Annotated in this window: 53 protein-coding genes and 1 tRNA gene (1 of these 54 running past the window's edge); 18 read left to right on the top strand and 36 right to left on the bottom strand. The window is 64.7% G+C overall.

Annotated elements, in window-relative coordinates; translation table 11 throughout:
• The 6 genes in view from ACN0RC_RS10745 to sufB are tightly spaced (at most 9 nt apart) and all read right to left on the bottom strand, a layout consistent with a single transcriptional unit that may run on beyond the window.
• A protein-coding gene (locus tag ACN0RC_RS10745) for a MalY/PatB family protein (RefSeq protein WP_417511702.1) crosses the window boundary here: on the bottom strand, positions 1-875 show its 5' portion. Its footprint begins 298 nt before the window's first position; the window shows 875 of its 1,173 coding nt (coding positions 1-875); the start codon lies at positions 873-875; the stop codon falls past the left edge of the window.
• A gap of 4 nt (positions 876-879) precedes the next feature.
• Positions 880-1,209, bottom strand: coding sequence for a metal-sulfur cluster assembly factor (locus ACN0RC_RS10740; protein ID WP_417511530.1), 330 nt, complete (start codon positions 1,207-1,209; stop codon positions 880-882).
• Between the two features lie 9 nt (positions 1,210-1,218).
• Entirely contained in the window at positions 1,219-1,989 is a 771-nt protein-coding gene (gene sufC / locus ACN0RC_RS10735; RefSeq protein WP_417511528.1) for a Fe-S cluster assembly ATPase SufC, read from the bottom strand.
• 1 nt (position 1,990) lies between these two features.
• Positions 1,991-2,317 carry a non-heme iron oxygenase ferredoxin subunit gene (locus tag ACN0RC_RS10730; RefSeq protein ID WP_417511526.1) on the bottom strand — a complete coding sequence of 109 codons (327 nt, stop codon included), beginning with the start codon at positions 2,315-2,317 and terminating at the stop codon, positions 1,991-1,993.
• A complete protein-coding gene (gene sufD / locus ACN0RC_RS10725; RefSeq protein WP_417511524.1) occupies positions 2,314-3,519 on the bottom strand; it encodes a Fe-S cluster assembly protein SufD in 1,206 nt (401 codons plus the stop codon). The genes ACN0RC_RS10730 and sufD overlap by 4 nt, the downstream gene beginning before the upstream one ends.
• Positions 3,520-4,938, bottom strand: a complete 1,419-nt coding sequence (sufB, locus tag ACN0RC_RS10720) for a Fe-S cluster assembly protein SufB (RefSeq protein WP_417511522.1) — start codon at positions 4,936-4,938, stop codon at positions 3,520-3,522.
• 231 nt (positions 4,939-5,169) lie between these two features.
• On the opposite strand from sufB, the gene ACN0RC_RS10715 reads away from it, so the two are divergent.
• Together ACN0RC_RS10715 and ACN0RC_RS10710 are read left to right on the top strand one after the other, a co-directional pair.
• The gene (locus ACN0RC_RS10715; RefSeq protein ID WP_417511520.1) at positions 5,170-6,267 is read left to right on the top strand and encodes a COX15/CtaA family protein; all 1,098 of its coding nucleotides are present in this window, start codon (positions 5,170-5,172) and stop codon (positions 6,265-6,267) included.
• A 45-nt stretch (positions 6,268-6,312) separates the two neighbouring features.
• Complete coding sequence (locus ACN0RC_RS10710; RefSeq protein ID WP_417511518.1) at positions 6,313-6,753, top strand: hypothetical protein; 441 nt, start codon at positions 6,313-6,315, stop codon at positions 6,751-6,753.
• Here ACN0RC_RS10710 and ACN0RC_RS10705 read toward each other — a convergent pair.
• Positions 6,699-7,619 (bottom strand): heme o synthase, encoded by a 921-nt coding sequence (locus tag ACN0RC_RS10705; protein ID WP_417511700.1) that lies wholly within the window; start codon positions 7,617-7,619, stop codon positions 6,699-6,701. The two genes, ACN0RC_RS10710 and ACN0RC_RS10705, sit on opposite strands and share 55 nt — an antisense overlap.
• A gap of 208 nt (positions 7,620-7,827) precedes the next feature.
• On the opposite strand from ACN0RC_RS10705, the gene tkt reads away from it, so the two are divergent.
• The 6 genes from tkt to pgl are packed head-to-tail and all read left to right on the top strand — an operon-like array spanning position 7,828 to position 15,929.
• The gene (gene tkt / locus ACN0RC_RS10700) at positions 7,828-9,924 is read left to right on the top strand and encodes a transketolase (protein WP_417511516.1); all 2,097 of its coding nucleotides are present in this window, start codon (positions 7,828-7,830) and stop codon (positions 9,922-9,924) included.
• Positions 9,921-11,033 carry a transaldolase gene (tal, locus tag ACN0RC_RS10695; RefSeq protein ID WP_417511515.1) on the top strand — a complete coding sequence of 371 codons (1,113 nt, stop codon included), beginning with the start codon at positions 9,921-9,923 and terminating at the stop codon, positions 11,031-11,033. Before tkt ends, tal begins: the two co-directional genes overlap by 4 nt.
• Positions 11,030-12,637 carry a glucose-6-phosphate isomerase gene (locus ACN0RC_RS10690; RefSeq protein ID WP_417511513.1) on the top strand — a complete coding sequence of 536 codons (1,608 nt, stop codon included), beginning with the start codon at positions 11,030-11,032 and terminating at the stop codon, positions 12,635-12,637. Before tal ends, ACN0RC_RS10690 begins: the two co-directional genes overlap by 4 nt.
• Positions 12,638-12,664: 27 nt before the next feature.
• Positions 12,665-14,212, top strand: a complete 1,548-nt coding sequence (gene zwf, locus ACN0RC_RS10685; protein ID WP_417511511.1) for a glucose-6-phosphate dehydrogenase — start codon at positions 12,665-12,667, stop codon at positions 14,210-14,212.
• A complete protein-coding gene (locus tag ACN0RC_RS10680; protein ID WP_417511509.1) occupies positions 14,209-15,144 on the top strand; it encodes a glucose-6-phosphate dehydrogenase assembly protein OpcA in 936 nt (311 codons plus the stop codon). Before zwf ends, ACN0RC_RS10680 begins: the two co-directional genes overlap by 4 nt.
• Positions 15,145-15,149: 5 nt before the next feature.
• The gene (gene pgl / locus ACN0RC_RS10675; protein ID WP_417511507.1) at positions 15,150-15,929 is read left to right on the top strand and encodes a 6-phosphogluconolactonase; all 780 of its coding nucleotides are present in this window, start codon (positions 15,150-15,152) and stop codon (positions 15,927-15,929) included.
• On the opposite strand, the gene ACN0RC_RS10670 is transcribed toward pgl, so the two are convergent.
• Positions 15,923-16,918, bottom strand: coding sequence for a DMT family transporter (locus ACN0RC_RS10670; RefSeq protein WP_417511698.1), 996 nt, complete (start codon positions 16,916-16,918; stop codon positions 15,923-15,925). The genes pgl and ACN0RC_RS10670 overlap by 7 nt on opposite strands.
• 61 nt (positions 16,919-16,979) lie before the next feature.
• Between ACN0RC_RS10670 and def the strand changes: the two genes are divergently transcribed.
• Together def and ACN0RC_RS10660 are read left to right on the top strand one after the other, a co-directional pair.
• On the top strand, positions 16,980-17,546 hold the full coding sequence (gene def / locus ACN0RC_RS10665; RefSeq protein ID WP_417511506.1) for a peptide deformylase: 567 nt from the start codon (positions 16,980-16,982) through the stop codon (positions 17,544-17,546).
• Positions 17,547-17,570: 24 nt separating this feature from the next.
• Positions 17,571-18,086, top strand: a complete 516-nt coding sequence (locus ACN0RC_RS10660) for a septum formation family protein (protein ID WP_417511504.1) — start codon at positions 17,571-17,573, stop codon at positions 18,084-18,086.
• A gap of 56 nt (positions 18,087-18,142) precedes the next feature.
• On the opposite strand, the gene ACN0RC_RS10655 is transcribed toward ACN0RC_RS10660, so the two are convergent.
• The 5 genes from ACN0RC_RS10655 to dusB all read right to left on the bottom strand — a co-directional run bounded on the left by ACN0RC_RS10655 (position 18,143) and on the right by dusB (position 23,521).
• Positions 18,143-18,215: transfer RNA gene (locus ACN0RC_RS10655), tRNA-Asn, on the bottom strand.
• Between the two features lie 95 nt (positions 18,216-18,310).
• Positions 18,311-19,087, bottom strand: a complete 777-nt coding sequence (locus ACN0RC_RS10650; protein WP_417511502.1) for an ATP-binding cassette domain-containing protein — start codon at positions 19,085-19,087, stop codon at positions 18,311-18,313.
• 36 nt (positions 19,088-19,123) lie between these two features.
• Positions 19,124-20,983, bottom strand: a complete 1,860-nt coding sequence (gene dnaG, locus ACN0RC_RS10645) for a DNA primase (RefSeq protein ID WP_417511501.1) — start codon at positions 20,981-20,983, stop codon at positions 19,124-19,126.
• Positions 20,983-22,377 (bottom strand): deoxyguanosinetriphosphate triphosphohydrolase, encoded by a 1,395-nt coding sequence (locus tag ACN0RC_RS10640; protein WP_417511499.1) that lies wholly within the window; start codon positions 22,375-22,377, stop codon positions 20,983-20,985. The genes dnaG and ACN0RC_RS10640 overlap by 1 nt, the downstream gene beginning before the upstream one ends.
• Positions 22,367-23,521: a tRNA dihydrouridine synthase DusB gene (gene dusB / locus ACN0RC_RS10635; protein ID WP_417511497.1), complete on the bottom strand. Its 1,155-nt coding sequence runs from the start codon at positions 23,519-23,521 to the stop codon at positions 22,367-22,369. Before dusB ends, ACN0RC_RS10640 begins: the two co-directional genes overlap by 11 nt.
• 60 nt (positions 23,522-23,581) lie before the next feature.
• Between dusB and ACN0RC_RS10630 the strand changes: the two genes are divergently transcribed.
• Positions 23,582-24,076, top strand: a complete 495-nt coding sequence (locus ACN0RC_RS10630; RefSeq protein ID WP_417511495.1) for a glutathione peroxidase — start codon at positions 23,582-23,584, stop codon at positions 24,074-24,076.
• A gap of 4 nt (positions 24,077-24,080) precedes the next feature.
• On the opposite strand, the gene ACN0RC_RS10625 is transcribed toward ACN0RC_RS10630, so the two are convergent.
• The 3 genes from ACN0RC_RS10625 to recO are packed head-to-tail and all read right to left on the bottom strand — an operon-like array spanning position 24,081 to position 26,371.
• Positions 24,081-24,779: a DsbA family oxidoreductase gene (locus ACN0RC_RS10625; protein ID WP_417511493.1), complete on the bottom strand. Its 699-nt coding sequence runs from the start codon at positions 24,777-24,779 to the stop codon at positions 24,081-24,083.
• Positions 24,780-24,827: 48 nt separating this feature from the next.
• Positions 24,828-25,631 carry an isoprenyl transferase gene (locus ACN0RC_RS10620; RefSeq protein WP_417511491.1) on the bottom strand — a complete coding sequence of 268 codons (804 nt, stop codon included), beginning with the start codon at positions 25,629-25,631 and terminating at the stop codon, positions 24,828-24,830.
• Positions 25,628-26,371 (bottom strand): DNA repair protein RecO, encoded by a 744-nt coding sequence (gene recO / locus ACN0RC_RS10615; RefSeq protein WP_417511489.1) that lies wholly within the window; start codon positions 26,369-26,371, stop codon positions 25,628-25,630. The genes ACN0RC_RS10620 and recO overlap by 4 nt, the downstream gene beginning before the upstream one ends.
• A gap of 34 nt (positions 26,372-26,405) precedes the next feature.
• On the opposite strand from recO, the gene ACN0RC_RS10610 reads away from it, so the two are divergent.
• On the top strand, positions 26,406-26,915 hold the full coding sequence (locus ACN0RC_RS10610) for a tRNA (cytidine(34)-2'-O)-methyltransferase (protein WP_417511487.1): 510 nt from the start codon (positions 26,406-26,408) through the stop codon (positions 26,913-26,915).
• 48 nt (positions 26,916-26,963) lie between these two features.
• Here the strand turns inward: ACN0RC_RS10610 and leuA are convergent, their stop codons facing one another.
• The 12 genes from leuA to lepA all read right to left on the bottom strand — a co-directional run bounded on the left by leuA (position 26,964) and on the right by lepA (position 39,724).
• A complete protein-coding gene (leuA, locus tag ACN0RC_RS10605; RefSeq protein WP_417511485.1) occupies positions 26,964-28,718 on the bottom strand; it encodes a 2-isopropylmalate synthase in 1,755 nt (584 codons plus the stop codon).
• Between the two features lie 157 nt (positions 28,719-28,875).
• Positions 28,876-29,772, bottom strand: a complete 897-nt coding sequence (gene era, locus ACN0RC_RS10600; RefSeq protein WP_417511483.1) for a GTPase Era — start codon at positions 29,770-29,772, stop codon at positions 28,876-28,878.
• Positions 29,765-31,042: a hemolysin family protein gene (locus tag ACN0RC_RS10595; protein ID WP_417511481.1), complete on the bottom strand. Its 1,278-nt coding sequence runs from the start codon at positions 31,040-31,042 to the stop codon at positions 29,765-29,767. The genes era and ACN0RC_RS10595 overlap by 8 nt, the downstream gene beginning before the upstream one ends.
• Positions 31,039-31,500: an rRNA maturation RNase YbeY gene (ybeY, locus tag ACN0RC_RS10590; RefSeq protein WP_417511696.1), complete on the bottom strand. Its 462-nt coding sequence runs from the start codon at positions 31,498-31,500 to the stop codon at positions 31,039-31,041. Before ybeY ends, ACN0RC_RS10595 begins: the two co-directional genes overlap by 4 nt.
• On the bottom strand, positions 31,494-32,522 hold the full coding sequence (locus tag ACN0RC_RS10585) for a PhoH family protein (protein WP_417511694.1): 1,029 nt from the start codon (positions 32,520-32,522) through the stop codon (positions 31,494-31,496). Before ACN0RC_RS10585 ends, ybeY begins: the two co-directional genes overlap by 7 nt.
• A gap of 52 nt (positions 32,523-32,574) precedes the next feature.
• Positions 32,575-32,922, bottom strand: coding sequence for an HIT domain-containing protein (locus ACN0RC_RS10580; protein WP_417511479.1), 348 nt, complete (start codon positions 32,920-32,922; stop codon positions 32,575-32,577).
• 22 nt (positions 32,923-32,944) lie between these two features.
• Positions 32,945-33,682: a 16S rRNA (uracil(1498)-N(3))-methyltransferase gene (locus tag ACN0RC_RS10575; protein ID WP_417511692.1), complete on the bottom strand. Its 738-nt coding sequence runs from the start codon at positions 33,680-33,682 to the stop codon at positions 32,945-32,947.
• Between the two features lies 1 nt (position 33,683).
• Entirely contained in the window at positions 33,684-34,799 is a 1,116-nt protein-coding gene (gene dnaJ, locus ACN0RC_RS10570; RefSeq protein WP_417511478.1) for a molecular chaperone DnaJ, read from the bottom strand.
• A 40-nt stretch (positions 34,800-34,839) separates the two neighbouring features.
• Positions 34,840-35,874 carry a heat-inducible transcriptional repressor HrcA gene (gene hrcA, locus ACN0RC_RS10565; protein ID WP_417511690.1) on the bottom strand — a complete coding sequence of 345 codons (1,035 nt, stop codon included), beginning with the start codon at positions 35,872-35,874 and terminating at the stop codon, positions 34,840-34,842.
• A gap of 57 nt (positions 35,875-35,931) precedes the next feature.
• Positions 35,932-37,170, bottom strand: a complete 1,239-nt coding sequence (hemW, locus tag ACN0RC_RS10560; protein WP_417511476.1) for a radical SAM family heme chaperone HemW — start codon at positions 37,168-37,170, stop codon at positions 35,932-35,934.
• Positions 37,170-37,823: a DUF1990 family protein gene (locus ACN0RC_RS10555; protein ID WP_417511475.1), complete on the bottom strand. Its 654-nt coding sequence runs from the start codon at positions 37,821-37,823 to the stop codon at positions 37,170-37,172. The genes hemW and ACN0RC_RS10555 overlap by 1 nt, the downstream gene beginning before the upstream one ends.
• A 50-nt stretch (positions 37,824-37,873) precedes the next feature.
• Positions 37,874-39,724, bottom strand: coding sequence for a translation elongation factor 4 (lepA, locus tag ACN0RC_RS10550; protein WP_417511474.1), 1,851 nt, complete (start codon positions 39,722-39,724; stop codon positions 37,874-37,876).
• Positions 39,725-39,903: 179 nt separating this feature from the next.
• Between lepA and ACN0RC_RS10545 the strand changes: the two genes are divergently transcribed.
• The 5 genes from ACN0RC_RS10545 to ACN0RC_RS10525 all read left to right on the top strand — a co-directional run bounded on the left by ACN0RC_RS10545 (position 39,904) and on the right by ACN0RC_RS10525 (position 46,494).
• Positions 39,904-40,959 carry an ABC transporter permease gene (locus tag ACN0RC_RS10545; protein WP_417511472.1) on the top strand — a complete coding sequence of 352 codons (1,056 nt, stop codon included), beginning with the start codon at positions 39,904-39,906 and terminating at the stop codon, positions 40,957-40,959.
• A gap of 2 nt (positions 40,960-40,961) precedes the next feature.
• Complete coding sequence (locus ACN0RC_RS10540) at positions 40,962-41,888, top strand: ABC transporter permease (protein WP_417511470.1); 927 nt, start codon at positions 40,962-40,964, stop codon at positions 41,886-41,888.
• The gene (locus ACN0RC_RS10535; protein WP_417511468.1) at positions 41,885-43,813 is read left to right on the top strand and encodes a dipeptide ABC transporter ATP-binding protein; all 1,929 of its coding nucleotides are present in this window, start codon (positions 41,885-41,887) and stop codon (positions 43,811-43,813) included. The genes ACN0RC_RS10540 and ACN0RC_RS10535 overlap by 4 nt, the downstream gene beginning before the upstream one ends.
• Before the next feature lie 131 nt (positions 43,814-43,944).
• A complete protein-coding gene (locus ACN0RC_RS10530) occupies positions 43,945-45,648 on the top strand; it encodes an ABC transporter family substrate-binding protein (protein WP_417511466.1) in 1,704 nt (567 codons plus the stop codon).
• Positions 45,649-45,741: 93 nt separating this feature from the next.
• Complete coding sequence (locus ACN0RC_RS10525; RefSeq protein ID WP_417511464.1) at positions 45,742-46,494, top strand: alpha/beta fold hydrolase; 753 nt, start codon at positions 45,742-45,744, stop codon at positions 46,492-46,494.
• Here ACN0RC_RS10525 and ACN0RC_RS10520 read toward each other — a convergent pair.
• Both ACN0RC_RS10520 and ACN0RC_RS10515 read right to left on the bottom strand, forming a co-directional pair.
• Positions 46,415-47,707, bottom strand: coding sequence for an MFS transporter (locus ACN0RC_RS10520; RefSeq protein WP_417511462.1), 1,293 nt, complete (start codon positions 47,705-47,707; stop codon positions 46,415-46,417). The genes ACN0RC_RS10525 and ACN0RC_RS10520 overlap by 80 nt on opposite strands.
• A gap of 5 nt (positions 47,708-47,712) precedes the next feature.
• Complete coding sequence (locus ACN0RC_RS10515; RefSeq protein ID WP_417511460.1) at positions 47,713-49,062, bottom strand: GH1 family beta-glucosidase; 1,350 nt, start codon at positions 49,060-49,062, stop codon at positions 47,713-47,715.
• Between the two features lie 198 nt (positions 49,063-49,260).
• On the opposite strand from ACN0RC_RS10515, the gene rpsT reads away from it, so the two are divergent.
• On the top strand, positions 49,261-49,521 hold the full coding sequence (gene rpsT / locus ACN0RC_RS10510; protein ID WP_417511458.1) for a 30S ribosomal protein S20: 261 nt from the start codon (positions 49,261-49,263) through the stop codon (positions 49,519-49,521).
• 75 nt (positions 49,522-49,596) lie between these two features.
• Here rpsT and holA read toward each other — a convergent pair whose 3' ends face one another.
• The 6 genes from holA to leuS form a co-directional block, all read right to left on the bottom strand.
• On the bottom strand, positions 49,597-50,634 hold the full coding sequence (gene holA / locus ACN0RC_RS10505; RefSeq protein ID WP_417511456.1) for a DNA polymerase III subunit delta: 1,038 nt from the start codon (positions 50,632-50,634) through the stop codon (positions 49,597-49,599).
• A gap of 57 nt (positions 50,635-50,691) precedes the next feature.
• Positions 50,692-51,909: a hypothetical protein gene (locus ACN0RC_RS10500; RefSeq protein WP_417511454.1), complete on the bottom strand. Its 1,218-nt coding sequence runs from the start codon at positions 51,907-51,909 to the stop codon at positions 50,692-50,694.
• Positions 51,910-52,030: 121 nt separating this feature from the next.
• Entirely contained in the window at positions 52,031-54,022 is a 1,992-nt protein-coding gene (locus tag ACN0RC_RS10495) for a ComEC/Rec2 family competence protein (protein ID WP_417511452.1), read from the bottom strand.
• Complete coding sequence (locus ACN0RC_RS10490; protein WP_417511450.1) at positions 53,920-54,336, bottom strand: hypothetical protein; 417 nt, start codon at positions 54,334-54,336, stop codon at positions 53,920-53,922. Before ACN0RC_RS10490 ends, ACN0RC_RS10495 begins: the two co-directional genes overlap by 103 nt.
• Entirely contained in the window at positions 54,333-54,941 is a 609-nt protein-coding gene (locus ACN0RC_RS10485; RefSeq protein WP_417511448.1) for a helix-hairpin-helix domain-containing protein, read from the bottom strand. Before ACN0RC_RS10485 ends, ACN0RC_RS10490 begins: the two co-directional genes overlap by 4 nt.
• 121 nt (positions 54,942-55,062) lie before the next feature.
• Positions 55,063-57,633 (bottom strand): leucine--tRNA ligase, encoded by a 2,571-nt coding sequence (gene leuS, locus ACN0RC_RS10480; RefSeq protein WP_417511446.1) that lies wholly within the window; start codon positions 57,631-57,633, stop codon positions 55,063-55,065.
• Between the last annotated feature and the right edge of the window lie 38 nt (positions 57,634-57,671).

Here is a 57,671-nt window from a genome sequence, read left to right as displayed (position 1 = left end):
AGAGTGATGAGCAGTCCATCCAGCCATGCGTCACTCTGCGGCGAGAAAGCGGCAGTGGCTGCGAGCATCCCGAACTGCCCCGTACGCCATTCCACCTCAATAGGCAGGCTTCGCAGGAGCCGTGCGGTGTCATCTGCGGCGGCGACCATGAGCGCGCACTTGAGGCCGGCGAGGTTGAAGGCCTTGCTCGCGCTGACGACGGCGTAGCCGACGGTGCGCGCGGCATCCGATACACCCAGGAATGGGGCGAATCCGGAGTCAGGCTGCGCAAGCGGCGCGTGGATCTCATCAGAGACCACGGCAGCGCCGTGAGCAGCCGCGAGCTCGGCCAGAGCCGCGAGAGACGCCACCGAGTGCACAGTGCCAGTCGGGTTATGCGGGTTGCACAGCAGAACCGCACGCGCGCCGTTCTCCAGCGCGATACGGATGCCGTCGAGATCCAGCTCCCAGCGGTCACCCACGTCGCGCAGCGGAACACGCTCGACGATGGCACCAGCTTCTTCGACGAGATCGAAGAACGGTGGGTAGACGGGAGTCGTGACGATGACCCGGTCTCCCGGACTCGTCACCCGGCGCAAGATCTCGACGATGCCCATACTGACATCGGCGGTCGACCGCATCCGAGCAGCATCCGGTGTCCAGCCGTATCGACGCTGCGCGAAGCCCACGAACGCCTCGGCCAGCGGTGTGCGCGAGGCAACGTAACCGGTGTCGCCGGTGCGCACCGCCCGCTCGAGCGCCGCAGTGATCGCTGGAGCCAGCGGAAAGTCGGTCTCGGCGACGAACAGTGGCAGAACGTCCTCGGGATATTCACGCCACTTCTCGCTGGTGCGCTGCCTGAGCTGCTCCAGCGGAAGCGCCGAGACCTTCTGGATCACGTCAGATCGCGAAGCCGAGCGCGCGCATCATGTCGCGCCCGTCGTCCGTGATCTTCTCGGGGCCCCACGGCGGCATCCACACCCAGTTGATGCGGAAGCGGTCGACGACAGAATCCAAAGCCTGCGCGGTCTGCTCTTCGAGAACATCGGTGAGCGGGCAGCCAGCGCTGGTGAGCGTCATGTGAATGACGAGGGCATCGTTCTCATCGTCCCAAGCCAGATCGTAGATCAGACCGAGGTCGACGACGTTGATCCCGAGTTCGGGATCCATGACATCTTTGAGAGCCTCGGTGACCTCTTCGAACTTCTCAGGTGCAAGAGTCGCGCTCATGTCCTCAGCCTACGCCTCAATGGGAGCAGCCGGGTCGAGGAAGCGGTCGTAGCCCTCTTCCTCGAGACGGTCGGCGAGCTCGGAGCCGCCCTCTTCAACGATCTTCCCGGCGACGATGACGTGCACGAACTCCGGGCGGATGTAGCGGAGGATGCGCGTGTAGTGCGTGATGAGAAGCACACCGAGACCGGTAGCCTCCTTCGCGCGGTTGACGCCCTCGGAAACGATCTTCAGCGCGTCGACGTCAAGACCGGAGTCGGTCTCGTCGAGAATCGCGAACTTCGGCTTGAGCACCTCGAGCTGCAGGATCTCGTGACGCTTCTTCTCACCGCCGGAGAAGCCTTCGTTGACGTTGCGCTGCGCGAACTTCGGGTCCATGCGCAGGTTCGTCATCGCGGACTTGACGTCCTTAGTCCAGGAGCGGATCGAAGGCGCTTCGCCGTCGAGCGCCGTCTTGGCGGTACGCAGGAAGTTGGTGACCGTGACGCCGGGGATCTCGACGGGGTACTGCATCGCGAGGAAGAGTCCTGCGCGTGCACGCTCGTCGACGGACATCGCCAGGACGTCGTCGCCGTCGAAGGTGATCGTTCCACCGGTGACGGTGTACTTCGGGTGGCCCGCGATCGTGTATGCGAGCGTGGACTTGCCCGAGCCGTTGGGGCCCATGATGGCGTGGGTCTCACCGGTCTTCATGGTGAGGTTGATTCCGTTGAGGATCGGGGTCGACCCGGTCTCGGTCTCGACCGAGACATGCAGGTCGCGGATTTCAAGAACAGACATTTCAGACTTCCTTCGTCACAGTCGGATCAATGAGCACGTCGTCGCCGTCGATCGTGACGACGTAGACCGGAACGGGCTCATAAGCGGGGAGATTCCGGGGGATGCCGGTGAGCAACGAGAACTGCGAGCCGTGGGCCCAGCATTCCAGCGTGTCGCCTTCGACGAATCCTTCGGAGAGCGAGATCGCACCGTGGGTGCAGGTATCGCCGATCGCGTGGATCTCATCATTCGAGTCCTTGACGATGGCGATCGGCACGCCGTCGAGCTCAACGCGCAACGGCGTGTCCTGCTCGAGCTCGCTTGCACTGCAGGCGCGCTGAGCGGTCATGCACTCACCGCCGTGAGTTCGGTGTCGATCGCTGCGAGCAGCTCCTCTTCCAGAGCGGGGATGCCGAGGCGCTGCACGACATCGCTGAGGAAGCCGAGAACCACCAGACGGCGGGCCTCTTCTTCATCGATGCCACGAGTCTGCAGGTAGAACAGCTGCTCGTCGTCGAAACGACCGGTCGCACTGGCGTGACCTGCGCCGAGGATGTCACCGGTCTTGATCTCGAGGTTCGGGATCGAGTCAGCGCGTGCGCCCTCGGTGAGCACCAGGTTGCGGTTCGCTTCGTACGAGTCGGTGCCGGTGGCATCCGCACCGATGAGCACGTCGCCGATCCACACGCTGTGTGCCTTCTCGCCCTGCAGTGCGCCCTTGTAAAGAACATCGCCGATCGTGTGAGCGCCCTTGTGGTGCAGGTAGACCTGGCTCTCCAGGTGCTGTCCTGCGTCGGCATAGCTCAGCCCGTACATGCGTCCTTCGGAGCCCGTACCCGAAAGCTCGAGGTTCGGGTTCACTCGAACAATGCCGCCGCCGAAGCTGATGACGAAGTGCTTGAGGAGTGCATCCTTGTCGACACGAGCCTGGTGGGATGCTGCGTGAACCGCGTCATCTTCCCAGCGCTGCACGCTGATGACTGTCAGACGTGAGCCACCTCGGGCGAGGATCTCAACGTTCTGCGCATACTGCGCTGACCCGAGGTGGCGCAGCACGACCGTCGCTGAGCTGTTCTCGAGTGCTTCGATGACGATGTGCGCGTCGGCGCGACGGTCAGCACCTTGACCTGTGATCGTGATGAACACGGGCTCGGCAACTTCTTCATCGCGCGGGATGCGCACGTGCATGCCTGCATCGGTACCCTGCCATGCGACAGCGGAGACGATGTCCTCCGGAACGAAGAACTCTCCCCGTGGTGCGTCACCGGCAGCGAGTGGAGCGGCGATGAACTGCGTGCCGCTCTCGATCTCGTACGTGACGCCGTCGTTCTGCTCAGCGGTGCTGAACAGGGGCGTCAGCTGTGCGACGGGAGTGTGCTTCCAGTTGACCTCGCGGCCCGTGGGCGTGCCGAAGTCGTCAGGGTCGAAGGAGCGCGGACGCTCCGAACGGGTCTGAACCGGAATAAAACCGGAGTTCGCCAGCTGAGCCGCCGGGTCGATGTGCGCGTTCGTGTGCTGCGCCTCTGCGGGCGCGGTAGCCTGGGCCGCCATTTAGCCGACCGATCCTTCCATGCCCATTTCGATGAGCTTGTTCAACTCCATGGCGTATTCCATCGGCAGTTCGCGTGCGATCGGCTCGATGAAGCCGCGCACGATCATCGCCATCGCCTCGGTCTCTTCCAAACCGCGCGACTGCAGGTAGAAGAGCTGCTCCGCACTGACCTTCGAGACCGTGGCCTCATGGCCGAGCTGCACGTCGTCGACGCGGATATCGATCGACGGGTAGGTGTCGGAGCGCGACTTCGTGTCGATCAGAAGCGCGTCGCAGACGACGGAGTTGGCCGAATGGTGAGCGGCCGGATCCACGCGGACCTCGCCGCGGTATGCTGAACGGCCGCCACCGCGCGCGATCGACTTCGAGACGATCGACGACTGCGTGTACGGCGCCATGTGGACCATCTTCGCGCCGGCATCCTGGTGCTGTCCGGGGCCCGCGAATGCGACCGAGAGCGTCTCGCCCTTGGCGTGCTCGCCCATCAAGTAAATCGACGGGTACTTCATCGTGACCTTGGAGCCGATGTTGCCGTCGACCCACTCCATGGTGGCGCCCTCGTGAGCGACTGCACGCTTGGTGACGAGGTTGTAGACGTTGTTCGACCAGTTCTGAATCGTCGTGTAGCGAACGCGAGCGTTCTTCTTGACGATGATCTCGACCACAGCGGAGTGCAGCGAGTCCGACTTGTAGATCGGGGCGGTGCAGCCCTCGATGTAGTGGACGTAGCTGTCCTCGTCGGCGATGATCAGGGTGCGCTCGAACTGCCCCATGTTCTCGGTGTTGATGCGGAAGTACGCCTGCAGCGGGATCTCGACGTGAACGCCCTTGGGCACGTACACGAAGGAGCCGCCCGACCAGACGGCGGTGTTGAGAGCTGCGAACTTGTTGTCCCCGGTGGGGATCACTGTGCCGAAGTACTCTTCGAAGAACTCGGGGTGCTCGCGAAGCGCAGTGTCGGTGTCCATGAAGATGACACCCTGCTGCTCGAGGTCCTCACGGATCTGGTGGTACACGACCTCGGACTCGTACTGTGCCGCAACGCCGGCGACGAGGCGCTGACGCTCAGCCTCAGGAATACCGAGCTTCTCGTAGGTGTCGCGGATCTCGGCCGGAAGATCTTCCCAGGACTGTGCCTGCTTCTCGGTGGACCGGACGAAGTATTTGATGTTGTCGAAGTCGATGTCGCTGAGGTCAGCGCCCCAGGTGGGCATCGGCTTGCGCCCGAACAGCTGCAGGCCCTTCAGGCGAGTCTTCAGCATCCACTCGGGCTCGCTCTTGAGAGCTGAGATTCCGCGGACGACGTCCTCGGAGAGTCCGCGTTTCGCGATAGCACCGGCGGCGTCTTCATCGTGCCAGCCGAATTCGTACACCCCCAGACCATCGAGCTCTGGACGGTCGATCAGCACATCGGACATCACACTCTCCTCGTTGGACCCAAACGGTGTCATCCGCCCCGACACGTCGAATCACATCTGTGGCGATGTGCTTCGGTGCCGCTGGTGGGCCTCATCACGGACGCGATCTTCGCGCCTAAACTGTTAACGGTGCTTTCTCGCCAAGCGGGCATGCATCGCAACAATCCGATTCTACAGGTTCCCCTGACATCCGGGCCGTGTCCGCGTGTCCAGGCGCGGACCGGAGGACACATGCCCGAGATCGTCGCCCCCGATGTCCGTTCTGCTCGAAAGGGACAGCCATCGGCCGTCATCGGTCGTCCGCTGCGTGTGTTCGCCTGGCTGTCGTTCATCGCCGAAGTGATCATCATCGGCACGGGTGGCGCGGTGCGCCTCACCGGCTCGGGTCTCGGCTGCTCGGATTGGCCGCTGTGCACCCCTGAATCGCTCGTGCCGATCTACGAGGTGCAGGGAATCCACGGCCTCATCGAGTTCGGCAACCGCACCATGACCGGCCTCGTCGGTCTCCTCGCCATCGCGGTTCTGCTGCTCACTCTGCATGCGGTGGGCGGGCGCCGCTCGTTGCGGGCGGCACTCTGGTTCGCTCTCGCGGGCATCGTCACGGGCGTCGTCTTCTATGCGGTGGCCCTGCCTTTCACCGATGAGGCCTTCCCGTTCTTCACGCTCGGCCTGATCCTGGTCACGATCCTGGGCGCCGTGCACTCGCTGCGCATCACCTCCACCCGTCGTGATCTGACGACACTGGCGTGGATCGTGCTGATCGGCGTCGTCGCGCAGGCCTTCGTCGGCGGCATCACTGTACTTACCGGGCTCAATCCGTTCATCGTCGGATTCCATTACGCTTCCTCGCTCGCGCTCGTGTGCGTGACCGCGGCATTCCTCGTGCGCATGAGAGAGCCGGACGTGCAGCGCGTCAGCGTGGTTCCGCGCTGGTTCGCCGCGCTCTCGCACTTGACGGGACTCGCCCTGGCAGCGACGATCTTCTTCGGCGTGCTGACGACCGGCTCCGGCCCGCACTCCGGCGACGCCAACGTCATCAGGGACGGGTTCGACGCGACCGTGCTCGCGCACGTGCACTCGTGGCCCGGCTACATCCTCGCCGGGCTCATCGCCGCCCTGCTCATCTCCGCCTGGATGCTGCGACTTCAGCCGCGATACTGGCTCACCGTCCTTGCGATCGTCGTGGCAGTGCAGATCTTCGTCGGCGTCTGGCAGGCGCGGGAGGGGCTGCCAGCGCTTCTCGTCGGCATCCACATGGTTCTCGCATCGCTGTCGGCTGCGGCCTACACGGTCGTCGTTCTTCGGCTGAAGCGCCCAGCCCGCCCATAGCGCGCACATCGCTTCTGCATCAGAAGGGTGTGGATGCTGGCGGGCATGAAGAATACGTCCCTCTCGCGCAGCATCCCTTACTGGCTTCTCCTGGCACTCTCGCTCGTCGCCGCGTTCGTCGGCGGCTGGCTCGTCTTGGACAACACGAGCACCATGCAACGGACCCTTCTCGACGGCAGCGCGACCAACATCGAGGTCTACGTCGGGCAGGCATGGATCACAGCCGGCGCCGCGATCCTCGCAGCGGGCATCATCGGGGTCCTTCTCACACTCGGCCTCGCGGCGGTGAAGGCGATTGTGGCCCCGCGCACTCCCGCGACTGTCGCAGAGATCGACCGAGGCGCTGAGAACGAATTCTCAACGCCGGAAGAGGCGCCAGAGCTCGAAGATGCGCCAGAGGCAGAAGAAGCGCCAGCGTTCGAAGATTCGGATCAGAACGGCAGCAGCGGGTCGATCGCGACCGCCACGAAGATCAGCGTCAAGTAAGTGATCGATGCGTGGAACACACGCATCGGACGCGGATTCGAGCCTCGCACCGCCTGGTCATACAGGCGGTGCGACTCGTAGATGAACCAGCCGCCGAAGACGAGAGCGGAAACCGTGTACACCAGCCCCATGCCTGCGACGGGGATCAGCAGCAACGAGCACGCCACGGTGGCCCACGCGTAGAGGATCACCTGGAGGCCGACCTGAGATGCGTTGCGAGTCACCCCGAGCATGGGAACGTCCGCGCCGGAGTAGTCATCGCGGTACTTCATCGACAGCGGCCAGTAGTGCGCCGGAGTCCACAGGAAAATGAGCACGAACAGCACGATGGCCGGCCATGCCACATCGCCGGTGACAGCGGACCAGCCGATGACGACGGGGAAGCATCCAGCGATTCCACCCCAGATGATGTTCTGCTCGGTACGGCGCTTGAGGATCAGCGTGTAGATCACCACGTAGAAGAAGATCGCGGCGACCGAAAGCGAAGCAGTCAGCAGGTTGGTCGTCGCGAGCAGCCAGAGGGTCGATGCGACGGCGAGCACCCACGAGAAGATCAGCGCAGCGCGCGGTGTGACCTGGCCGGTGATGATGGGACGGTTCTGCGTCCGATGCATGTGCGCATCCATGTCGCGGTCGATGTACATGTTGAACGATGCGGCAGAACCGGCGCTCATCGCGCCGCCGATGACCGTGGCAAGCACGAGCCAGAGATTCGGCATGCCGCCCGCAGCGAGGAACATGACAGGCACGGTCGACACAAGCAGAAGCTCAAGGACACGCGGCTTCGTCAGTGCGACATAAGCCTTGATCGTCTGACCGATCGACTTCTTCACCGCCGTCGGCTGGGACATGGTCGAGATACCGATCGCCTCCTCCGCACGCGCTGTGACAACCTCTCCAGTCTAATGCAGGCCATCTGCACCGGTATGCAAGAGAACGAAATGTCGTATCGACACCATCGGCACGACGCTAAGCTGAAAATCACTCGCGCGCCCGGCGCTGTGCATTTTTCCCCGACGACGCGGAACGCTATGGAATTGGGCGCCCTCGTAAGTTGTTGGAAAGGGCATAACCGTGACCGAACTGCAGTGGGAAGAGATCGACCGACGCGCCGTGGATACCGCGCGAATTCTTGCGGCGGATGCCGTGCAGAAGGTCGGTAACGGTCACCCAGGCACCGCAATGAGCCTCGCGCCCGTTGCGTACTTGCTCTATCAGCGTGTGCTCCGCCACGACCCGAACGACACCGACTGGCTGGGCCGCGATCGATTCGTCCTCTCGGTCGGTCACTCCTCGCTCACTCAGTACGTGCAGCTCTACCTCGGCGGGTTCGGCCTGGAGCTGAGCGACCTCGAAGCGCTGCGCACCTGGGGATCACTCACGCCTGGGCACCCTGAGTACGGCCACACCAAGGGCGTGGAGATCACCACCGGTCCCCTCGGCCAGGGCCTCGCCTCCGCGGTCGGCTTCGCCTATGCCGCACGCTACGAGCGCGGTCTGTTCGACCCCGAGGCCGCCGCGGGCACGAGCCCGTTCGATCACTTCGTGTACGTCATCGCCGGAGATGGCGATCTGCAGGAAGGCGTCACCAGCGAGGCTTCCTCGCTGGCCGGCCACCAGCAGCTCGGCAACCTGATCGCGATCTACGACTCGAACCGCATCTCGATCGAGGGCGACACAGACGTCGCATTCACCGAGGATGTCGCCGCCCGTTACCGTTCGTACGGCTGGCAGGTGCTCGAGGTCGACTGGACTCGCACCGGTGCGTACATCGAAGATGCTCAGGAACTCTTCGACGCGATCGAGACTGGCAAGGCAGAGACGGAGAAGCCGACCCTGGTCATCCTCAAGACGATCATCGGCTACCCGGCCCCGAACAAGGCCGGCACAGAGACGGTGCATGGCAACGCGCTGGGCGCCGACGAGGTCGCCGCGACCAAGGAGGTCCTCGGGTTCGACCCGAAGAAGAGCTTCGTCGTCGAGGACGCCGTCATCGCGCACACCCGCGAACTCGCCTCGCGTGCGGCAGAGGCTCGTGCGGCCTGGCAGGCCGACTTCGATGCCTGGGCAGCGGCGAACCCCGAGAACAAGGCTCTCCTCGATCGCCTCGAGGCACAGGCTCTGCCCGAGGGCCTCGAGAAGGCCCTGCCCGCATTCGAGGGCGGCACCGAGGTGTCCACGCGCGCAGCATCCGGCAAGGTCATCAATGCCCTCGCACCCGAGCTCCCCGAGCTGTGGGGCGGTTCCGCCGACCTCGCAGGATCCAACAACACCACCATCGCCGGTGCGAAGTCGTTCATCCCCACCGAGTGGACGACCGACGAATGGTCGGGCAGCCCGTACGGTCGCGTGCTGCACTTCGGCATCCGTGAGCACGCGATGGGAGCGATCCTCAACGGCATCACGCTGCACGGCAAGACTCGCTCCTTCGGCGGCACGTTCCTGATCTTCAGCGACTACATGCGTCCCGCTGTCCGCCTGGCCGCGCTGATGAACATTCCGAGCATCTTCGTGTGGACCCACGACTCCGTGGCCCTGGGCGAGGACGGCCCCACCCACCAGCCGATCGAGCAGCTCGCAACGCTCCGCGCGATCCCCAACTTCACTGTCGTGCGCCCCGCGGACGGCAATGAGACGGCCGCCGCGTGGCTGGAGATCCTCCGTCGCCACGGGGGCCCGACCGGTCTCGCCCTGACCCGCCAGAACGTGCCGAACTTCGTGCGCGGCGAAGGCGCAGCATCCGGTGATGCATTCGCGTCGGCCGAGAACACCGCCAAGGGTGCATACGTGCTCGCCGAGGCACCGGGCGGCACCCCGGACGTCATCCTCATCGCCACCGGATCCGAAGTGCAGCTCGCGGTTGCCGCTCGCGAGACGCTCGCTGGCGAGGGCATCAACGCTCGCGTCGTCTCGGCTCCGTCGTTGGAGTGGTTCGACGAGCAGGATGCCGCGTACCGTGAGTCCGTCCTGCCGAAGGGCGTCAAGGCCCGCGTCTCGGTCGAAGCGGGCTCTGCGCTCAGCTGGCGCGGCATCGTCGGCGACACCGGCCGCTCCATCGCAATCGATCACTTCGGTGCATCCGCCGATTACAAGACACTGTTCCAGAAGTTCGGCATCACCGCCGAAGCCGTCGTCGAGGCGGCCCGCGAGACCATCAAGGAGAACGCATGAGCACCCCCACCTCTCAGCTTCACGACGCCGGCGTCAGCATCTGGCTGGACGACCTCTCGCGCACCCGCATCAACTCGGGAAACCTCGCCGAGCTGATCGAGTCCCGCAACGTCACCGGTGTCACCACGAACCCGACGATCTTCGCGAACGCGATCACCGACAAGAACGACACGTCGTACGACGCACAGGTCGCTGAGCTTGCCGCCTCCGGCGCGACCGCAGAAGAAGCGGTGTTCGCCGCGACCACGCAGGATGTCGGCGCAGCGCTCGACATCTTCCGCCCGGTCTGGGAGGCTTCCGGCCACGTCGACGGTCGCGTATCGATCGAGGTCTCCCCCGACCTCGCACACGACACCGACGGCACCGTCGCGCAGGCGAAGGAGCTGTGGGCCAAAATCGATCGCCCGAACCTGCTGGTGAAGATTCCGGCCACCAAGGCAGGGCTTCCCGCCATCGCGCAGGCGATCGGTGCAGGCATCAGCGTCAACGTCACGCTCATCTTCAGCCTGGAGCGCTACGCAGAGGTCATCGACGCGTACCTGACCGGGCTGGAGACCGCGAAGGCCGCCGGCATCGATCTGTCCACGATCGAGTCCGTTGCCTCCTTCTTCGTCTCGCGCGTCGACACCGAGACCGACAAGCGCCTTGCGGCGATCGGCACCGATGAGGCACTGGCGCTGAAGAGCAAGGCGGGCCTTGCGAACGCCCGTCTCGCATACGAGCTGTTCGAGAAGACCTTCGCCGACGACCGCGCAAAGGCTCTCCTGGACGCCGGTGCGAACCTGCAGCGCCCGCTGTGGGCCTCCACGGGTGTCAAGGATCCCGCCCTGCCCGACACGCTCTACGTCACCGAGCTGGTCGCCAAGGGCGTTGTGAACACCATGCCCGAGAAGACTCTCGAGGCCACCTTCGACCACGGCGTCATCGGCGGCGACACGATCACCGCGGGCTACGAAGAGGCCCGCGAGGTCTTCACGGGCCTCGAGAAGGTCGGCGTCGACTTCGCCGATGTCACCCAGGTGCTCGAGGACGAGGGCGTTGCCAAGTTCATCGATTCCTGGCATGACCTGCTCGCGCAGGTCGCAGAAGGTCTCAAGGCTCAGCGATGACCTTCTCCATCCATGCCTCCGGTGCGGCGAAAGCCGCCATCGAAGACGTTGTCCCGCACCTCGTCGACGAACTCGTCGCCTCGCGCCTCACCGCCTTCGATTCGACCCTGTGGGGTGCAGATGCTGAAGAAGAGGCATCCAAGCGCCTGGGCTGGGTCGAGGCGGTCTCGCTTTCGCGCCCGCTCGTGGCCGAGATCGTCGCCCTGCGCGACGAGCTCCGCGCCGCGGGCGTGCGCCGCGTCGTGCTCGCGGGCATGGGTGGATCCTCTCTTGCGCCCGAGGTCATCGCGCAGACCGCAGGTGTGCCGCTGACGATCCTCGATTCGACTGCCCCCGGCCAGGTGCTCGCGGCGCTGGATGAGGAGCTGGCAGAGACAGTCCTGGTCGTGTCGTCGAAGTCCGGCTCCACGATCGAGACCGACTCGCAGCGGCGTACCTTCGAGACGGCGTTCCGCGACATCGGCATCGACCCGGTCGGGCGGATCGTCGTCGTCACCGATCCCGGCTCTCCCTTGGACATCTCCGCGCGCGAAGCCGGTTACCGGGTCTTCAATGCAGACCCGAACGTCGGCGGCCGCTACTCGGCGCTCACCGCGTTCGGTCTTGTGCCGTCTGGACTCGCCGGCGTCGACATCGACGAGCTCCTCGACGAGGCCGAGGCGACGCTGCTGCAGGTGGCAATCGACCAGGCCGACAACCCCGCACTCCGGCTGGGAGCGGCGATCGCCGCAACACAGCCGCGGCGCGACAAGCTCGGTCTCGTCACCGACGGCACCCACATCGTGGGGCTCCCGGACTGGATCGAGCAGTTGGTCGCGGAATCGACGGGAAAGAACGGCACGGGCATCCTGCCCGTCGTCCTGCTGCCCGTCTCGCCTGAACTCGACCAGCTGCCGGATGACCTGCAGATCGTGCGCCTGGTCGATGACGCGAACCAGTTCCACCTCAGCGAACGCCACCAGGGCGAGATCCTCGTCAGCGGCTCGCTCGGGGCGAGCTTCATCGTGTGGGAGTACGCCACAGCGATCGCTGGCCGACTCCTCGGCATCAACCCCTTCGACCAGCCCGATGTCGAATCGGCGAAGGTCGCCGCACGTGGTCTTCTCGACTCCCGCCCCGAGGCCGTTGCCCCGGCATTCGTCCAGAACGGAATCGAGGTGCGCGCCTCGGATGCCGCACTCACGGAGTCGGGCGACATCGAAGCCGTCATGGATGCGCTGTGGGCACGTCTTCCCGAAGACGGCTACGTTGCGATCCAGGCCTACGTGAATCGCATCGAGATTCCGCAGCTGCAGGGTCTTCGCGAGCTGGTCGCCGCTGATTGCGGACGACCGACCACGTTCGGCTGGGGTCCGCGCTTTCTGCATTCGACCGGCCAGTATCACAAGGGCGGACCCGAGCAGGGAGTCTTCCTGCAGATCCTCGAGCGCACAGACGTGGATCTCGAGATCCCCGGACGTCCGTTCACCTATGGTCAGCTCATCCAGGCTCAGGCGATCGGAGACGCAGCGGTACTCGCGGAACACGGTCGCCCCGTCGTGACGTTGACCATTACAGACGACTCGGCTGACGTACTCACTCTTTTCGAAGCCGCCCAGAAATAATCCTTCCACCTGGAGCATCCCCCACCGATGACCGTTCCCGTATCACGCGGCCACAACCCGCTGCGCGACCCCGATGACCGCCGTCTCAATCGAATCGCAGGACCCAGTGCCCTGGTGATCTTCGGTGTGACCGGCGACCTGTCCCGCAAGAAGCTCATGCCCGCGGTCTACGACCTGGCCAACCGTGGCCTGCTGCCACCCGGGTTCGCGCTCGTCGGGTTCGCCCGGCGTGACTGGGAGGACCAAGACTTCGCGGAGGTGGTCTACGACGCCGTCAAGGAGCACGCCCGCACCGAGTTCCGCGAAGAGACCTGGCAGCAGCTCCTGCAGGGCATCCGTTTCGTCTCCGGGGAGTTCGACAACCCTGACTCGTTCGCGAAGCTCCGCGAGACCGTCGAGAAGCTCGACGTCGAACGAGGCACGATGGGCAACCACGCCTATTACCTGTCGATCCCACCGAAGTCCTTCCCGCTGGTCGCCAAGCAGCTCAAGGAGTCCGGCCTGGTCGGCGATGACCGCGGCGAAGACCGCTGGCGTCGCGTCGTGATCGAGAAGCCCTTCGGCAACGACCTCGAATCCGCACGTGCGCTGAACGAGGCTCTCGAGGTGGCATTCCCGGCAGATTCGATCTTCCGCATCGATCACTACCTCGGCAAAGAGACGGTGCAGAACATCCTCGCGCTGCGCTTCGCCAACGCGCTGTACGAGCCGATCTGGAACCGCAACTTCGTCGACCACGTGCAGATCACGATGGCCGAGGACATCGGCGTCGGCGGACGCGCCGGATACTACGACGGTATCGGCGCCGCGCGCGACGTGATCCAGAACCACCTCCTCCAGCTGCTCGCCCTCACGGCGATGGAGGAGCCCATCAGTCTCTCCGCCGAGAACCTGCGCGCAGAGAAGGAGAAGGTCCTCGCGGCGGTGAAGCTCCCAGAAGACCTGTCTCTCGCCACTGCCCGCGGGCAGTACGCAGGCGGCTGGCAGGGTGGTCAGCAGGTCGACGGGTTCCTCGAAGAGGACGGCATGAACCCGGCCTCGGTCACCGAGACCTATGCGGCCATCAAGCTCGAGATCGCCAACCGCCGCTGGGCTGGTGTGCCGTTCTACCTGCGTAGCGGAAAGCGCCTCGGCCGGCGCGTCACCGAGATCGCCGTGGTCTTCAACCGGGCCCCCGAGCACCTGTTCGGACGCGGAAATGCCGCTGAGCTCGGCCAGAACGCACTGGTCATCCGCGTTCAGCCCGATGAGGGCGTCACGATCCGGTTCGGTTCCAAGGTTCCCGGCACCGGCACGAACGTGCGCGACGTGACGATGGACTTCGGTTACGGTCATGCTTTCACCGAGGCCAGCCCGGAGGCATACGAACGCCTCATCCTGGACGTGCTGCTGGGAGACCCGCCTCTGTTCCCCCGCCACGAGGAGGTCGAGCTCAGCTGGAAGATCCTCGACCCGGTAGAGCAGTACTGGGCCGGCGAGGGCGGCCCTCTGGAGCAGTACGCCCCCGGTTCCTGGGGCCCGGAATCCGCTGACGCGCTTCTTGCCCGCGACGGACGAGTTTGGAGACGCCCGTGATCATCGATCTTCCCGACACCACAGTCAGCAAGGTTGCAAAGCAGCTTGTGAAGGTGCGCGAAGAGGGCGGCGCCGTCGCTCTCGGCCGCGTGCTGACACTCGTCATCTCGGCGCGCAACGGCGTCGCAGAGGCAGCGATCGACGCGGCCAACGATGCCTCGCGCGAGCACCCGATGCGTGTCATCGTGGTGACCACAGGCGAAGGCGAAGCACACATCGACGCGCAGATCCGTATCGGCGGAGATGCCGGGGCGAGCGAAGTCATCGTGCTGAGGGCCTACGGCGACGCAGCGAGCAACGAGGAGAGCCTCATCACCGGGCTGCTGCTTCCCGACGCACCGGTTGTCGCATGGTGGCCGGATGAGGCACCTTCTGACCCGGCATCCTCACCGCTGGGGAAGATCGCGCAGCGTCGGATCACCGATGCCGCGACCTCACCCGACGTGCGCGATCGGCTCTCCCTCCGGGGACGCACCCACGCACCCGGCGACACGGACCTGGCATGGACCAGGCTCACGCACTGGCGTGAGCAGCTGGCCGCCGTCCTTGACCAGCCCCCGTTCGAAGCCGTGACTGCGGTCGACGTGCGAGGCGCTGCCGGATCACCATCCACCGCCCTGCTGGCAGCATGGCTGCAGCTCGCGCTGCAGGTGCCTGTTCGCTGGTCGTACGAGAACCCGGAGCGCTGGTCCGAGGGAATCAAGTCGGTGCGTCTCAGCCGTGCAAGCGGCGACATCCTGCTGGAGCGCACCGAGCCCGGCGTGGCGGTGCTCACCCAGCCCGACCAGCCTGATCACGACCTGGTGCTCCCGCGCCGCACGCTGCGCGAATGCCTTGCCGAAGAGCTGCGCCGGCTCGACCCCGATGTGCTCTATGGCCGTGTGATCACCGCAGGCTGGGAACAGCTGGGGCCACCCGAGGCGGTAGCCTGAAGCGCATGAAGGCAGGATCCGCTGAGAAGCTCGTCGTCGTCGAGCCGACTCCGGCAGCCGTCGCTGCCCGAGTCGCCGACCGGTTCCTCACCCGCGTGAAGGCGCGCACTCGCAATGGTCGCATCGCCCACATCGCCCTCACCGGCGGGTCGATGGGACCTGCGGTGCTGCAGTCCGTGGCAGCGCATGCGAAGGTTGCGCAGATCGATTGGTCTCTGGTGCACTTCTGGTGGGGCGATGAGCGCTTCGTCGCCCGAGAATCTGCCGATCGAAACGCGTTGCAGTCGCGAAACGCGCTCTTGAACCACATCTCTGTTCCTGCCGAGAACGTGCATGAGGCCCCTGCGTCCGACAGCGGGCTCACCCTCGACGAGGCTGCCGCCGCATACGCGGCAGAACTCGCGCGGTTCGGCACGGAGGATGAGCCATGGCCGTCATTCGCGGTGTGCTTCCTCGGTGTCGGACCTGACGGTCATATCGCATCGCTCTTCCCCGATCGCACGGAAGTCACTGAAACGGATGCCTCGGTGTTGCCAGTGCGCGACTCTCCGAAGCCGCCATCGGAGCGGGTAACCCTCACCCGGCCCGTCATCAACTCGTCGAAGCGCGTGTGGCTCGTACTGACCGGCGCAGACAAGGCCTCGGCGCTCGGGCTCGCGCTCGCGGGTGCGAGTTATACGAACGTGCCTGCGGCGGGGGCCAAGGGGCGCAAGCGCACGATCTTCTTCGTCGATGAGGCCGCAGCTGCTGAGGTCGCAGAGGACCTCATCGATCAGGCTTACTGACCGTTCTCGGAGCTCGTCGACGATCCTGGCGCCCCGTTGCTTCCACGCGTGATCCCGAGGTCCTGGCTGTCGCTGAGCACCTGCGGGTGGTACCGGGCTAGACCGACCACTCCCCATACCGCGACAGCACCGATCACGACGAACGAGACCACCACCCACGCGGGTGCTGCTGCGGCTTCACCGAGCACGACGATGCCGATGATCACTGCGACGAGCGGATCGACCACGGTCAGGCCGGCGATGACGAGGTCCGGCGGGCCCGAACTGTAAGCAGTCTGCACGAAGTACGCGCCGACAACCGTCGCCGCGATGAGAGCGACCACGCAGATCAGAGTCAACCAGTCGAAGTTCTCGGCCTGCACGCGCTTGATGATCGCCTTGGCGAGGGTCGCGACGAATCCGTACAGGACGCCGGCGCCGATCACGTAGAACAGTGCCCGCATCCGGTGTCGCAGAATCAGCCAACAGGCCCCGAGAACGACGATCACAAGCACCAGCGCCGCGAGAATAACGAAGAGGTTCTGCGTCGTCACGTCCTTCTCTGTGGCGAAGATCGCCGCAAGGAACACGAACAGGAAGATCCCACCCACGCAGGCGATGATCGACGTGACGGACTTCCTCGTCGGAGAGTGCCCGGACACGCGCGCATTCAGAAGTGTGGTGATGACCAGCGCGATCGCCCCGAGCGGCTGCACCACGATCAGAGGAGCAACAGCGAGAGCCGCGAGCTGGAAGATGATCGCGAGGCCGAGCAGGAGTGTGCCGATCAGCCATGAAGGCCGCGTGAGGAGCCCCTTGACCTGGCGTGCGCTGAGCCCCGCCGCACCGTTCGCACCGCTGAGTCGTTCGACTTTGGTGACGCCGCGATGCTGGTACTGTGCGCCGAACGACATGCAGACGGCGCCGGCGAGAGCGAGCGGAATGCCCAGCAGGAGCGCGGGGTTCTGGAAAGCCCCGACCAGCTGATCGCTGACTTCATCAACTGACATCCACACCTCGGGGCTCACACTAAAACCCTACCTGCCTATCCGCGGACAGTAGTGTTGTGGCGTGGCTGTTCTTCCGATTCGCATCATGGGCGATCCCGTCCTGCACTCCCCCGCATCCGAGGTCGATGAGATCACGGATGAGATCCGTCGGCTCGTCGCCGACATGTTCGAGACGATGGATGCCGCTCCCGGCGTCGGACTCGCGGCCCCGCAGGTCGGTGAACCGCTGAGGATCTATACCTACGCGTACGTGGACGACGACGACCAGCCGTGGCGCGGCGTAATCATCAACCCGGTGCTGTGGATGTCACCTCCGGAGCCTGGATCACCCGATCCCGACGAGGAGTCCGAGGGCTGCCTGTCCGTGCCGGGTGAGAGGTTCCCACTTCGCCGGGCGGATCGCGTTCTGGTGACGGGCATCGACCTCGACGACACCGCAGTGCGCATCGAAGTCGATGGCTGGCGCGCGCGGATCATGCAGCATGAGTTCGATCATCTCGACGGCATCCTGTACGTGGACCGGCTCTCTGACAGCGACTGGAAGACCGTTCAGAAGATCGCGCGCAAGCGCGGCTGGGGACGGCCGGGCGCACAGTGGATGCCCGGTGTCGACAACCTGGAAGGCTGAGCCCAGATACACATGACGCGTCGAATGGCCATAGTGGGATCGGCTCTCGTGCTGAGTCTCGCACTGAGCGGCTGCAGCATGCTGGCGGACATCATCGGTGACGACAGCGACCCCCAGCGGAACGCAGACAACCAGGTCACCGAAGATGCACGCATCGACATCTTCTCGCTGTCAGTGAGTGACTGCATACCTGCATTCGACTCGGCCGGTGACATCACGCAGATCGACGTGGTGCCGTGTGCAGATCCGCACAGCGACGAGGTGTTCTTCGAGTTCGAGCTCACGACCGACCACCTGCCCGCCGAAGAAGAGATGCTGACGGAGATCGAAGCACAGTGCGTACCGGCGTTCGCTGAGTTCGTCGGCACGGACTACTTCGAATCGGCTCTCGCGCTCCGGTGGATAACTCCGACAGAAGACACCTGGACCCAGGCGAACGACCGTCTGGTCCAGTGCATGATCTACGAACCGGATCCGAAGGACACGACCGGGATGACAGCGCTCGACGTGACCGGTTCCTTCAAGGGCTCGGCGCGCTGAACTCTTCCGCTCAACGCAGAAGGCCCCATCCACAGGATGGGGCCTTCTGCATGCTGCTCCCCGAGTTGGACTCGAACCAACAACCTGCCGGTTAACAGCCGGCTGCTCTGCCAATTGAGCTATCGGGGAATATGCTTCGTCGCCGAGGCAACTCCACAATCTTAGCAAACTCCCACGCTCCTCTGTGACATCGACGGGCCCGGTCGGGCGTGTCGTGCTCCCCGTCACCACCCGGGCGAATCGGCTTGCGCGCCCGGCACCCACAGCAGGTCTTTGCCGACCCCTCTGGCCACCACATGGCCGCCGCGCAGCATCAGTGTCTCCGCATCGAGTTCTCGGATGAAAGCCGCATCGTTGGTGACCATCAAGGCACCCATCCCGTCTTCCTTCCGGCGACGGGTGATCGCGTCGAACACCACGGGCCTCACTTCGAGGTCGAGATTGGCCAGCGGCTCGTCGGCGATGAGCACTTTCGGCTCGAGCACGAACGCTCGCGCAATGGCGACGCGCTGCCGCATTCCCGCGCTCAGCTCATAGGGGAACTTCTCCGCCGTTCCCAGCGGCAGATGCATCTCATCAAGAAGGGTGGCGACACGGATGGAGAGAGCTCTGCTGTTCACACGCTTCTCGCGAATGAAGATCGGCTCAGCAATAACCTCGCTCACGGTCAGCGTCGGAGGAAGATCAGCCCCGGCCGCCTGAGGAATGTACCCGGTCAGATAGGTGAGCTCGCGGTGACGGCGCCCAGGCTTTCGGATGTTCACACCGCACACCTCTGCATGTCCGCCCACCACGCGCACAGAAGGGTCAGTCGATCCGGCGAGAGCTGCGACCAGAGTCGACTTGCCGGAGCCGGTGGGGCCTGCGACGCAGATGAGCTCTCCCGGGGGTAGCGCGAATGTCACGCCGTCGACCGCGCGGGTCGGTGCGCTGTGCCCGATCCGATCGATCACGAGGTCGGAGCAGTCGATCACATGCGAAGAGTGAGGTCTACGTGACATTAGCCCATCCTCTCGTGCAGCATCCCCGAGATCGCGTTACGACTCGGCGAAGCGCTGACGCTCGGCGTCGATGTCACGCAACCGCATGCGGAGCGCGCGCCCACCGTCGGAATCAGCCGGCACCCGCTGAATAGCACCGAGCAGCTCCTGCTTCTCGCGTGCGAGGCCACGCACGATCATGCGCCGCGAAAGATCCGCAGTCGAGGCCACAGCTCCGGCCTCATCTCTCGCGGGGAACGGACTCATGAGCAGCTCACCGGCCAACGACCGGTACGGCTCACGGACGGCGTTCACGGCAGCCATCGACCACCCTGCCCTGGTGCGGTCAGGTGCGGCTGCGATGGCCTCGCGCACCGCCTCAAGAGCGGGATGCCGGAACGGCTCACCCAGGGCACGTGCAAGCATCTCCTGGTCTACCTGATGACCGTATTGGAGAGCCCCCATGAGCATTCCCCGCTCGAGCGCGATATCGGCGGTGCGGGGAAGGCTCGCCAACGTCACCTCCGGGGCAGCTGGCGCTGCGTCCGAGGACAGTGCCTTCGGCTGACCGGGATGCTGTGCACGAGCGGCACCCGCACCGCGGGCAGCCCGCTCGACCTCGGTATGGATCTCGGTCGGATCCATGCCGAGGCGCCTCGCCAGCACCCGCTCATACCCCGGCCGCAGCAGACGGTCACGGATCTCCGCGACGATGGGTGCCGCGGCGCGCAGCGCACCGACCTGGCCTTCGACGGTGGCGAGGTCGAAACCTGCGAGCTTGCGGTCGATTGCGAACTCGAACATCGGAACCTTGGCGTCCATGAGACCGCGCACTGCCGCATCGCCGCGCTGCAGACGCAGATCGCACGGGTCGAGGCCATTGGGCGCAACGGCGACGAAAGTCTGCGCGTTGAACCGGTCGTCTTCACTGAAGGCGCGCAATGCCGCCTTCTGACCGGCCTCATCGCCGTCGAAGGTGAACACGATCTCGCCCGAGCTGGAATCATCGCCCATCACGCGGCGCAGCACCTTGATGTGCTCGGAACCGAAAGCCGTGCCACACGTTGCGATCGCGGTGGTGACGCCGGCGAGATGGCAGGCCATGACGTCGGTGTAGCCCTCGACGACCACGACTCGGCGCGGGTCGCCGCGTGAGATGTCACGTTTGGCGAGGTCGAGTCCGTACAGGACTTGAGCCTTTTTGTAGATGATGGTCTCGGGGGTGTTCAGGTACTTCGGCCCCTGGTCGTCGTCGTAGAGCTTGCGCGCACCGAAACCGATCGTCTGACCGGTGACATCGCGGATCGGCCAGACCAGTCGGCCGCGGAAGCGGTCGTACACGCCGCGCTGCCCCTGAGAGACGAGGCCCGCCGCCAGGAGCTCGTCGCGGGTGAAGCCCTCTGCCGTGAGGGCCTTCATCATGCCTTCCCAGCCGCGCGGCGCGTAACCGACGCTGAAGTGTGCAGCAGCGCCGGCATCGAAGCCGCGCTCACCGAGAAAGCGCCGGGCGGTCTCTGCTTCTGCCGTCAGCAGCTGGGCACGGAAGAACTCGGCCGCTGCGGTGTTCGCTGCGTAGAGGCGACTGCGACCGCTCGTCTCGGGGGCGGCTCCCCCATCTTCGTAGTGCAGCGTGTAACCGAGGCGACCGGCGAGCCGCTCGACCGCCTCGGTGAAGCTGACATGATCCATCGCCCGCAGGAACGAGTAGACATCGCCTGATTCGCCGCACCCGAAGCAGTGGTAGAAGCCGACCTGCGGTCGCACGTGAAAGCTCGGGCTCTTCTCATCGTGAAAAGGGCAGAGGCCCTTGAGCGAGCCGACGCCGGCCGACTTCAACGAGACGCGCTCACCGACGATGTCACCGATGTTCGTGCGCGATTTGACCTCGTCGACGTCTGCCTGGCGGATGCGGGCCATCAGTGCACGCCTTCGGAGAGGCGCACGGGACCGTGCGTCTGGGTCCGCGTACTGGTGCGGGCAGTGCGCGGAGTCCAGATGCCGACCTCGGCGGGATCGACGTCGCCCACCAGTCGCCCGTGCCAGTCGAGCGCTGTCTGGTCGGTGAGACTTGCGATCTGATCGACGACGACGCGCGCCCGCTCCGCATCCGTCTGCGCCGCAACGAAATCGGCCGCGAAGGCGGGCTCGAGCACATCAGCGCCTGCGTTCCACAGCGCATCCGTGGACCACAGCGCGTCGGCGAGGCGCGTGAGCACCCGCCTCTGCTCCTTGTACACGCCCTTGCGCGCATCGATCGTCACGATCGCCTGGCCCATGATCCCCTTGAGCACGGCGATCTCCGTCTCGACGACTCGCGGCACGACGACGTGCGCGTTGTAACGCACCAGAGACGGCCCTGCGTAAGCATCGCGAGTCGCTGTCACCGCTGCCCGCGCGAAACGACCGATGAGATCGCTGGTGAGGTTCTTGAGACGGGCGAGATCCTGTCGCGATCGATCGAAGGACTTCAGCCACATCTCCTGGTTCGTGAGCCGGTACAGCGCATCGGCCAGCTCTTCACGAGTGAAGTCATAACCCACCCACTGCTGGATGCGACCGACGAGCGCGTGATGTTCGGCGGGATCTGCGAGCTGCGCGACATCGAGATAGCCATTGACGATCGCGTCTTCGAAGTCGTGAACCGAGTAGCCGATGTCGTCGGAGAGATCCATGATCTCGGCTTCGACGCACCGCAGGCGTCCCGGCGCTCCCTCACGCATCCAGCGGAATACTGGCTCGTCCTCGGGATACACGCCGAACTTCAGCCGCCCACCGGGGTCTGGCACGGGGTTGTCGACTGTCCAGGGGTATTTGCACGTGGCATCCAGGCTTGCCCTGGTGAGGTTGAGGCCGACGGAGTGACCATCTGCGTCGAGAACCTTGGCTTCGAGCCGGGTGAGAATGCGCAATGACTGCGCGTTCCCTTCGAAGCCTCCGATGGGCGCCGCCCAGTCATTCAGCGCGCGTTCACCGTTGTGTCCGAACGGCGGGTGTCCGAGATCATGACTGAGGCAGGCGGTGTCGACGACGTCTGCGGAGACCCCGAGTGCGACTGCGAGCTCCCGCCCGACCTGCGCGACTTCGAGCGAGTGGGTCAGCCGGTTGCGGGCGAAATCCGCTGTGCTGGCGGGGCTGAGCACCTGCGTCTTCGCCGCAAGGCGTCGAAGCGCCGCAGAATGCAGTACGCGCGCACGATCACGCGCGAAGTCGTCGCGTTCTGATCGGTGAGCCTGCGTGACGAATCGCTCGGCATCGCGCGGCTCGTATCCGTCGGCCCGAGCGCCCGTGCCGGACGCGATGTCAACCGCCACTGTTCTCGATCTCCGCTCCACGCAGCATCTCACCGGTATCGGCCGCGATCTCGCGCGATTCGAGCCACTTGTCCGGCAGCGCCGGACGCTTGGGACGACCGGCGCGCCCGCGCTGTCCCTCAGCATCCGCTCCGGGGTACGGGGCATCATGATCGAGCTGCCCGAGCAGTTCGTCGATGTGCGCAAGGCTCTGCGCCGTAGCAAGGCCGGTGCGGATATCGCTGCCTACTGGATAGCCCTTGAAATACCAGGCGACGTGCTTGCGAATATCGCGGCATCCGTGGTCTTCATCGCCGAGGAATTCGACCAGCAGTTCGGCGTGCCGGCGGAAGGCGTCGGCGACGAAACCGAGGGTGGCGTCAACGGGACGCGACGGCGCTCCGAACGCTGCGGCGAGGTCGCCGAACAGCCACGGTCGGCCGAGGCATCCTCGTCCGACGACGACGCCGTCGCAGTCTGTCTCGGCCATCATCTGCACGGCGTCATCAGCAGACCAGATGTCACCATTTCCCAGCACCGGGATGCTGGTGACGGCCTGCTTGAGCTCACCGATCGCGCTCCAGTCGGCGTGGCCGGAGTAGAACTCGCTGGCAGTACGGGCATGAAGCGCCACGGCTGCGGCGCCCGCGTCTTCTGCCGCACGTCCTGCGTCGATGAAGGTGAGGTGATCCGCGTCGATGCCCTTGCGCATCTTGACCGTCAGCGGCAGAGGACCCGCCGCCTTCACGGCCTGGTCGACGATGTCTGCGAACAGCTTGGTCTTCCACGGGAGGGCTGCTCCCCCACCCTTGCGCGTGACCTTGGGAACAGGGCAACCGAAGTTGAGGTCGATGTGGTCTGCGTGATCTTCGGCGACGATGATGCGCACGGCCTCTGCGATCGTCTTCGGGTCGACGCCGTACAACTGGATCGAGCGCGGTGTCTCGGACTCGTGATGCTGGATCAGGCGCATCGTCGTGTCGTTGTGTTCGACGAGCGCACGCGAGGTGATCATCTCGCTGACGTAGAGTCCAGCTCCGTACTCCCGGCACAGACGACGAAAAGCGGTATTCGTGATCCCTGCCATGGGCGCGAGAACGACCGGCACGTCGAGGTCGATCGGGCCGATGCGCAGTGCGCGGGCAGGTGCTGCGGCAATAGTCATCTCCTCTTCATTCTCCCATCCCCGAGCGCCCTGCGTCGCATCCGCACGTAGGGTGTGGATATGACTGATTCCCTCGTGCGCCAGATCCCGTTCACTGATGGCAGCGGAGCACAGAAGACCCTCGACGACTTCGGCGCCGACGTCGTTCTCGTTGTCAACGTGGCCTCCAAGTGCGGGCTCACGCCGCAGTACGAACAGCTCGAGGAGCTGCAGCGCACCTACGGCGACCGCGGATTCAGCGTCGTGGGCTTCCCGTGCAACCAGTTCATGGGGCAGGAGCCCGGGTCGCTCGAGCAGATCCAGGAGTTCTGCTCGACCACGTACGGGATCACCTTCCCGCTCGCCGACAAGGTGAAGGTGAATGGACGTGGCGCGGTCGAGCTTTACAAAACGCTCAAGCAGACGCCGGATGCCGCGGGCAAGGGCGGCCGTGTCGAGTGGAACTTCGAGAAGTTCCTCGTACTGCCGAACGGTGAAGTGAAGCGATTCCGTCCGAAGCAGAAGCCGGACGCCCCCGAGATCATCAGCGCGATCGAGGACGCCCTGCACCGCTGATCCGTTACGCCTCGGTCGTCAGTCCGGTATCCACGGACTCGGCCTCGCCGCGCTTGGTCCACACGTCACGCAGCACGCTGGCGAACGCCTCCGGCGGCTGCGCGCCCGAGATGCCGTACTGACCGTCGACGACGAAGAACGGCACGCCCTGAATGCCATAGGCGCGGGCCTGCGCCTGATCCTGCCGAACGGCGGGCAGGTACCTGTCGTTGTTGAGCGCGTCGCGCGTGGAATCAGCATCCAGCCCCACCTCGACGGCGAGTTCGACGAGGTCATCGACGCGGCCGACGTGCTTGCCTTCAGTGAAGTACGCCGCCATCAGACGCTCTTCCATCTCGTGCTGGCGCCCTTCCGCCTTGGCGTGGTGCAGCAGCTCGTGCGCCTTCACCGTGTTGGTGTGCTTGAGCAGATCGAAGCGGTACTCGAGGCCCGCGTTCTTCGCGACGTTCGTCACATTCTCGAGCATCTCGGTGACCTGCTCGCGAGGCATTCCCTTGTGCCCTGCGAGGAAGTCGATCTCGTCGCCGTCGAAGTCGACGGGAGTGTCGGGTGAGAGTTCGAACGAGTGGAACGTGATGTTCACCTGCGGGGCGTCATCATCGGATGCCGTAGCGGCCAGGCCCGCCTCAAGATTGCGCTTGCCGATGTAGCACCACGGGCAGGCGATGTCGGACCAGATGTCGATAGATATAGGTTCGCTCACGTGACGGTTCAACGCGTCGACGACGGTCAGTATTCCGCAGCAACAGCTTCAGCTGGCGGCATCCGGTGCGTCGACCGCGCCGCCGAAGCGTCGGTCGCGCGAGAGGTAGATCTCGATGGCGCGCCAGAGCTCCTCGCGTGAGAAGTCGGGCCAGAGCGTGTCGAGGAAGACCATCTCGGCATAGGCCGACTGCCACAGCAAGAAGTTCGAGGTGCGCTGCTCCCCCGATGACCGCAGGAACAGGTCAACATCAGGCATATCCGGCACGTAGAGATTCCGACGGATCATCTTCTCGCTGATCGCGTTCGGCTTGAGCTTTCCGGCTGCGACTTCAGCGGCGAGCTTGCGCACGGCGTCGACGAGTTCAACGCGCCCGCCGTAGTTTACGCACATCGTGAGGGTCAGCACGTCGTTGTCTTTCGTGAGCTCCTCGGCGCGCTGCAGCTCTTTGATGACCGATCCCCACAGGCGGGGCTTTCGCCCTGCCCAACGGATCCGCACGCCCCACTCGTTGAGCTGATCGCGGCGGCGATGCAGCACATCGCGGTTGTACCCCATCAGGAAGCGCACTTCTTCGGGCGAGCGCGCCCAGTTCTCTGTCGAGAATGCGTAGACCGACAGGTGCTTCACGCCCGCTTGAATGGCACCTGCGACGACATCGAGCAGCACCTCTTCGCCTGCCTTGTGCCCCTGGATGCGGGTGAGGCCCTGGCGATTCGCCCACCGGCCGTTCCCGTCCATCACGATCGCGACGTGCTCCGGCACCTTCGGAAACTCCGGCGGGTACACGCCGGTCCAGTCCAGCGGCCGATAGGCGACGGCATCTTTGTGCGTGTAGGGCTTCGGGGTCAACGGACTCCCTCTCGATCGGGGCCGGAGACATGGGCGAGCGAGCGGATGCCTCGCTCCAGGTGGAACTGCGTGTACGCCGAGACCAGACCCGACGCTGCGGCGGTGTCGGATGCGGCGGCTGCGTCCACGGCATCCCACTCACCGCGGATCAACGAACGAAGCAGAGCGATCGTCGACTCTGCCACGCGCGGGCTGCCCGCAGGTGCGCAGTTCACGCACACCATTCCACCCAGCTGTACGACGAAGCTCCGATGCGGCCCTGGGGCCGCACAGCGTGCGCAATCATCGAGTGACGGCGCCCATCCCGAAAGAGCCATCACTCTCAGCAGGTAGGAGTCCAGGATGCTGCGCGCAGCGTGCTCGCCTCGCGAGAGCGCTCGTAGTCCACCGACGAGCAGCAGATACTGCTGCGGCGTCGCCTCTGAGTCATTCAGACGATCCGCAGTCTCGACCATGGCGCTGGCAGATGTGAACCGCTCATAGTGCGCGGCAATCTCACTGCCGTACGACCCGAGCGATTCCGCCTGCTGCACGATGTCGAGTGAGCGTCCTCGATAGAGCTGAACATCGGCCACCATGAACGGCTCGAGCCTCGAGCCGAACTTCGAGGAGGTGCGGCGCACGCCCTTCGCTACCGCACGGATCTTTCCGTTTCGGCGCGAGAGCATGGTGACGATGCGATCCGCCTCACCGAGCTTGTGGGTGCGCAGGATCACCGCTTCGTCTCGATAGGTGGGCACCCCTCGATTATCCCCCGTGCGAGAGAATGTCAGGGTGTTCCACGTGATGTTTCACAATCCCCTGATTCCGCCCAACACCGGCAATGCCATCCGCATGGTCGCCGCAACCGGCGCAGCCCTGCATTTGGTGGAGCCTCTCGGCTTCGAGCTCAGCAACGCGCACCTGCGCCGCGCCGGGCTCGACTACCACGACCTCGCACGGGTCTACGTGCACCCCGACTTCGATGCCGCGGTCGACTTCGTCGCTGTGCACGGCACCGGACGCCTGTTCGCGTTCACCGGCCGGGCTGAGCGTTCGTTCTCCGACGTTTCATATGAGCAGGGCGACACGCTGCTGTTCGGCACCGAGACGACGGGACTCCCGGACGAGGTGCTCGGCGACACGCGCATCACCGATGCGGTGCGCATCCCGATGCTCGACCAGATCCGGTCGCTGAATCTCTCGAACTCCGCAGCCGTTGCGGCGTACGAGGGGTGGCGACAGCACGGCTACGCCACGATGCCCGAGGGGTGGCTTCCGCCGCAGGGTCTGATGCCGAGATGAGCAACGCCCCCTCGGCCGATGGCCGAGGGGGCGTTGCGGCGTCAGCTGTCAGACCGTCGCGAGCTGCAGTTCCCGCGTGCGGATCGCGCGGTTGACTCCCGAGACGATCGCCTTCAGCGATGCGGTCGAGATGTCGCCGTCGATCCCGACGCCCCAGAGGCGCTGGTCATCCACCTGCAGCTCGACGTAGGCCGCGGCCTGCGCGTCGCCTCCGGCGCTGAGAGCATGCTCGACGTAGTCGTACACCGTGATGTCGAAGCCCTGGCCACGCAGAACCTCGACGAAGGCGGCGACGGGACCGTTGCCCTGGCCGGTAACCGCGTGCTGCTCGTCGCCGTCGCGCACGGTCACATCGAGGACGACCTCGCCCGACATGTCGCTGCGCGTCTGCGTGGCGAGCAGCTCGAAACGGCCCCACTTCGCGTCGGTGTCATCCGCCGGCAGGTACTCGTCGTTGAAGATCGACCAGATCTGGTCGCTAGTGACTTCGCCGCCCTCGGCATCGGTCTTCGACTGCACGACCCCCGAGAACTCGATCTGGAGCTTGCGCGGCAGGTCGATCGCGTGGTCCGTCTTCAGCAGGTAGGCGACGCCACCCTTGCCCGACTGCGAATTCACGCGGATGACCGCTTCGTACGAGCGGCCCAGGTCCTTGGGGTCGATCGGCAGGTAAGGAACCGCCCACTCGATCTCGTCGACGGTCTTGCCCTCTGCCTCGGCGCGGGCAGCCATCGCCTCGAAGCCCTTCTTGATGGCGTCCTGGTGCGATCCGCTGAACGCGGTGAAGACGAGGTCGCCGGCCCACGGGCTGCGCTCAGGAACCGGCAGCTGATTGCAGTACTCGACCGTGCGCTTGACCTGGTCGATGTCACTGAAGTCGATCTGTGGGTCGATGCCCTGCGTGAACATGTTGATGCCCAGGGCTACGAGGTCGACGTTTCCGGTGCGCTCACCGTTTCCGAAGAGGCACCCTTCGATGCGGTCAGCACCCGCCATGTAGCCGAGCTCGGCGGCGGCGACAGCCGTGCCGCGGTCATTGTGCGGGTGCAGCGACAGGATGACGTTCTCGCGGTGCGCCAGGCGACGGCTCATCCACTCGATCGAGTCCGCGTACACGTTCGGCGTCGCCATCTCGACGGTGGCCGGCAGGTTGATGATGACCTTGCGGTCGGGCGTCGGTTCGAAGATCTCGATGACCTGGTTGCAGACGTCGAGCGCGTATTCCAGCTCGGTGCCGGTGTACGACTCGGGCGAGTACTCGTAGTACACCTCGGTGTCTGGGACCGTCTTCTCGTACTTCTTGCACAGACGTGCACCTTCGAGTGCGATGTCGATGATGCCCTGCTTGTCAGAGCGGAACACCACTTCGCGCTGCAGAATGCTCGTGGAGTTGTACAGGTGCACGATCGCCTGCTTCGCGCCCCTGATCGACTCATAGGTGCGCTCGATCAGGTGTTCGCGCGCCTGGGTCAGCACCTGGATCGTGACGTCGTCAGGGATGAGGTTCTCTTCGATCAGCTGACGGACGAAATCGAAGTCCGTCTGGCTGGCCGAGGGGAATCCGACCTCGATCTCCTTGTAGCCCATGCTGACGAGCAGCTCGAACATGACGCGCTTGCGCTCGGGTGACATCGGGTCGATGAGGGCCTGGTTGCCATCGCGCAGGTCGACGGCGCACCAGCGGGGGGCTTCAGTGATGCGCTTGGACGGCCACGTGCGGTCCGGGAGATCGACGGAGATCTGCTCGTGGAAGGGCCGATACTTGTGGATCGGCATCGAGGACGGGCGCTGGGAGTTCTGCATGGTGGGCTTCTTCTCTTCGTCAGATTTATCGGGCCAACACAAGCGCCGCGACGAGGAAGGCCCTGGATTTAGGACTCGTCGCGGCTACTAAGAAGAAGCAGACCGCCGAATGGCATGCTCCGATAGTACTCCCCTCCGCCAGACATTCGCCAAACTCTCAGAACCCGAGTCGGCCGAGCTGCTTGGGGTCGCGCTGCCACTCCTTGGCGACCTTGACGTGCAGGCCGAGGAAGACTCTGGTGCCGAGAAGCTCTTCGATCCCGACGCGCGCGCGCTTTCCGACATCCGCGAGGCGCGAGCCCTTTCGCCCGATGATGATCGCTTTCTGGCTGTCGCGCTCGACGACGATCTGAGCGTGCACGTCGGTGAGGTCAGTGCCCTCTCGCGGGGCGATATCGTCGACGACGACGGCGATGGAGTGCGGCAGTTCATCGCGCACGCCCTCGAGCGCTGCTTCGCGAATCATCTCGGCGATGCGATCTTCGACGGACTCGTCGGTGACAACGCCATCCGGATACAGCGCTGGCCCTTCCGGCATGAGCACCAGCATCTCGTCGGTGAGCACATCGAGCTGCTCACGCGTGAGTGCCGAGAGCGGGATGACCGCGGCCCAGTCCTCGCGCAGCGAATCGACCTCCAGGAGTCGCTCGGTGATCTGGTCACGCGTGGCGGCATCAGTCTTGGTGACGATCGCGATCTTCTTGGCGCGGGAGTATCCATCCAGCGACGCGGCAATGCGCCGGTCGCCAGGACCGACCTTCTCGGTTGCCGGCACGCAGAAGCCGATCACGTCGACATCTCCCAGCACCTGCTCGACGAGATCGTTGAGTCGTTCGCCGAGCAGCGTCCGAGGCTTGTGGATGCCAGGCGTGTCGACGATCACGAGCTGACCGGCGGGGCGATTCAGGATGCCGCGGATCGCGCGTCTGGTCGTCTGCGGCTTCTCACTGGTGATCGCGATCTTCTCGCCGACGAGCGCGTTCGTCAGCGTCGACTTGCCGACGTTGGGGCGTCCGACGAACGTCACGAACCCGCTTCGGGTGTTCTCAGTCATCTTCTGTCTCCTCTGCTGGTGCGGTAGCCCGCTCCACAAAAACTGTTGCGATGCCGCGTCCTCGGCCGCGCGATGCGCCTCCGGTCAGTACGAGTCCATCGATTGTGGCGGTGACGCCCGGCTGCGGAATCTGGTCCACTGCCTTGCCGAGAAGACCGCCGATGGAATCGACGTCTTCATCCTCGAGCTCGATGCCGAACAGATCGCCGACATCGTCCAGCGACAGTCTCGCGCTGACGCGGTACTGGTTCGGGCCGAGCTCCACGATCTCTGCCGCAGCGCGATCGTACTCGTCCGATATCTCACCGACGAGCTCTTCGATGAGGTCTTCGAGGGTGACGAGACCGGAGATGCCACCGTGCTCGTCGATGACGAGGCAGACGTGCACGGCGTCGCGCTTCATCTGCTGAAGCAGGGTCTCCGCGCGCATGGATTCCGGTACGAACGTCGCGGGCCTGGCGATCGGGCGAATAGACGCCGTCCGCCATGCAGTGTCATCGCGATAAGCGAACTGGACAAGATCCTTGAGGTAGAGGACACCCACCACATCGTCCGCGTCGTCATCGACCACCGGCATCCGCGACACCCCGCGCTGCAGAAACAGCGACATCGCCTCATCAGTGGCGGCCGCGGCATCAACGGTGACCATGTCGGTGCGGGGCACCATGACGGCGCGCACGAACTGGTCCGTGAAATCGAAGACCGAGTGGATGAGGTCGCGATCGTCTTCTTCGATGAGGTCGTTGGATGCTGCCTCATCGACCATGCTCAGCAGCTGATCCTCGCTCGTGAACGAGCTGCGGCCGGCGCCAGGAGTCACCTTGTCGCTCAGCACCACGAGGCCCTGGGCCACCGGCCCGAGGATGACGCGCAGACCACGGACGATCGACGCCGTCCGGCGAACCATCGTCTCCGACCGCTGCCGCCCGAAAGTCCGGGGGCTGGCACCGACGAGGACGAACGTGATTCCCGTCATCAGCACCGCAGCGGCGAGCATCGCCCACCACACGTTCTCGAACATGATCGTGAACGCCGCAGTGACGAGCACTGCCGCGGTCACTTCGACGAGCACTCGGATGAATGAGACGGCGTTCACGTGAGCGTCGAGGTCGTCCGCGATCCGACTGAGCGCGACAGAGTGGCGTCCTTCGAGTGCCATCTCATCGAGATCGGCGCGCGAGGTCACCCCATATGCCGCATCTATGGCGGCCATAAGACCGCCGAACGCCACCAGCAGTACTGCGGCGATCAGGAAGAGGATCTCGGTCATCGGCTGCGTTCAGCGCGCGCGAAACCCGCAATGAGCTCCTTCTGCAGACCGAACATCTCACGCTCCTCGTCGGGCTCAGCATGGTCGAACCCGAGCAGGTGCAGAAGCCCGTGAGTTGTGAGAAGGATGAGTTCATCCATCAGAGTGTGGCCGGCCGTCTGGGCCTGGGCCTCCGCAACCTGCGGGCACAGCACGATGTCGCCGAGAAGGCCGGGAGCGGTGGGGCGGTCCTCCGTGCCTGGGCGCAGCTCGTCCATCGGGAAGCTCAGCACGTCGGTGGGGCCGGGTTCGTCCATCCACTGAACGTGTAGAGCCTCCATGGCACCCTCGTCGACGAGGACGATCGCGACCTCAGCATCCGCACTGACGTGCAGCTGCGCGAGATTGAAATCGGTGAGGCGCTGCAGAACCGTCTCATCGACCTCGATAGCCGACTCGTTGTTGATCTCGATCATGATGAGTGTCCTCGTCTGGGCTGGCGATCGCGGGGTCCGGGGCGCGGAGTCGCACGCCGATCTGCGCGATTGGCGAATTCATGCGCCTGCTCACGTTCATGCCGTGCCGCGGTGCGCTGCTCGTCATACTCGCTGTACGCGTCGACGATGCGACCGACGAGCGAGTGGCGCACGACATCGTCACTGGTGAGCCGGCTGAAATGGATGTCGTCGATCTCGTCGAGCACGCGTGTGACAAGGCGCAGTCCGGATGCTCCCTGCGGAAGATCGACCTGCGTGATGTCGCCGGTGACGACCATCTTCGTACCGAACCCGAGGCGCGTGAGGAACATCTTCATCTGCTCGGGCGTGGTGTTCTGTGCTTCGTCGAGCACGACGAACGAGTCGTTGAGGGTGCGCCCGCGCATGTACGCGAGCGGGGCGACCTCGATCGTTCCCGTCGCCATCAGGCGAGGCACGATCTCCGGGTCCATCATCTCGTTCAGCGCGTCGTACAGCGGACGCAGGTACGGATCGATCTTGTCGGTCAGTGTGCCCGGCAGGAAGCCGAGCCGTTCGCCTGCCTCCACCGCGGGACGGGTGAGAATGATGCGAGTGACTTCTTTGCGTTGCAGCGCCTGGACGGCCTTTGCCATCGCAAGGTAAGTCTTGCCGGTTCCTGCGGGACCGATACCGAACACGATCGTGTTCTCTTCGATCGCGTCGACGTACTCCTTCTGGCCCGCCGTCTTCGGACGGATGACCTTGCCGCGCGTTGTGAGAATAGCCTCACCGAGCACTTCGCTCGGACGCGGCCCCGTCTCGTTGCGCATGAGCCTGGCCGATGTCTCGACGTCAGAAGGAACGAGGTCTGCCCCCTCGCGGGTGATCATGATCAGCTCATCCACCAGGGCCTTCGCCGCAGCGACGGGGCCCGCATCTCCGCTGAGCGTGATCTCGTTGCCGCGCACGTGCACCTCGACATCCGGATGCTGCTTCTCAAGCATGCGGAGCAGCCGGTCCTGTGGGCCGAGCAATTGCACCATGGCGACGCCGTCGGCGTAGATGCGCTCTGCCACAGGCGGGGTGTTCGATTCGTCAGAAGCCAACGAGTTTGTTCTCCTCGAAATTGCCGAGCACGTGAGCGTGCACGTGGAAGACGGACTGCGCAGCGCTGGGTCCGTTGTTGAAGATCAGACGATACTCGCCGTTCGCGTGCTCGTCGGCGATCTGCTTCGCGACGGCGACCATGTCGGCCAAGAGCGCGGGGTCACCGGCGGCGAGATCCGTGACATCGCGATACTGCTCTGTCTTCGGAATGACGAGCATATGCAGCGGAGCCTGCGGGTTGATATCGCGGATCGCGAAGACCTTTTCGGTCTCGACCACGATGTCCCCAGGAATCTCTCCATTGAGGATGCGCGTGAAGATCGATGGTTCGCTCATGCACTCATTCTATGCGGCACCCTCACCAGCGGCCCAGAGCCACCGACAGTACGGCGATCGCGGCGGGCCCGGCGGTCGACGTGCGAAGCACCGTGTCTCCCAGACGCACGCGCTCAGCGCCAGCTGCTTCCAGCTTCGCGAGCTCCTCAGGGCTGATCCCGCCCTCTGGACCCACGACGAGAGCGATGTCCTGCTGCGCGTCGGGGGCGACAGTGATCTCCGAGAGCCGTACCGTCGCGGTCGGATCGAGCACAAGCATCCGGGTTTGGCCTGCGAACTCTGCCAGCTGCCCGGTCGTGAGTGGCTCGGTGACGCCCGGCACCCACGAACGATGTGCCTGTTTCGCCGCCTCGCGCACGATCGTCGCCCAGCGCTCTCGGCCCTTGGCCGCTTTCGGACCCTCCCAGCGCGAGATGCTGCGAGAGGCCTGCCACGGAATCACCTCATCGACGCCGAGTTCGCAGGCCGCCTGTACAGCGAGCTCGTCACGATCACCTTTGGCAAGCGCCTGCACGAGGACGAGGCGCACATCCGGAGCATCCACAACGGCACGCGCGGTGATGGTGACATCCACGCGAGAGGCCGACACATCCCGCACCGTACCCTCAAGCCATCTGCCGCGACCGTCTCCGATGGTCACCGACTCACCCACGCGCACGCGGCGGACCACAGCTGCGTGTTTGGCTTCCGCACCCGAAAGCGAGACGATGTCGCCGATGCCGGCATCGGACGATCCGTCTACGAGAAAGTGCAGTGCCATATCAGTGCCGGAATCGGTCACGCAGCTTGGAGAACAGCCCCTGCTGGAACTGCGCCAGCTGCGGGTCAGGTGCCTTCTGCTTCTTGGCGAAGTCCTCGATGAGCGCGCGCTGCGCGGAGTCGAGCTTCGTGGGTGTCACGACCTGCACCCCCACCCGAAGATCTCCGCGCTGGGTGCCCCGCAGAGGAGTGATGCCGCGACCCTTGATGGTCAGCACGTCGCCGGACTGCACGCCGGGTCGGATCTCCAGATCGACCTTGCCGTCGAGTCCGTCGATCGAGGTCTCGGTGCCGAGAATGGCATCGGCCATCGATACCTCGAGCGTTGCCAGCAGATCGTCGCCATCACGGCTGAACGCCGCGTGAGGAGAGACCGTGACCTCGATGTACAGGTCGCCGTTCGGGCCACCAGCCTGACCGACCTCGCCGGATCCGGGCAGCTGCAGACGCAGTCCCGTCTCGACGCCGGCCGGAATGTCCAGTGCAACAGTCCGACGTGAGCGCACACGCCCCTGTCCGCTGCACGTTCCGCACGGGTGCGGGATGACCGTACCGTAGCCCTGGCAGCTTCCGCACGGCGCAGAGGTGACGACATTGCCGAGCAGGCTCCGCACCTGGCGCTGCACGTGACCGGTGCCATGGCAGATGTCGCACGTGACCGGCTGCGTACCCGGCTGTGTGCACGAGCCCTGACAGGTCTCGCAGAGCACTGCGGTGTCGACCTCGATGTCACGGTGCGCACCGAAGATGACGTCGCCGAGATCGAGAGTGACACGCACGAGCGCGTCTTGGCCGCGTTCTTTGCGTGAGCGGGGGCGACCGCCGCGGCCGCCGCCCTGCGACGCGCCGAAGAACGTCTCGAAGATGTCGCCGAAGCCACCGAACCCGCCGAAGTCGCCGCCGCTTGCGCTGTCTCCGCCGCCCATGTCGTAGCGTCGTCGGGAATCGTCGTCGCTGAGTACGTCGTAGGCATGCGTGACGAGCTTGAACCGCTCGGCCGCATCATCCCCTGGATTCACATCGGGGTGCAGCTGACGTGCCAGCTTTCGGTACGCCTTCTTGATCTCGTCCGTCGATGCGTCCCGTGACACTCCGAGAACCTCATAGTGGTCCGCCACAATCACCTTCCTGCGTCTGCGTGCTGTTGTCGCGCGCCGCTCAGCGGCCCGCTTCGTCTTCGTCGAGCAGTCGCGACAGATACCGGGCAACCGCCCGTGCCGCCGCGAGATTGCTCGGATAGTCCATCCGCGTCGGCCCCATGACACCGACGCGCGCCGTTCCACCCGGTGCCAGGTAGTTGCTCGCCACGATCGATGCCTCCGGAAGCCCGAACGGCTCGTTCTCCGCGCCGATGCTGGCCGCAAGGCCGTGTTCGTCTGGCACCATCTCGCTCATCAGACGCAGCAGCGTCACCTGTTCCTCGATGGCCTCGAGGAGCGGGTGGATGCTGCCGCGGAAGTCCTGTTCCCGACGAGCGAGAGTCGCCGCCCCCGCCATGACCAGCTTCTCCTGGCGGAACTCCGCCAGTTCTTCGCCGATGATGATGGCCAGCTGCTGGAGCGCCTTGTCGGTGTTGGTGCCCGTGTTGTCACCGAGAAGCGTCTGCACTCTGTCGGTCGCCTCGCGCACCGTCTGAGCGGTGAGCAGCGCGGAAAGCCGTGCGCGCAGCACCGCCACGTCGGAGTCATCGAGATCGACAGGCAGTCCGGCGATCCGCTGCGATACGCCGCCGGCATCGGTCACGAGCACGACGAGAAGGCGATTGGGCGCAAGCGGCACCAGTTCGATGTGTGTCAGGTGGGCGCGGGCGAAAGAGGGGTACTGCGCAAGTGCGACCTGGCCGGTGAGCTGAGTGAGCACCCGCACGGTGCGAGCCATCAGGTCATCGAGATCAGCGGGCTCTGTCAGGAATGACTCGATCGCACCGCGCTGAGCACCCGAAAGCGGACGCAGCTGGGCGAGGTGGTTGACGAAGACGCGGTAGCCCTTGTCGGTGGGGACGCGACCCGATGACGTGTGCGGTGCAGCGATGAGCTCCTCGTCTTCGAGGAGCGCCATGTCATTGCGGATCGTCGCCGCCGAGACTCCGAAAGAGTGCCGATCGACGATCGACTTGCTACCGACGGGCTCATGCGTCTCGACGTAGTCCTGCACGATCGCACGGAGCACCTGAAGTCCACGTTCACTGACCATCATGCGCTCCTCTCTGCTGGCACTCACACGCTAAGAGTGCCAATTCTACCCGCTCGGCTAATCAGTCAGCTCGCGCACGACAGCATCGGCAAGCAGGCGACCCTTGAGAGTCAGCCGGATCCGCCCGGCGAAGGCGCTCGCGGCGTCGACGAGACCATCAGCGATGAGCCCTGCCACACCCGTCCGGTTGCCCTCAGGAAGGTCGGAGATCGCCATGCCATCAGAGAGCCTTGTCTCAAGAAGCACGCGTTCGAGAAGATGCGATTGCGGGTCTGGACGCTCGGTTCCTGCCGCAGGAGATTCGGATGCCGCGAGCCGCTGCGCGTACGCCGCCGGATGCTTCACGTTCCACCAGCGCAGTCCTGCGACGTGGCTGTGGGCGCCGGGGCCGAAGCCCCACCAGTCACTCCCCCGCCAGTACGCGAGGTTGTGCCGGGATCGATTGTCCGATTCGGTCCCTGAGCCCGTCGAAGGGCGCGCCCAGTTGCTCACTTCGTACCATTCGAATCCCGCATCAGCGAGCCGCGCATCGACGAGCTCGTACATATCTGCCTGGAGATCGTCGTCCGGAGCTGCGACCTCGCCGCGGCGGATCTGCCGCGCGAGCTTCGTGCCGTCTTCGATGATCAGCGCATAGGCAGAGATGTGGTCGGAGCCCAGCGCAATGGCCTCGTCGAGGGATGCTTCCCAATCGGCCAGCGACTCACCGGGTGCGCCGTAAATCAGATCGACGCTGACCGCGAGCCCGGCATCCTTCGCCGCATCCACCGCGGTGCGCACGTTCTCTGGCTGATGAGTGCGGTCAAGGGCAGCAAGCACGTGCGGAACCGCGGACTGCATTCCGATCGAGAGCCTGGTCACCCCGGCATCCACCAGGGTGCGCACCACGTCGGGCGTCACGGTGTCGGGGTTCGCTTCTACGGTCACCTCAGCGCCGTCCGCGATTCCGAACGCGGATGCTGCGGCATCCAGCATCTTCGCGAGGTCGCCGGCCGGAAGCAGCGTCGGAGTCCCCCCGCCGAAGAAGACCGTGTCCATCGGGCGCAGAGCGCCCGCCTCTGCAAGGACGCGGCGCGCCAACGAGATCTCTGCGAGGAGTGTGTCGGCGTACTCATCCTGCCGGGCGCCGCGCAGCTCACTCGACGTATAGGTGTTGAAGTCGCAGTATCCACAGCGGACGCGGCAGAACGGCACATGCAGATATGCCGAGAACGGCACGCTCAGATCAATAGGCAGATCTGCGGGCAGGCGGCCGTCGACAGGCGCTGGGTCACCGATCGGAAGAGGACCCGCCATCAGAGCGGCGTCGCATACAGCGGCGAGATCGCACGCAGGTAGCGGGCGAAGAGCTCTTTGCGGCGCCGTTTCACAAGACCAGGAATGAAGCGATAGAGCACGGACGTGGGAGCGTCGAACGCTCGCACCGTGAACCAGACCTCGTCGGTCTCCTCATGCCAGTCGATCTGGAACAGCTCCTCGCCGCTGACCACAGAGCCATCGACGGTGCCGAGCACCAGGCTGATGCACCGCGGGTCCTCGGTGACCGAGATCACGCGCAACTGCGCGTCTGCGCTCATGCCTGCGACGCGTCCGTGCAGCCGAAGAGTCATCCCGGGGCCCGCGAACGGCGTGCCCTCAGCGTCGAATCGCTGCTCGACTTCGCGCTTCACCGGCGCGACCGGGTTTCCTTCAGCATCGAAGCTGACACCGGCGTATGCCGGACCGGATGCCGGGCGCACGTCTTCGACGCTCAGCCCCGCTGCACGTTGCGCTGTCCATGACAGAAGCGAATCTCCCGCAGTGCGGAAGCGGTCCTCGCCACTGCCCAGGCGCCAGGTCTCCTCGGCCGGGATGCTTCGCTCCGGCGGATACTGCATGAGATCGGGGGCGTGGGTTGCTCCCACGGCCGCATAGTCCACCGTGCCGTCTCGGAATGTCCCGCGCCGCATGAGATCCAGACTACTTGTGTTACCTGAGGGAATCCCGCGGTCGGGATCCGTTACTTCTTGTCCTTGGTCTCGACGTCGCCGGAGAGCGCAGCGATGAACGCCTCCTGCGGAACCTCGACGCGGCCCACCATCTTCATGCGCTTCTTGCCTTCCTTCTGCTTCTCGAGCAGTTTGCGCTTACGGCTGATGTCACCGCCGTAGCACTTGGCGAGCACGTCCTTGCGCAGAGCGCGGATCGTCTCGCGGGCAATGATCCGGGCACCGATGGCCGCCTGGATCGGAACCTCGAAGTTCTGACGAGGGATGAGCTTGCGAAGCCGCTCGGTCATGAGCGTGCCGTACGCGTACGCCTTGTCGCGGTGGACGATGGCGCTGAACGCGTCGACCTTGTCACCCTGCAGCAGCACGTCGACCTTCACCAGGTCTGCGGTCTGCTGCCCTGCGGGCTCGTAGTCGAGGCTCGCGTAGCCCTGCGTCTTGGACTTGAGGTGATCGAAGAAGTCGAACACGATCTCACCGAGGGGCATCATGTAACGGAGCTCGACGCGCTCCTCGCTGAAGTACTCCATGCCCAGGAGGGCCCCGCGACGAGACTGGCACAGTTCCATCACGGTTCCGACATAGTCCTTGGGCAGCAGGATCGCTGTTTTCACCATCGGCTCAGCAACGGAGGCGACTCGCCCGTCCGGGTACTCGCTCGGGTTGGTGACGACGATGGTCTCACCGGTGTCAGTGGTGACCTCGTAGATCACGCTGGGCGCCGTGGTGATCAGGTCGAGACCGAATTCACGGCTGAGTCGTTCGGTGATGATCTCCAGGTGCAGGAGGCCCAGGAACCCGCAGCGGAATCCGAAACCGAGGGCAACCGAGGTCTCGGGCTCGTACTGCAGCGAAGCATCTGAGAGCTTGAGCTTGTCAAGCGCCTCACGCAGGTCTGCGTAGTCGCTGCCGTCGATCGGGTAGACGCCGGAGAAGACCATCGGCTTGGGGTCGGTGTAGCCGGGCAGCGCTTGTGTTGCCGGTGCGCGCGAGGTCGTGACCGTATCTCCGACCTTCGACTGGCGCACGTCCTTCACGCCGGTGATCAGGTAGCCGACCTCACCGACGCCGAGCCCCTTCGAGGGGATCGGCTCAGGACTCGACACGCCGATCTCGAGCAGCTCGTGGTTGGCATTGGTCGACATCATCTGGATCCGCTCGCGCGGCGAGAGATTGCCGTCGACCATCCGCACGTAAGTGACGACGCCGCGATAGGAGTCGTACACCGAGTCGAAGATCATAGCTCGGGCCGGGGCATCCGCGTTCCCCACCGGAGCCGGGATATCGGCGACGATGCGGTCGAGCAGCTCTTCTACGCCCTGCCCGGTCTTTCCGGACACGCGCAGCACGTCTTCGGGCTTGCCCCCGATGAGGTCGGCAAGCTCCTTGGCGAATCGATCGGGGTCTGCCGCGGGGAGGTCGATCTTGTTCAGCACCGGAATGATGTGCAGATCGTTCTCGAGCGCGAGGTAGAGGTTCGCCAGCGTCTGCGCTTCGATGCCCTGCGCAGCGTCGACCAGCAGAATGGCACCCTCACAGGCCGCAAGAGAACGCGAAACCTCGTAGGTGAAGTCGACGTGACCGGGCGTATCGATCATGTTCAGCGCGACGGTCTCGTCCTGCCCTGCCCACGGCATCCGCACTGCCTGGCTCTTGATCGTGATGCCCCGCTCGCGCTCGATATCCATACGGTCGAGATACTGCGCGCGCATGTCGCGATCCGACACCACACCGGTGATCTGGAGCATGCGGTCCGCGAGGGTCGACTTTCCGTGATCGATGTGAGCGATGATGCAGAAGTTTCGGATCTGCGAGGGCGGCGTCGCGGCAGGCGAGAGCGGAGTGAGAGCGCGTGGTGACATGTCTTCGACAGTCTACGTGAGGGGCTCAGGATGCTCGATTCGCGCGCTCGAGATGTCCGTTTCAGTGATAGCGGTGATATTCTCGCGAGGTTGCCCTGTACAGCTTGATGACATCGAGTTTCAGCTGCAGCCCGACTCCGTGCCAGTCGCATAGGATCGGTCGCACAATCGAGTCTGAGGTGTTTGAATACATCCGACTCAGCGTTGCGTCGGTCGATCCCGAGCGCGCCTGCAAAGAGAAAGACACCATCTTGATCAAGTATCTCCTGCGCCGCACCCTCGGCTGGCTGATGATGATCGTGATCGCCACAAACATCACGTTCTTCCTCGCCTGGGGCTTCCTCAACCCGAGGAACAATTTCGTCGGTCGACGACCTCCGCTCAGTGAAGAGCAGATCGTCAACCTCCTCGAACCACGCAACCTCAGCGACACCGTGCCGATCTGGGAGAGGTGGTGGAACTGGTTCAGCTCGATCCTGTTCCGCTGGGACTGGGGCGTGAGCCCCACCGGAGGATCAGTCAACGAGCAGATCGGCTACCGCATGTGGGTCAGCGCCGAGCTGGTGCTGGGAGCCACGATCCTCATGACCGTGCTCGGCATCGGACTGGGCGTGTACACCGCATCGCGTCAGTACAAGCTCGCGGACCGCATCGGCCAGGCGACCTCGATCATCACGATGAACATCAACATCATCGTGGCGGCCCTCGGTATCGTGCTGCTGGCGATCGGCCTGAACAACCTCGTCGGCACGCGCATCTTCTACGTCACGGGAGCCGCCAGCAAGGGCGTCGAAGGCTTCTTCCCCGTGCTGATAGACAAACTCCAACACCTGACTCTGCCCACGATCGCGCTGGTGATCGTCGGATACGCCGGCACGCACTTCCTGCAGCGTTCACTGCTGCTCGACAACATCAACGCCGACTACGTGCGCACCGCTCGCGCCAAGGGCCTCACCAAGCAGCAGGCCATTCGCAAGCACGCGCTGCGCACCTCACTCATCCCCGTCGCGACCCAGGTCGCCTTCAGCATCCCCGGAGTGTTCACCGGCGCGATCCTGACCGAGATCATCTTCGCCTGGAACGGTATGGGCAAGTACTTCCTCGAGACCATCAACAAGAGCGACATCAACGGCGTCGTCGCCACGGCGGCCTTCGCCGGACTCCTCACCGCGATCGGGGCGATCCTCTCTGATGTCGCGGTCGTCGCCCTCGACCCGAGAGTGCGGGTGAGCTGACCATGAGCGAAATGATCGACCCCACAGTGCACGCCCCCACCGATTCGGTGCTCGCTGAGACCACCAGCAAACCCATGTCGAAATGGACGCTCTACTCGCGGCGCTTCATGCGCAACAAGCCCGCCGTTGCCGGCATCGTGATCTTCGTCCTGCTCGTGCTGTTCGCGATCATCGGACCGCTGATCGGGCGTTACGATCACGTCGAGCTCGACTTCCTGAATCTCGGCACCGGCCCATCGGCCGACCACTGGTTCGGAACGACAGCAGCAGGCAACGACACGTTCGCCCAGGTGGCACTCGGCACCCAGCGTTCGCTGATGATCGCCGTGACTGTCTCGGTCGGAGTCACGATCCTCTCGGCCATCGTCGGCACGGCAGCTGCCTACTTCGGCGGTTGGACCGAAAAGATCACCCTCACCGTCATCCACTTCATGATGGTGATCCCCAGCTTCCTCATCCTTTCGCTGATGTCGAACCGCGCAGGCGGAAACTGGCTGGTCATCTCGTTGATCATGGTGTTCATCGTCGGCTGGTACTTCCCGGCTCGCGTGGTCTGGACAACGGCCCTTTCGCTGCGTGAGCGTGAGTACGTGCATGCAGCGCGCTACATGGGCGTGTCCGGAATGCGCATCGTGATGCGCCATCTGCTGCCCAACATCGGCTCTCTCCTGGTGATCAACTTCACGCTCGGAATCGTCAGCGCGGTCATGGCTGAGACCGGCCTCTCGTTCATCGGCTTCGGCGTGAAGATTCCCGATGTCTCACTCGGATCCCTCATCGGCACCGGCGCCAACACCATCACCAGCGCACCGTGGCTGTTCTACTTCCCCGCGGCGGCACTGACGCTGCTCACCGTCTCGATGGCCTTGGTCTCGGACGGTCTGCGCGATGCCCTCGATCCGACTTCGGCAGCAGGAGGCCGCGCATGAGCGCCATCATCTCGGTCCGCGACCTCAAGGTCAGCTTCGCCTCAGAAGCAGGACGCGTGGATGCCGTCCGCGGCGTCTCCTTCGATCTGGAAGCCGGCAAGACGCTCGGCATCGTCGGTGAATCCGGCTCCGGAAAGTCGGTCACCTCGCTCGCGATCATGGGGCTTCTCGATGAGAACGCCAAGGTCACCGGATCCATCATGTACGACGGGCAGGAGCTGCTCGGCAAGACCGACAAGCAGATGTCCGTCATTCGCGGCAACGGTCTGGCGATGATCTTCCAGGATCCGCTGACCTCGCTGACCCCGGTGTTCACGATCGGCGACCAGCTGATCGAGGCGCTGACGGTGCACCGTGGCCTGTCCAAGAAGCAGGCGTGGGATCGCTCGGTCGAGCTGCTGCGTCTGGTCGGCATCCCCCAGCCGGAGAAGCGCATGAAGGGCTTCCCGCACGAGTTCTCCGGCGGCATGCGCCAGCGCGTGGTGATCGCCATCGCGATGGCGAACAACCCGAAGCTCATCATCGCCGACGAGCCGACGACTGCTCTGGATGTCACCATCCAGGCGCAGATCCTCGATCTGATCGAGAAGGCCCAGGATGAGACGGGCGCTGCCACGATCATGATCACGCACGACATGGGCGTTGTGGCGCGCATGGCCGATGACGTCATGGTGATGTATGCGGGCAAGCCGATCGAGCATGCCCCTGTCGGCGAGCTCTTCCACCACACGCGGATGCCGTACTCGATCGGACTTCTCGGTGCGATCCCGCGCGTGGACAAGGCCGAGAAGGAACCTCTCGTTCCGATCAAGGGAAACCCTCCCCTGCTGATCAATCTGCCAGACGCCTGCCCATTTGCCGATCGCTGCCCGATCGCGATCAGTGCGTGCCGTGACGGCGAGCCCGCACTGCTGCCCGTGGCCACCGGCACCGGGGCGTCGCACCAGGTCGCCTGCATCCGTGCGAACGAGATCGAAGACGGCGGGCTCATCGGCGGCCTTCCTGTCTATCCCGTCCGCGAGGTTCCCGAGAGCGTTCTGACGCGCACACCGCGTGAAGAGCGCCCTGTCACTCTCGAGGTGCGCAACCTGAACAAGACGTTCTCGCTGATGAAGGGCGCGTTCCTCAAGCGCAGGGTCGGCGAAGTCCATGCCGTCAAGAACGTCACGTTCGACGTGCGCGAGGGCGAGACGATGGCCATCGTCGGCGAATCCGGTTCCGGAAAGACCACGACGCTGCTGCAGATCATGGACCTGGTCAAGCAGCAAGACGGCGACATCGTCATCAACGGCATCAGTGTCAACGACATCACCAGCCGCAAGATCGAGCGACAGGTACGTCGCGACATCCAGATCGTCTTCCAGGACCCGATGGGCGCGCTCGACCCGCGCATGACGGTCGCGGACGTCATCGCCGAACCGCTGCGCGCCATCGGAACGCCGAAGGACGAAGTGCACCGCCGCGTCAAGGAGCTGATGGACATCGTCGGGCTGAACCCCGCACACGTCGACCGCTTCCCCGGCGCGTTCTCGGGTGGCCAGCGACAGCGCATCGGCATCGCCCGTGCACTGTCGACCAACCCGAAGATCATCGTGCTCGATGAGCCGGTCTCCGCGCTCGACGTGTCGATCCAGGCCGGCGTCATCAACCTGCTCGACGAGCTGAAGGTGAAGCTCGGCTTGTCGTACCTGTTCGTGGCGCACGATCTCTCGGTCATCCGGCACATCGCCGATCGCGTCGCGGTCATGTATCTCGGCGATTTCGTCGAGCACGGTGATGTGCAGGAGATCTTCGAGAACCCGAAGCATCCCTACACGAAGGCGCTGCTCTCGGCGATTCCCGTACCAGATCCTGACATCGAACGCAGCCGCGAGCGGCTCATCTTCAACCCCGAGACCATGCAGGCGGAGCCTGTCGTCCGTTGAAGTGTTAACGGCCGGTAACGCTCGGTCACCGTCCGATAACAGTTAAGGACGATTCACTGTGCTCACAGTGAATTCGGCCACCGTGCGAACTATTCTCGCCTTATGACACGCCGAAAGGCGAAAGGAGCACCATGAAGCAGCACAAGCTGATGGGGGCGCTCGCGTTCAGCGGAGCCCTCGCACTCGCCCTTGCGGGCTGTGCAGCTGACACCGGCAATAACGGTGACAGCGGTAACACGCCCGTCGAGACGAAAGCCTCGGACTACAACCCGCAGCCTCGCGAGAACCTGAAGACCGGCGGCGAAGCCCGCTTCGCAGCCAACGAGATCCCAGAGCAGCTCAACGCCTTCAACGGAGACGGTTCTGCCGACACCGCCCGCATCGCCGCGTGGTACATGCCGCAGATCATGCTGCAGAAGGACGATGGCACGCCGTACAAGAACGACGCGTACCTCGACGAGTGGAAGATCGACACGGTCGACGGCAACACCCAGATCACCTTCACCTTCACAGATGAAGCGCACTGGAACGACGGCTCCCAGATGGACTGGACCGCCATCGACGCGACGTGGAAGGCCAACAACGGCACGAACGAAGAGTTCAACCCGAACGCAACCGATGGCTACAAGAACATCGCCTCGGTTGAGCAGGGCGACACCGCGAAGACCGCGATCGTCACGTTCGACGGCGAGTTCGCCTGGCCGGAGATGCCGTTCCTCACGGGCATCATCCACCCCGCGCTGAACGACCCGGCGACCTTCAACGAGGCCATGATCGGTGACCCGCACGCTGAGTGGGGCGCAGGCCCGTACACGATCGACGAGTTCGACGCCAACGCAGGCTACGTCTCGTTCGTGCCCAACCCCGAGTGGTGGGGCAACGAGCCGCTGCTCGACAAGGTCTCCTTCACCGCACTCGAGGCTTCGGCTGCTATGAACGCGTTCAAGGCTGACGAGATCGACATGGTCGGTGTCGGCACCAAGGACCGCATGGAGCAGGTCAAGGACATGAAGGACATCACGATCTACCGCTCCACGCAGACCGCGAGCACCCTGCTCGAGGTCGACGCTGACAAGCCGCAGTTCGAGGATGTCAAGGTCCGCGAGGCGTTCTTCAAGGCTGTCAACATCGACCAGCAGAAGGAGATCGCCTGGAACGGTCTGGACTACGAAGAGGCGCCTGCCGGCTCCCTCACGCTGTTCCCGTTCCAGCCCGGCTACGAGGACGCACTGTCCGAGGCCGGCTGGAAGTTCGACCCGGATGCCGCCAAGAAGCTTCTTGACGACGCTGGCTGGGTCGAGGGCGAAGACGGCATCCGCGAGAAGGACGGCGAGAAGCTGTCTGTCGTGTACCCCATCTTCAGCGATGACCCGACGATCCAGGCGCTTGCGAAGGCTCTGCAGGCACAGGAGAAGGCTGTCGGCATCGACGTTCAGATCGACGTTCGCCCGTCGACTGACTTCTCGAACGACTACACCTCGAAGAACTGGGACATCGCGTCCCTGCGCTTCACCTCGTCCGACCCGTTCGGTGCCGCCTGGTTCTGCCAGCTTTACTGCATGGACATGGGCCTGAACCTCTCTGGCGTCCAGACGCCTGAGATGGACAAGCGCATCCACGACGAGGTCGAGTCGCTGACGACCGCTGACGAGCAGACGGCCGCGGCCATGAAGCTCGAAGCAGAGATCTTCCAGGAGTGGGGCCTCATCCCGCTCTACAACGGTCCGTCGATCTCGGCTGTCAAGACCGGTCTTGCCAACCTCACCCCTGAGCCCTACGTGGGCCTGGACGGCTTCGGCGTCCAGCCCGTTGAGGACATGGGCTGGGAGAAGTAATTCCCTGACTGCTCCCTGAGCTCGTCGAAGGGTCAGTTGCGAAGCGGGGTCGGTGGTTCATCCACCGGCCCCGCTTTTTCGTATGCTGGAGCCGTGAGTATCCAGGTCGTCCTCGTCCACGGCATCCGCACATCTCGCACGATGTGGCGTTCACAACTCGAGCATCTTGCCGAGCGCGACATCTCTGCCGTCGCGGTTGACCTGCCGGGTCATGGATCACGCATGGCGGAGCCCTTCACCATCGACGGCGCGTTCGCGACCGTCCACGAGGCCGTTCAGGATGCCGCGGCCAGAGGCCCCGTGCTCCTCGTCGGCCATTCCATGGGTGGCCTGGTCTCGGTCGCCTACGCGGGATCCGAAGCTGCTCCCCCCATCGCCGGTTTCATCGGCGCATCGTGCACGGCGTTCCCCCGCGGCGCGGCTCTTGCGACGTATCGCACGTTCGCGCGAACCTTCAATGCCCTGCCCGATCAGGGCATGTGGCTGACCAACCGCGTGCTCGCAGCTACTCTCCCCGATGACACCCGACCGGACTTCGGCGCCGGCGGCTATGCGCTCGATGCGCAGGACATCGCCCTCGCGAGCCTCGGTGCACTTGATCTTGCCGCCGACCTGCAACGCCTGCACATGCCGCTGTGGTGGATCAATGGCCAGTTCGATCAGCTGCGGATGCAGGAGCGACTCTTCCAGCGGCTCACTCCGCAGTCCGAACTCATCGTCGTGCCGCGGACCTCGCACCTGGTGACTGCGATGCGACCACGGGTCTTCAACGCGCTGCTGGATCTGGCTGTGGCAACTCTTCAGCACCAGGCGACGCGGTCGCCGGGTGCACAGCGATCGTCATGATGCCGCCGAGGACCGACAGCACTCCCGCAGTGAGGAAGAGCAGCCAGAATCCACCCACCAGGGCCACAAGCGCAGCGCCCAGCAGCGGCCCCAACAGCTGACCGAGGTTCGCTGAGACATTCACCACACCCAGATCACGTGCGTGGTGCTCTGGGCGCGGAAGCAGATCGGTGGCAAGCGCGAGGCTCACGGCCATGTACGCGCCGTATCCGACGCCCATGACGCCGGCGGCGATCGCGGTGCCGATGAAGGTGGGCGAGATCAGGATCATCACCGCCGAGAGTGCTTGCACGAGCGCCGCGATGATCACGATGGACTTCCGCTTTCCCGTGCGGTCGGAGATCGATCCGGCGATGATGGATGCCGCGACGACGAAGACCGTATAGATCACGATGAGCACCAGAAGGTCGTCCTCTGCGCGGTCAGCGGGCGATCCGACGCCGTACAGCAGGAAGAACAGCAGCAGTGCGGTGCCCAGCGCGTTTCCGAGATTCACGGTGAGACGACTGGCGAGCACCCACCCGAAGTTGCGGTCCTGCAGTGCACCGAGTCGCTCGCGGAACGTCTGCTGGGCTGAGGGCGTGATGGTGTGGACGGACTTCGGATCGGGCAGCAGCAGTGCCGTTCCGATGCCGACGATGAGGATGAATCCGGCCAGCGCGACGTAACTCGCCCCGATGCCCAGACCCAGCAGCACCACCGCGCCGACTCCGACGACGATTCCGACCGCCTGCGCGGAGCTCACCAGGGCCGATGCTGCGCCGCGCTGCGCGAAGATCTGGTCGGCGATCATGGCGGTCAGCGACGCGGAGACCACCGCCACGCCGATCGAGACGCCGACCCAGGCTGCGCCGACGGCAACCGGGTCGGTTGCGGAACCGGTCAGGAGCAAGGATGCCGATGTCAGCAGCGACCCGCCGATCGTCCAGGGCCGACGTCGCCCCCACCTGGAGCGCGTGCGGTCAGAGAGCGCCCCCGCCAGCGGCCCCGCGATCACACCTGCCAGTCCGCCGATCGAGAGAATGAGTCCCGACCAGATGACGCCGGTGATCCAGTCTGAAGGCCCGCCGGGTGTGTCCAGTTGCAGCGGCAGGAGCAGCTGGACAGGGGTCAGCTGAACCGTCCACACCGCCAGCCATGCCAGGCCGAACAGCGTCATCCACGCGCCACCGACTCTGCCGCTTCGAGGCGAGCGGCCTTGTCGTGCGGGCACGCCGCTCATCGCGTGCCTGCGATGAGCGCGCGGTACCACTCGAACGAGGCCTTGGGCGTGCGCACCGACGTCTCCTGATCGACGTGCACGAGACCGAAGCGCTGGGTGAAGCCCTCGGCCCATTCGAAGTTGTCGAGCAGGCTCCACACGGTGTACTCCTCGATGTCGACGCCCTGCGCGACAGCATCCGCCACCGCACTGATGTGGCCCGCCGCATAGGAGACCCGGTCGGTATCGTCGATACGCGAATCGGTCTTGTCGGGTTCGGGAAATGACGCGCCGTTCTCCCCGATGATGATCGGCGGCAGCGCGTCGCCGTAGCGCTTCTTCGCGTCGACGAGGAATGCGGTGAGCGCTGCGGGCTCGATCGGCCACAGCTCACCGAATCCGGTGTGCTTCGCACCAGGAGTGGGCACCTGAACGAACGGGACGGGCGCGCCCTCGGGAGCTGCCGCGATCGTCGTCGGATTGTAGAAATTCACGCCATAGAAATCGGATGCCGCGGCGATCGCCTGCATATCGCCGTCCTGAACCGGCATCTCCGCCCCGAAGGGCGAAAGGTCCGGATAGCTTCCGGTGAGTACGGGATCCGCAAAGAGTCTGTTGTGGATGAGGTCGTACAGATGAGCGGCAGTGCGATCAGCATCCGTATCGGCTGCGGGCCTGACCCAGGTGTGGTTGTTCACGATGCCGACGCTCTGTGCACCGTTCGCCCGCAGCGCGGCGACGGCACGACCGTGCGCGAGCAGTTGGTGGTGAACGGTAGGAAGGCAGCCGAACAGCAGCTGCCTGCCCGGGGCGAGCTCGCCGATCGCATACCCCTGTAGTGAGGTCGAGACCGGTTCGTTGATCGTGTACCAGTTCTTGACCCGATCGCCCAGAGCCTGCGCGACGATCGTGCTGTACTCCCCGAAGCGCTCTGCGGTATCGCGGGCGAGCCATCCGCCTTCCGCCTCGAGCATGGAGGGCAGATCCCAGTGATAGAGCGTCGGGAATGGCGTGATGCCGGCCTCGAGCAGGCCGTCGACGAGTCGGTCGTAGTAGGCGATTCCTGCTGTGGATGCCGCGCCCACCCCGTCCGGCTGCACACGCACCCACGAGATCGAGAAGCGGTACCGGTCGACGCCGAGAGTGCGGAGCAGGGCAATGTCCTCGGCCGCCCGGTGGTAGCTCTCGGGCCCGGGCTCTGCAGTGGATCCATCGAGTACGCGCCCCGGTGTGTCGACGAAGTCGTCCCAGATCGATCTTCCGCGTCCGTCAGCGGTTCGGGCTCCTTCCACTTGAAAAGCCGCTGTCGCTGCAGACCAGCGGATTCCCGCAGGTACGTGGAAGGTCGGAATCGACGCATCCGTCATACAGAGCTCCTTTGCTCGGGTATGCCCAGCTTGCCGCATCCGAATCACTCAGCGCGAGAGGAGGGCAAAGGAAAGTCCTCAGACCTGATAGACTTGATTCTTGGCTTGCGTGTGGGTTTATCCCTCACGACCGTCGGACAGCAGCCCTCTTCCTGCTTACGACACACTCCATCCATCCCTGAACGAAAGTTTCCACGCGTGGCAAACATCAAGTCGCAGATCAAGCGCATCAAGACCAACGAGAAGGCGACCCTGCGCAACAAGGCCGTCAAGTCCGAGCTCAAGACTCACGTCCGCAAGACCCGCGAGGCCATCGCCTCCGGTGACAAGGCTGTCGCATCGGCAACCCTGCGCGTGGCGTCGACGAAGCTCGACAAGGCCGTCAGCAAGGGCGTCATCCACGAGAACCAGGCCGCGAACCGCAAGTCTTCGCTTGCCAAGCAGGTTGCTGCTCTCTGAGCTCAGTTCTCACACTGAATTTCGAAGGCCCGTTCCCTCAGGGAACGGGCCTTCGGCGTTCTCGTGGAGAAAGTGCTATTCACCGAACGGCGTGCGAGTGGCGATGACAGCGACCATCCGCTCCAGCGCGAAGATCGGATCGCGAGCCGCGCCCTTCACCTCGGCATCGGCTCTGGCCGTCGCCTGAATCGCCAGACCCAGCGATCGTTCGTTCCACCCGCTCAGATCGCGACGCGCGCGGTCGACCTGCCAGTCCTTCATGCCGAGCCGCTGGGCGAGACTGCGGCTGGGTTCGCGCTGACCGGCCACCCGGGCCATCGTGCGCAGCTTCATGGCGAAAGCTGCGACCATGGGCACCGGATCAGCACCGGAGTCGAGTGCGTGCCGCAGCGCCACGAGCGCCTCACCATAGCGACCGGCGATCGCGGTGTCGGCGACGACGAAGGCCGAGACTTCGACACGGCCGCCGTAGTACTTGTTGACCGTTTCTTCGCTGATGTCGCCATCGACGTCGCGGAGCAGCTGCTGGCATGCCGAGGCGAGTTCGGTGAGATCGTCGGCGAAGGCCGAGACGAGTGCTCGGAGGGCGTTGGGGGCGATTCTGCGGCGAGCGATCTTGAACTCGCCAGCGGCGAAGTCGACCCGGTCACTATCGCGTTTGATCGTCGGGCACGCGATCTCGATACCGCCGCCGGAGCCGCCCCGCAGGGCGTCGAGCAGCTTCTTACCGCGTACGCTCGCTCCGGTGTGGCGGAGGATAACGGTCGCACCCTCCTGCGGATGCTCGAGATAGGCGACAGCCTCTTGGATGAAGGCATCCGTGCATTTCTCGACGCCGGAGACGCGCACGAGCCGCGGTTCGCCGAACAGTGATGGCGAGGTGAGTGCAAGCAGTGTTCCGGGAGCATAATCGTCAGCGCGAACGTCACTGACTTCGAGCGCCGGATCTTCGGCCCGCAGATAGTCGCGGATTCCCGCGATCGCGCGCTCAGCGCAGACTTCTTCTGGGCCCGAGACGAGGACGACAGGAGCAGGTCGGGGCTCACGCCAGGACACCTGCGCGACCTTCGTCGCCTTCGCGCCGCCACGGGCTGAGGAACGAGGTGCGGCCATGGATAAGAGCCTACTCGGCGTCGCCGACATCGACCGCAGCAGCGTCCGCACGGCCAGTCAGCGACGCGAGAGAAAGCCCTCCCATTTCGCATGAAGGTCGGGCGCCCAAAGTACACTCGCGTTCACGAGGCGAGTGAACTCATCGAAACGATCCGCCGGAATCATCGCGAAAAGCTCGTCCTCAAGTGCATTTGAGTTGGTTAGGGTCTCCATGTGCGCGAGGCTTGTGTGCAGGTTGTAGAGGGCCTCCAGGCGTTCGACAACCGCGCTCTGCGCGGCATTCTCAGGGTCCGGAGTTGCTCGTGCTGTGTCATCTGCTTCAGCGCCCGGGTAGAGCGAGTCCTCGAGATACGCCGCGAGTTCTTCGCGGCCGAATGGATCACGTTGTTCCACCGTCCGAGTCGTCGAAGTGCTGGCGGTCACGGGCTCGACCCACGCAACACCTTTTGCTGTTGTCCATCGGCTCCCGGACCCATGTTGCTCTACAACCACGGCGCGCCGAGCGTCAGAAATTGCAGCGAAAAGGTCGGCAAGTGTCAGTCTGAACTGGCTGAGCGAGCGGCCGAACTCAGTGCGAGCCAGTGCGTACATGTCCGTTCCCGACATTGGCACGTAGTTGCTCATTTCGCGATGACGCGCCGCGCGGTTCCACTTCCAGTTCTCAAAGTCGTCAGACACGAGATCAGGCAGGTTTTCGATGAGCCGCATGAGCAACACCTCGATGGGTTTGTTCACCGCCGGTACAGCCTCGTCGCTACTGGGATCCCGGCCCTCCCGAACATCATTGTCGTAACGCAGGTACAGGTCGGCTGCGCTCGACAGCCACGCAGCCTGCTCGGCAAGCCGCTTGACTGGATCCTTCTCAAAGCCGAAATGGGCAACGCTCGGCTGCGGCTCGAGATCACGCTCCGGAATCAGGAATTCGGTGTACATCAGTAGCTCCACCAACTGGTCAAGGTGGGCGGTTGATTGCTCCACCTCGGCCGCTCGCTGCGCCTGACTATTGATATCGCCCTGGTTCGCTCGCTCCTGAAATCGCCAGTCTGTGTACGCCGCAATGTCTCCGGCGAGCAAGAGAATCTCCTTCGCTTGAGCGACGAGCTCGTCAAACCTTCCGCGCTCGTATTGCTCAAGAGCGCGCGCCGCGTCACCGTCGCTCAATTGCTTTGTCTGCGAGAGCGAAAGTCGCGAGACCCAAAGCCCGACGAGAACCGCAACGCTCGCGATGACGATGCCGATTCCGGTAAGCAAATTGGCGATCTGTGTCTCACTCATGGAGTTCCCCCGTTTCTGCGACTTTTCGCAATCCGTAAGCTGACCGTACTTCATGACGACGTTGTGGGCTGAAGACCAACCCGCGCGAGCAGTGGAACGAAGAGCGGCGGTGAACAAGTGCCTACTCGGCGTCGCCGACATCGACCGCCGCAGCAGGAGCGTCATTGCGCTCTGTCCACACCGTCAGAGTCTCACCATCGAGGCCGATCAGGATCCGCCCCTGCTGATCGGTTCGCAGCGTGAGAGCGCCCAAGGATGCCGTGATGTCGATCGTCTCCTTTCGCGGATGTCCATAGTCATTGTCGGCGCCTGCGCTGAAGATCGCGACGCGGGGATGGGCTGCCGCATACAGCCCCGGATCCTGGTCTGCGCTGCCGTGATGGGCAACCTTCACCACCGTGTAGTCCCCGTGCAGACTTGCAGTGAGCATTCTCTGCGGCACCGCGGAAAGATCACCGAGGAACAGCGAGCGCGGAACTCCCCCGCCATCGAACTCCAGCACGACGCTCGTGTCATTGCCCGCCGGGAAAGCCTCAGAGTTGGGGCGCGGCCACAGTACGCGCCACTGCGCGCCGCCCAGACTGCCCTGCATCCCCGCTGACGCCGCCACCACCCACGCTCCCGCGCGTTCGAAGTCTTCGAGCAGGTGGCGCTCATCCGATGACGCTGCAGGCCCATGGAGCACCGTGTCAGCCCTGCCGACCACGCTCCCCGCCGCGCCGACGTGGTCTGCATCGAAGTGTGTCAGTACCAGCAGATCGATGCGGTCGACACCGAGAGCGCTCAGACACGTCAACAGGGGTTCTGGCTCCATCCCGGTGTCGATGAGCGCAATGCGCTCTTCAGAACGCACGACGAGCGCATCGCCTTGGCCGACGTCGCAGGCGGCGATCGACCAAGACTGCGGAACGGTAACGCCGACGAGCGGACCCGTGAGCAGCATCCGCGCTCCGAGCATTCCGCCCGCTACGACCACCACACCGACAGACGCGATCCGCGCCCAGCGTGCCAGCGCACCGGCGAACGGCGTGCTCCCCGCGAGCAGGAACCCGATTGCGGCACTCAGCACCGCGACGACGAGTGCCGCACCGATCCCTGGCAGCACCAGGACCGTCCCACCCGGCACCGCGGCCGACACCGTCGCCGTCGTCGAGATCCACGCGGCGGGCAGCCAGGCGGAGGCCGCGAGCAGATCCGCCAGCGGTGGGATCGGAGCGGCAAGACAGGCCAGCAACCCCACGACCGTCGCGATGGGAGCGGCAGGATCTGCGAGCATATTCGCCGGGATGCCGATGATCGATTGCTGCTCGGCGAACAGCGCGATGATCGGGCCGCACGCCAGCTGGGCCGCGACCGGAATGCCGATCGCGAGGGCCAACGGCTGCGGCATCCATCGCGACATTCCCCTGGCGAGCGGAGGCGCAAGAACGATCAGCGCGGCGGTTGCGGCTGCCGACAGCGCGAAGCCCGGTGTGGCGGCAAGCCACGGGTCGGCGATGAGAATGCCGGCTGCAGCCAGACACAGCACTCCCACACCGGCACCCGGCCTGCCGCAGAGCAGCGTCAGCATCGCGAGCGCAGCCATCACTGAGGCTCGTATGACGCTCGGCTCAGGCGTGACGAGCACGACGAATGCACCCAGCGCAGCCAGCGCCAGGACCACGCGCAGCGCGCGTCCGCCTCCGCAGAGTCCGACCAGCCAGAAGACGGCGCCCACGACGATCGCGCAGTTCGCCCCGGATACGGCCGTCAGATGGCTCAGACCACTGGTGAGCATCGCCGCGTTGAGCTCCTCGGTCACTGCCCTGGTGTCGCCCACAGCGAGCCCCGGTAGGAGGCCAGCACCCGGTTCAGGAAGCTTCGTCGCACGTTCAACGAAATCTTCCCGCACCTGGGCGGCCATGCCGAACGCGCCCTGAGCGGGTTGCACGATCTCGACCCGCATCCCGAAGACCACCAGCGCTGCCCGCTCACCCGGATCAGTCGCCATCACGTCGCCTGCGACCCTGATCACAGCCCCGAGATCGAGCCCGCTCTTCGGGTCGACTCCGACGCGGATCGGCACCGAGAGCGGCTCCGGTGCACCGAGCGTGCCTGCCCGCGTCGTCTGCACGTCGAACCAGAGCCGACCACCTCGATGACCCGCCCGCTGAGCTCGGTGGCAGCGTCGCGTTGCGGTACCGCGAAGCCCGCAGTCATCGCCACGGCCGCCACCCCGAGAAGGATCACCGCAGCGAGCCCGCCCTGCGGGCGAACGCCGTCGGTACGCCGCCGCATCAACGCCAGCGCGACCACACCACCGATGCCCGCGGCTCCCACCAACCACCACGAGATCTGCGGCACGAAAACGCACAGCAGCGCAGCACCCCAGATAAGGAGCGCCAGTGGCACGAGTCGCAGATCGCGCACGCGGGTGCTGCCGTTCACACCCGCACCAGGTCCCGAATGCCCGCGAGCAGCTTCTCACCGATGCCTGAGACGGCCAGCAGATCATCGACCGAGCCGAACCGCCCGTTGGTCTCGCGCCACTCGATGATTCTCTGCGCGATCGCCGGGCCGATGCGCGGCAGAGTCTCGAGCTCCGCCTGATCGGCGTTGTTGAGATCTATGAGGCCATCTCCGACGGCGCTGGATCCTCCACTTTCTGCGGCCGCACCGATCACAGGAACGACCAGCTGCTCACCGTCGCTCAGGAGGCGCGCGAGGTTGACCGCCTGCAGATCCGCATCGTCGAGGGTTCCGCCTGCTGCAGCGAGAGCATCCACTACTCTCGCATCCGACTCGAGTACGTAGAGTCCAGGATGTTCGACCTGCCCGAGTACGTGCACGTAGAGTTCGCCGCCCGCGACGACGTCTTCCGGCCCCTCCTCGGCAGCGATCTGCACGGTCTGCGACGGCTGCGCTTGGCCACGCATGATCCCGAGCCCCACGGCACCGGAGAGCACGACCAGACCAAGCACAACCGCCGCGCCGATGCTCAGCCGAAGACGCGACCGCGCGGGGGTCGCAGGCGCGGTCTCACGAGCTGGCACCCCGCAACGCTACGTCGATGGAACGCATCCGAACGCGCCAAACGACGGCATCGCGAACAACTTCGCGAACGCGTCAGATGTGCAGAACGAGTCGACGGGCGCGGGAAACCCGGAACGCGAGTCAGCCCTTGACGGCGAAGTTCACCAGCTTCGGCGCGCGGACGATCACCTTGACGATATCCTTGTCGCCGATCGCGCGGATGACGCGCTCATCGCCGCGAGCGAGCGCTTCGAGCTCGTCTGCCGTGATCTTCGCCGGCACTTCGAGCTGCGCCCGAACCTTACCGTTGACCTGCGCGACTGCCGTGATCGTGTCTTCGACGAGGAGCGCCGGGTCCGCCTGACGCCAGGTCACAAGACCCACCGACGGCTCGTGTCCGAGCGCTTCCCACATCTCCTCCGCGGTGTGCGGGGCGATGAGGTCCAGCATCACTGCAACCGTCTCGAGCGCTTCGCGTACAGCAGGATCCGCGGCACCCGAACCAGTGTCGGCGGTCTTACGGGTGAGGTTCACGAGTTCCATGAGGCGTGCGACGAGAACGTTGAACTTGGTCTGCTCCACGAGGGCGGGGGCATCCGCGAGCAGCTTGTGCGTGCCACGACGGAGTGCGGCATCGCCATCCTTGAACAGAACGTCGACCGGGCTGGAGACCTGGTGACTCAGTCGCAGAGCGCGCGCCAGGAACTTCTGCGCACCCGTGGTCGACACATCCGCCCAGTCCTTGTCATCCTCGACGGGGCCGGCGAAAGCAAGGCCGACGCGCAGCGCGTCAGCGCCGTACTTGTCGAGCTCGTCCTGGAAGAGCACCAGGTTGCCCTTGCTCTTGGACATCTTCGCGCCGTCGAGGATCACCATGCCCTGGTTGATCAGGCTGCTGAACGGCTCGGTGAAGTCGATCAGCCCCATGTCGAAGAGCACCTTGGTGATGAAGCGCGCGTAGAGCAGGTGCAGGATCGCGTGCTCGACGCCACCAACGTAGCTGTTAACCGGCGCCCATCGCGCGGCCTCGGCCGGGTCGAACGCGAACTGGTCGCTGTTCGGCGACAGGAAGCGCAGGAAGTACCACGAGCTGTCGACGAAGGTGTCCATCGTGTCGGCGTCGCGAAGCACCGGCTCGCCTGACTCGGGGTCAACCGTGCGCACCCACGACTCCGCGGCGCCCAGCGGCGACGATCCCTTGGGCGAAAGATCGAGACCCTCGACACTCGGCAGTCGGACCGGCAGCTGATCCGCAGGCACCGGGGTCACCGTCCCGTCTTCATGGTGAAGCATCGGGATCGGGGTTCCCCAGAAGCGCTGGCGCGAGATCAGCCAGTCGCGCAGGCGGTAGTTCTTCGCCGCGCGACCGGTGCCGGCAGCGGTGAGCTGCTCGATCGCGCGGGCGACGGCGTTGCGCTTGGACAAGCCGTTCAGATCGCCTGAGTTGATCATGCGGCCCTCACCGGAGAGCGCGATTCCGGTGACGGAGGGATGCTGGTCGTCGGCGGGCTCGATCGGCGCTCCGTCGTCGTCGATCTCAATGACGGGCATCGCGCCGGTGACGGGGGCCGTGGTGTCAACGACCACCTTGACCGGCAGGTCGAAAGCACGCGCAAAGTCGAGGTCACGCTGATCGTGTGCGGGCACGGCCATGACCGCACCGTGACCGTAGTCCGCGAGCACATAGTCGGCAGCCCAGATCGGCAGCCGCTCGCCGTTCACGGGGTTGATTGCGAAACGCTCCAGGAACACGCCGCTCTTCGGACGGTCGCTGGACTGACGGTCGATATCCGTCGTCTTCTGCACATCGGCCAAGTAGCTGCGGAAGCACTCCTGCGCCTGCGGAGACGATTCCGCGACGAGTTCAGCGGCGAGGTCAGCATCCGGTGCGACCACGAAGAAGGTCGCCCCGTGCAGAGTGTCAGGACGCGTCGTGAAGACCGTGATCGACTCATCGCGCCCTTCGATGCGGAAATCCACGTCTGCACCCACCGAGCGGCCGATCCAGTTGCGCTGCATCTGCAGCACCTTGTGCGGCCAGCGGCCCTCGAGCTGGTTGAGGTCATCGAGCAGCCGGTCGGCGTAGTCGGTGATCTTGAAGTACCACTGGGTCAGCTTCTTCTTGATGACCTCAGCGCCGCAACGCTCGCAGCGACCATCGACGACCTGCTCGTTCGCGAGCACGGTCTGATCGTTCGGACACCAGTTGACCGGGCTCTTCTTGCGGTACGCCAGGCCGCGCTCGTGCAGCTGCAGGAACAGCCACTGGTTCCAGTGGTAGTACTCCGGGTCAGACGTGTGCAGTTCGCGCGACCAGTCGAACGAGACGCCGTACGACTTGAATCCGACCTTCTGCTGGTCGATGTTCTGGTAGGTCCACTCCCGCGGGTCAGCGCCGCGACGGATCGCCGCATTCTCAGCCGGCAGGCCGAACGAGTCCCAGCCGATGGGGTTGAGCACATTGTGCCCGCGGTGGCGCCAGAAGCGCGCCACGATGTCCGAGTAGAGGTAGTTCTCGGCGTGCCCCATGTGCAGATCGCCCGAGGGGTACGGGAACATCGCCAGCACATACTTGCGCGGGCGCGTGTCTTCTTCGCCGCCAGCGAGGAAGGTGTCGTTCTCGGCCCAGTACTTCTGCCACTTGGCTTGGATGGCGTGCACCGACTGCGACTCGTCGGTGGCCTCGGTGGAGGAAGCGTGGAATTCAGACAACGAACGGCCAATCTCAGGAAGCGGCGTGACGAACAGTC

The organism is Microbacterium sp., assembly GCF_048259935.1.
Lineage (GTDB): Bacteria > Actinomycetota > Actinomycetes > Actinomycetales > Microbacteriaceae > Microbacterium.
The sequence above is the reverse complement of the archived record's forward strand: the minus strand, read 5'-3'. Positions and strand labels throughout refer to the sequence as shown.

What these genes read in the sequence shown, in the direction of transcription:
- ACN0RC_RS10740 (WP_417511530.1), bottom strand. Translation starts at nt 1,209, where the DNA reads ATGAGCGCGACTCTTGCACCTGAGAAGTTCGAAGAGGTCACCGAGGCT.
- sufC (WP_417511528.1), bottom strand. Translation starts at nt 1,989, where the DNA reads ATGTCTGTTCTTGAAATCCGCGACCTGCATGTCTCGGTCGAGACCGAG.
- ACN0RC_RS10730 (WP_417511526.1), bottom strand. Translation starts at nt 2,317, where the DNA reads ATGACCGCTCAGCGCGCCTGCAGTGCAAGCGAGCTCGAGCAGGACACG.
- sufD (WP_417511524.1), bottom strand. Translation starts at nt 3,519, where the DNA reads ATGGCGGCCCAGGCTACCGCGCCCGCAGAGGCGCAGCACACGAACGCG.
- sufB (WP_417511522.1), bottom strand. Translation starts at nt 4,938, where the DNA reads ATGTCCGATGTGCTGATCGACCGTCCAGAGCTCGATGGTCTGGGGGTG.
- ACN0RC_RS10715 (WP_417511520.1), top strand. Translation starts at nt 5,170, where the DNA reads ATGCCCGAGATCGTCGCCCCCGATGTCCGTTCTGCTCGAAAGGGACAG.
- ACN0RC_RS10710 (WP_417511518.1), top strand. Translation starts at nt 6,313, where the DNA reads ATGAAGAATACGTCCCTCTCGCGCAGCATCCCTTACTGGCTTCTCCTG.
- tal (WP_417511515.1), top strand. Translation starts at nt 9,921, where the DNA reads ATGAGCACCCCCACCTCTCAGCTTCACGACGCCGGCGTCAGCATCTGG.
- ACN0RC_RS10690 (WP_417511513.1), top strand. Translation starts at nt 11,030, where the DNA reads ATGACCTTCTCCATCCATGCCTCCGGTGCGGCGAAAGCCGCCATCGAA.
- zwf (WP_417511511.1), top strand. Translation starts at nt 12,665, where the DNA reads ATGACCGTTCCCGTATCACGCGGCCACAACCCGCTGCGCGACCCCGAT.
- pgl (WP_417511507.1), top strand. Translation starts at nt 15,150, where the DNA reads ATGAAGGCAGGATCCGCTGAGAAGCTCGTCGTCGTCGAGCCGACTCCG.
- ACN0RC_RS10670 (WP_417511698.1), bottom strand. Translation starts at nt 16,918, where the DNA reads ATGTCAGTTGATGAAGTCAGCGATCAGCTGGTCGGGGCTTTCCAGAAC.
- ACN0RC_RS10660 (WP_417511504.1), top strand. Translation starts at nt 17,571, where the DNA reads ATGGCCATAGTGGGATCGGCTCTCGTGCTGAGTCTCGCACTGAGCGGC.
- ACN0RC_RS10650 (WP_417511502.1), bottom strand. Translation starts at nt 19,087, where the DNA reads ATGTCACGTAGACCTCACTCTTCGCATGTGATCGACTGCTCCGACCTC.
- dnaG (WP_417511501.1), bottom strand. Translation starts at nt 20,983, where the DNA reads ATGGCCCGCATCCGCCAGGCAGACGTCGACGAGGTCAAATCGCGCACG.
- dusB (WP_417511497.1), bottom strand. Translation starts at nt 23,521, where the DNA reads ATGACTATTGCCGCAGCACCTGCCCGCGCACTGCGCATCGGCCCGATC.
- ACN0RC_RS10630 (WP_417511495.1), top strand. Translation starts at nt 23,582, where the DNA reads ATGACTGATTCCCTCGTGCGCCAGATCCCGTTCACTGATGGCAGCGGA.
- leuA (WP_417511485.1), bottom strand. Translation starts at nt 28,718, where the DNA reads ATGCAGAACTCCCAGCGCCCGTCCTCGATGCCGATCCACAAGTATCGG.
- era (WP_417511483.1), bottom strand. Translation starts at nt 29,772, where the DNA reads ATGACTGAGAACACCCGAAGCGGGTTCGTGACGTTCGTCGGACGCCCC.
- ACN0RC_RS10595 (WP_417511481.1), bottom strand. Translation starts at nt 31,042, where the DNA reads ATGACCGAGATCCTCTTCCTGATCGCCGCAGTACTGCTGGTGGCGTTC.
- ACN0RC_RS10585 (WP_417511694.1), bottom strand. Translation starts at nt 32,522, where the DNA reads ATGGTGCAATTGCTCGGCCCACAGGACCGGCTGCTCCGCATGCTTGAG.
- ACN0RC_RS10580 (WP_417511479.1), bottom strand. Translation starts at nt 32,922, where the DNA reads ATGAGCGAACCATCGATCTTCACGCGCATCCTCAATGGAGAGATTCCT.
- ACN0RC_RS10575 (WP_417511692.1), bottom strand. Translation starts at nt 33,682, where the DNA reads ATGGCACTGCACTTTCTCGTAGACGGATCGTCCGATGCCGGCATCGGC.
- hrcA (WP_417511690.1), bottom strand. Translation starts at nt 35,874, where the DNA reads ATGGTCAGTGAACGTGGACTTCAGGTGCTCCGTGCGATCGTGCAGGAC.
- hemW (WP_417511476.1), bottom strand. Translation starts at nt 37,170, where the DNA reads ATGGCGGGTCCTCTTCCGATCGGTGACCCAGCGCCTGTCGACGGCCGC.
- ACN0RC_RS10555 (WP_417511475.1), bottom strand. Translation starts at nt 37,823, where the DNA reads ATGCGGCGCGGGACATTCCGAGACGGCACGGTGGACTATGCGGCCGTG.
- lepA (WP_417511474.1), bottom strand. Translation starts at nt 39,724, where the DNA reads ATGTCACCACGCGCTCTCACTCCGCTCTCGCCTGCCGCGACGCCGCCC.
- ACN0RC_RS10540 (WP_417511470.1), top strand. Translation starts at nt 40,962, where the DNA reads ATGAGCGAAATGATCGACCCCACAGTGCACGCCCCCACCGATTCGGTG.
- ACN0RC_RS10535 (WP_417511468.1), top strand. Translation starts at nt 41,885, where the DNA reads ATGAGCGCCATCATCTCGGTCCGCGACCTCAAGGTCAGCTTCGCCTCA.
- ACN0RC_RS10530 (WP_417511466.1), top strand. Translation starts at nt 43,945, where the DNA reads ATGAAGCAGCACAAGCTGATGGGGGCGCTCGCGTTCAGCGGAGCCCTC.
- ACN0RC_RS10515 (WP_417511460.1), bottom strand. Translation starts at nt 49,062, where the DNA reads ATGACGGATGCGTCGATTCCGACCTTCCACGTACCTGCGGGAATCCGC.
- holA (WP_417511456.1), bottom strand. Translation starts at nt 50,634, where the DNA reads ATGGCCGCACCTCGTTCCTCAGCCCGTGGCGGCGCGAAGGCGACGAAG.
- ACN0RC_RS10500 (WP_417511454.1), bottom strand. Translation starts at nt 51,909, where the DNA reads ATGAGTGAGACACAGATCGCCAATTTGCTTACCGGAATCGGCATCGTC.